Origin of the sequence: Pseudomonas sp. SWRI99, from assembly GCF_014270125.1 — a bacterium.
In the GTDB taxonomy this organism is placed as follows: domain Bacteria; phylum Pseudomonadota; class Gammaproteobacteria; order Pseudomonadales; family Pseudomonadaceae; genus Aquipseudomonas; species Aquipseudomonas hamedanensis.
Window position 1 is genome coordinate 1 of sequence record NZ_JABWQR010000038.1, and the last position, 57,366, is coordinate 57,366.

General features: G+C 60.0%; 52 protein-coding genes and 1 pseudogene (1 of these 53 only partly in view). 25 read left to right on the top strand and 28 right to left on the bottom strand.

Translation table 11 applies throughout. The features are described 5' to 3' along the window. Positions 1–85: 85 nt before the first annotated feature. The 7 genes from gspF to gspG all read right to left on the bottom strand — a co-directional run bounded on the left by gspF (position 86) and on the right by gspG (position 8,396). Complete coding sequence (gene gspF / locus HU743_RS24450) at positions 86–1,297, bottom strand: type II secretion system inner membrane protein GspF (protein WP_186651728.1); 1,212 nt, start codon at positions 1,295–1,297, stop codon at positions 86–88. After that, positions 1,297–2,703, bottom strand: a complete 1,407-nt coding sequence (gspE, locus tag HU743_RS24455; protein ID WP_186651730.1) for a type II secretion system ATPase GspE — start codon at positions 2,701–2,703, stop codon at positions 1,297–1,299. The genes gspF and gspE overlap by 1 nt, the downstream gene beginning before the upstream one ends. A 187-nt stretch (positions 2,704–2,890) precedes the next feature. Beyond that, a complete protein-coding gene (gspD, locus tag HU743_RS24460; protein ID WP_186651732.1) occupies positions 2,891–5,260 on the bottom strand; it encodes a type II secretion system secretin GspD in 2,370 nt (789 codons plus the stop codon). Beyond that, positions 5,257–5,805, bottom strand: a complete 549-nt coding sequence (gene gspM, locus HU743_RS24465; protein ID WP_186651734.1) for a type II secretion system protein GspM — start codon at positions 5,803–5,805, stop codon at positions 5,257–5,259. The genes gspD and gspM overlap by 4 nt, the downstream gene beginning before the upstream one ends. After that, positions 5,798–6,973 (bottom strand): type II secretion system protein GspL, encoded by a 1,176-nt coding sequence (gene gspL, locus HU743_RS24470; RefSeq protein ID WP_186651736.1) that lies wholly within the window; start codon positions 6,971–6,973, stop codon positions 5,798–5,800. Before gspL ends, gspM begins: the two co-directional genes overlap by 8 nt. Continuing rightward, a complete protein-coding gene (gene gspK / locus HU743_RS24475) occupies positions 6,970–7,929 on the bottom strand; it encodes a type II secretion system minor pseudopilin GspK (protein WP_186651738.1) in 960 nt (319 codons plus the stop codon). The genes gspL and gspK overlap by 4 nt, the downstream gene beginning before the upstream one ends. Positions 7,930–7,937: 8 nt before the next feature. Then, positions 7,938–8,396 carry a type II secretion system major pseudopilin GspG gene (gene gspG, locus HU743_RS24480; protein ID WP_186620105.1) on the bottom strand — a complete coding sequence of 153 codons (459 nt, stop codon included), beginning with the start codon at positions 8,394–8,396 and terminating at the stop codon, positions 7,938–7,940. A 147-nt stretch (positions 8,397–8,543) separates the two neighbouring features. Here gspG and gspI point away from each other — a divergent pair, with 147 nt between their 5' ends. The 3 genes from gspI to HU743_RS24495 all read left to right on the top strand — a co-directional run bounded on the left by gspI (position 8,544) and on the right by HU743_RS24495 (position 10,823). Continuing rightward, positions 8,544–8,930 carry a type II secretion system minor pseudopilin GspI gene (gspI, locus tag HU743_RS24485; RefSeq protein WP_186651741.1) on the top strand — a complete coding sequence of 129 codons (387 nt, stop codon included), beginning with the start codon at positions 8,544–8,546 and terminating at the stop codon, positions 8,928–8,930. 217 nt (positions 8,931–9,147) lie between these two features. Then, the gene (locus HU743_RS24490; protein ID WP_186651743.1) at positions 9,148–10,251 is read left to right on the top strand and encodes a hypothetical protein; all 1,104 of its coding nucleotides are present in this window, start codon (positions 9,148–9,150) and stop codon (positions 10,249–10,251) included. 2 nt (positions 10,252–10,253) lie between these two features. After that, the gene (locus HU743_RS24495; RefSeq protein ID WP_159245424.1) at positions 10,254–10,823 is read left to right on the top strand and encodes a LemA family protein; all 570 of its coding nucleotides are present in this window, start codon (positions 10,254–10,256) and stop codon (positions 10,821–10,823) included. A 230-nt stretch (positions 10,824–11,053) separates the two neighbouring features. Here HU743_RS24495 and HU743_RS27265 read toward each other — a convergent pair. After that, positions 11,054–11,268, bottom strand: a pseudogene (locus HU743_RS27265) (hypothetical protein); the annotation flags it as partial. A gap of 316 nt (positions 11,269–11,584) precedes the next feature. On the opposite strand from HU743_RS27265, the gene HU743_RS24500 reads away from it, so the two are divergent. Then, the gene (locus HU743_RS24500) at positions 11,585–12,688 is read left to right on the top strand and encodes a hypothetical protein (protein WP_186651745.1); all 1,104 of its coding nucleotides are present in this window, start codon (positions 11,585–11,587) and stop codon (positions 12,686–12,688) included. Positions 12,689–12,691: 3 nt separating this feature from the next. After that, a complete protein-coding gene (locus HU743_RS24505; protein ID WP_186620120.1) occupies positions 12,692–13,261 on the top strand; it encodes a LemA family protein in 570 nt (189 codons plus the stop codon). Positions 13,262–13,490: 229 nt separating this feature from the next. Here HU743_RS24505 and HU743_RS24510 read toward each other — a convergent pair whose 3' ends face one another. Then, positions 13,491–13,850: a DUF6124 family protein gene (locus HU743_RS24510; RefSeq protein WP_186620121.1), complete on the bottom strand. Its 360-nt coding sequence runs from the start codon at positions 13,848–13,850 to the stop codon at positions 13,491–13,493. Positions 13,851–14,338: 488 nt separating this feature from the next. Here HU743_RS24510 and HU743_RS24515 point away from each other — a divergent pair, with 488 nt between their 5' ends. Then, on the top strand, positions 14,339–15,685 hold the full coding sequence (locus tag HU743_RS24515) for a PBS lyase (RefSeq protein ID WP_186651747.1): 1,347 nt from the start codon (positions 14,339–14,341) through the stop codon (positions 15,683–15,685). Positions 15,686–15,905: 220 nt separating this feature from the next. Here the strand turns inward: HU743_RS24515 and HU743_RS24520 are convergent, their stop codons facing one another. Continuing rightward, a complete protein-coding gene (locus HU743_RS24520) occupies positions 15,906–16,265 on the bottom strand; it encodes a DUF6124 family protein (protein ID WP_186651749.1) in 360 nt (119 codons plus the stop codon). A gap of 539 nt (positions 16,266–16,804) precedes the next feature. Here HU743_RS24520 and HU743_RS24525 point away from each other — a divergent pair. Further along, positions 16,805–17,287, top strand: coding sequence for a GNAT family N-acetyltransferase (locus tag HU743_RS24525; protein WP_186651751.1), 483 nt, complete (start codon positions 16,805–16,807; stop codon positions 17,285–17,287). A gap of 154 nt (positions 17,288–17,441) precedes the next feature. Here the strand turns inward: HU743_RS24525 and HU743_RS24530 are convergent, their stop codons facing one another. Continuing rightward, positions 17,442–18,050, bottom strand: coding sequence for a hypothetical protein (locus HU743_RS24530; RefSeq protein WP_186651753.1), 609 nt, complete (start codon positions 18,048–18,050; stop codon positions 17,442–17,444). 447 nt (positions 18,051–18,497) lie between these two features. Continuing rightward, a complete protein-coding gene (locus tag HU743_RS24535; protein WP_186651755.1) occupies positions 18,498–18,929 on the bottom strand; it encodes a type II secretion system protein N in 432 nt (143 codons plus the stop codon). A gap of 120 nt (positions 18,930–19,049) precedes the next feature. On the opposite strand from HU743_RS24535, the gene HU743_RS24540 reads away from it, so the two are divergent. Then, complete coding sequence (locus tag HU743_RS24540) at positions 19,050–19,496, top strand: GspH/FimT family pseudopilin (RefSeq protein WP_186651757.1); 447 nt, start codon at positions 19,050–19,052, stop codon at positions 19,494–19,496. Then, positions 19,493–20,101: a prepilin-type N-terminal cleavage/methylation domain-containing protein gene (locus tag HU743_RS24545; protein WP_186651758.1), complete on the top strand. Its 609-nt coding sequence runs from the start codon at positions 19,493–19,495 to the stop codon at positions 20,099–20,101. Before HU743_RS24540 ends, HU743_RS24545 begins: the two co-directional genes overlap by 4 nt. A 705-nt stretch (positions 20,102–20,806) precedes the next feature. On the opposite strand, the gene HU743_RS24550 is transcribed toward HU743_RS24545, so the two are convergent. The 3 genes from HU743_RS24550 to HU743_RS24560 are packed head-to-tail and all read right to left on the bottom strand — an operon-like array spanning position 20,807 to position 23,066. Beyond that, complete coding sequence (locus HU743_RS24550; protein WP_186651760.1) at positions 20,807–21,745, bottom strand: FecR domain-containing protein; 939 nt, start codon at positions 21,743–21,745, stop codon at positions 20,807–20,809. 29 nt (positions 21,746–21,774) lie between these two features. Continuing rightward, entirely contained in the window at positions 21,775–22,329 is a 555-nt protein-coding gene (locus tag HU743_RS24555; RefSeq protein ID WP_186651762.1) for an RNA polymerase sigma factor, read from the bottom strand. Beyond that, the gene (locus HU743_RS24560; RefSeq protein ID WP_186651764.1) at positions 22,326–23,066 is read right to left on the bottom strand and encodes a secretin and TonB N-terminal domain-containing protein; all 741 of its coding nucleotides are present in this window, start codon (positions 23,064–23,066) and stop codon (positions 22,326–22,328) included. Before HU743_RS24560 ends, HU743_RS24555 begins: the two co-directional genes overlap by 4 nt. Before the next feature lie 123 nt (positions 23,067–23,189). On the opposite strand from HU743_RS24560, the gene HU743_RS24565 reads away from it, so the two are divergent. After that, positions 23,190–23,504: a hypothetical protein gene (locus HU743_RS24565; protein WP_186620169.1), complete on the top strand. Its 315-nt coding sequence runs from the start codon at positions 23,190–23,192 to the stop codon at positions 23,502–23,504. A 158-nt stretch (positions 23,505–23,662) separates the two neighbouring features. Here HU743_RS24565 and HU743_RS24570 read toward each other — a convergent pair whose 3' ends face one another. Beyond that, a complete protein-coding gene (locus HU743_RS24570) occupies positions 23,663–24,103 on the bottom strand; it encodes a carboxymuconolactone decarboxylase family protein (protein ID WP_186651766.1) in 441 nt (146 codons plus the stop codon). A gap of 310 nt (positions 24,104–24,413) precedes the next feature. Between HU743_RS24570 and HU743_RS24575 the strand changes: the two genes are divergently transcribed. The 3 genes from HU743_RS24575 to HU743_RS24585 all read left to right on the top strand — a co-directional run bounded on the left by HU743_RS24575 (position 24,414) and on the right by HU743_RS24585 (position 26,898). Next, entirely contained in the window at positions 24,414–25,847 is a 1,434-nt protein-coding gene (locus tag HU743_RS24575; protein WP_186651768.1) for a PLP-dependent aminotransferase family protein, read from the top strand. Positions 25,848–25,970: 123 nt separating this feature from the next. Beyond that, the gene (locus HU743_RS24580) at positions 25,971–26,264 is read left to right on the top strand and encodes a putative quinol monooxygenase (protein WP_186551684.1); all 294 of its coding nucleotides are present in this window, start codon (positions 25,971–25,973) and stop codon (positions 26,262–26,264) included. A 229-nt stretch (positions 26,265–26,493) separates the two neighbouring features. Beyond that, on the top strand, positions 26,494–26,898 hold the full coding sequence (locus HU743_RS24585; RefSeq protein ID WP_186651770.1) for a cupin domain-containing protein: 405 nt from the start codon (positions 26,494–26,496) through the stop codon (positions 26,896–26,898). Between the two features lie 128 nt (positions 26,899–27,026). Here HU743_RS24585 and HU743_RS24590 read toward each other — a convergent pair whose 3' ends face one another. After that, positions 27,027–31,922 (bottom strand): NAD-glutamate dehydrogenase, encoded by a 4,896-nt coding sequence (locus HU743_RS24590; RefSeq protein WP_186651772.1) that lies wholly within the window; start codon positions 31,920–31,922, stop codon positions 27,027–27,029. Between the two features lie 504 nt (positions 31,923–32,426). Between HU743_RS24590 and HU743_RS24595 the strand changes: the two genes are divergently transcribed. The 7 genes from HU743_RS24595 to HU743_RS24625 all read left to right on the top strand — a co-directional run bounded on the left by HU743_RS24595 (position 32,427) and on the right by HU743_RS24625 (position 39,908). Next, positions 32,427–32,780 carry a hypothetical protein gene (locus HU743_RS24595; RefSeq protein ID WP_186651774.1) on the top strand — a complete coding sequence of 118 codons (354 nt, stop codon included), beginning with the start codon at positions 32,427–32,429 and terminating at the stop codon, positions 32,778–32,780. Positions 32,781–33,071: 291 nt separating this feature from the next. Further along, entirely contained in the window at positions 33,072–34,031 is a 960-nt protein-coding gene (locus HU743_RS24600; protein ID WP_007913915.1) for a MoxR family ATPase, read from the top strand. 5 nt (positions 34,032–34,036) lie between these two features. Further along, complete coding sequence (locus HU743_RS24605) at positions 34,037–34,981, top strand: DUF58 domain-containing protein (RefSeq protein WP_186651776.1); 945 nt, start codon at positions 34,037–34,039, stop codon at positions 34,979–34,981. Next, positions 34,978–35,475 carry a DUF4381 domain-containing protein gene (locus tag HU743_RS24610; RefSeq protein ID WP_186651778.1) on the top strand — a complete coding sequence of 166 codons (498 nt, stop codon included), beginning with the start codon at positions 34,978–34,980 and terminating at the stop codon, positions 35,473–35,475. Before HU743_RS24605 ends, HU743_RS24610 begins: the two co-directional genes overlap by 4 nt. Next, a complete protein-coding gene (locus HU743_RS24615) occupies positions 35,468–36,547 on the top strand; it encodes a VWA domain-containing protein (protein WP_186651780.1) in 1,080 nt (359 codons plus the stop codon). The genes HU743_RS24610 and HU743_RS24615 overlap by 8 nt, the downstream gene beginning before the upstream one ends. Further along, a complete protein-coding gene (locus HU743_RS24620; protein WP_186651782.1) occupies positions 36,544–38,280 on the top strand; it encodes a tetratricopeptide repeat protein in 1,737 nt (578 codons plus the stop codon). Before HU743_RS24615 ends, HU743_RS24620 begins: the two co-directional genes overlap by 4 nt. Further along, entirely contained in the window at positions 38,277–39,908 is a 1,632-nt protein-coding gene (locus tag HU743_RS24625) for a BatD family protein (RefSeq protein WP_186651784.1), read from the top strand. Before HU743_RS24620 ends, HU743_RS24625 begins: the two co-directional genes overlap by 4 nt. 9 nt (positions 39,909–39,917) lie before the next feature. Here the strand turns inward: HU743_RS24625 and HU743_RS24630 are convergent, their stop codons facing one another. Next, on the bottom strand, positions 39,918–40,238 hold the full coding sequence (locus HU743_RS24630; RefSeq protein WP_186651786.1) for a hypothetical protein: 321 nt from the start codon (positions 40,236–40,238) through the stop codon (positions 39,918–39,920). A gap of 204 nt (positions 40,239–40,442) precedes the next feature. Further along, positions 40,443–40,751: a hypothetical protein gene (locus tag HU743_RS24635; protein WP_186651788.1), complete on the bottom strand. Its 309-nt coding sequence runs from the start codon at positions 40,749–40,751 to the stop codon at positions 40,443–40,445. A 445-nt stretch (positions 40,752–41,196) separates the two neighbouring features. Between HU743_RS24635 and HU743_RS24645 the strand changes: the two genes are divergently transcribed. The 3 genes from HU743_RS24645 to HU743_RS24655 are packed head-to-tail and all read left to right on the top strand — an operon-like array spanning position 41,197 to position 46,678. Continuing rightward, complete coding sequence (locus HU743_RS24645; protein WP_186651790.1) at positions 41,197–42,441, top strand: exonuclease SbcCD subunit D C-terminal domain-containing protein; 1,245 nt, start codon at positions 41,197–41,199, stop codon at positions 42,439–42,441. Continuing rightward, positions 42,438–46,079, top strand: coding sequence for an SbcC/MukB-like Walker B domain-containing protein (locus tag HU743_RS24650; RefSeq protein ID WP_186651792.1), 3,642 nt, complete (start codon positions 42,438–42,440; stop codon positions 46,077–46,079). Before HU743_RS24645 ends, HU743_RS24650 begins: the two co-directional genes overlap by 4 nt. Further along, positions 46,076–46,678 carry a glutathione S-transferase gene (locus HU743_RS24655; protein WP_186651795.1) on the top strand — a complete coding sequence of 201 codons (603 nt, stop codon included), beginning with the start codon at positions 46,076–46,078 and terminating at the stop codon, positions 46,676–46,678. The genes HU743_RS24650 and HU743_RS24655 overlap by 4 nt, the downstream gene beginning before the upstream one ends. 204 nt (positions 46,679–46,882) lie before the next feature. On the opposite strand, the gene HU743_RS24660 is transcribed toward HU743_RS24655, so the two are convergent. From HU743_RS24660 to HU743_RS24695, 8 genes are all read right to left on the bottom strand, one after another. Further along, positions 46,883–47,140: a hypothetical protein gene (locus HU743_RS24660; protein ID WP_186551671.1), complete on the bottom strand. Its 258-nt coding sequence runs from the start codon at positions 47,138–47,140 to the stop codon at positions 46,883–46,885. Next, the gene (locus HU743_RS24665; protein ID WP_186551670.1) at positions 47,137–47,349 is read right to left on the bottom strand and encodes a hypothetical protein; all 213 of its coding nucleotides are present in this window, start codon (positions 47,347–47,349) and stop codon (positions 47,137–47,139) included. Before HU743_RS24665 ends, HU743_RS24660 begins: the two co-directional genes overlap by 4 nt. 372 nt (positions 47,350–47,721) lie before the next feature. Continuing rightward, positions 47,722–47,901, bottom strand: a complete 180-nt coding sequence (locus HU743_RS24670; RefSeq protein WP_016775003.1) for a hypothetical protein — start codon at positions 47,899–47,901, stop codon at positions 47,722–47,724. Between the two features lie 161 nt (positions 47,902–48,062). Next, on the bottom strand, positions 48,063–49,232 hold the full coding sequence (locus HU743_RS24675) for a lactonase family protein (protein WP_186651797.1): 1,170 nt from the start codon (positions 49,230–49,232) through the stop codon (positions 48,063–48,065). Then, positions 49,219–49,530 carry a DUF5629 family protein gene (locus HU743_RS24680; protein WP_076562525.1) on the bottom strand — a complete coding sequence of 104 codons (312 nt, stop codon included), beginning with the start codon at positions 49,528–49,530 and terminating at the stop codon, positions 49,219–49,221. Before HU743_RS24680 ends, HU743_RS24675 begins: the two co-directional genes overlap by 14 nt. A 168-nt stretch (positions 49,531–49,698) precedes the next feature. After that, a complete protein-coding gene (locus tag HU743_RS24685; RefSeq protein ID WP_186651799.1) occupies positions 49,699–51,279 on the bottom strand; it encodes an aldehyde dehydrogenase (NADP(+)) in 1,581 nt (526 codons plus the stop codon). Between the two features lie 9 nt (positions 51,280–51,288). Next, the gene (gene araD1, locus HU743_RS24690) at positions 51,289–52,281 is read right to left on the bottom strand and encodes an AraD1 family protein (protein WP_186651801.1); all 993 of its coding nucleotides are present in this window, start codon (positions 52,279–52,281) and stop codon (positions 51,289–51,291) included. A gap of 155 nt (positions 52,282–52,436) precedes the next feature. Continuing rightward, positions 52,437–53,759 carry an MFS transporter gene (locus HU743_RS24695; protein ID WP_186651803.1) on the bottom strand — a complete coding sequence of 441 codons (1,323 nt, stop codon included), beginning with the start codon at positions 53,757–53,759 and terminating at the stop codon, positions 52,437–52,439. A gap of 193 nt (positions 53,760–53,952) precedes the next feature. Here HU743_RS24695 and HU743_RS24700 point away from each other — a divergent pair, with 193 nt between their 5' ends. Continuing rightward, entirely contained in the window at positions 53,953–55,689 is a 1,737-nt protein-coding gene (locus HU743_RS24700; RefSeq protein ID WP_186551665.1) for an IlvD/Edd family dehydratase, read from the top strand. Between the two features lie 253 nt (positions 55,690–55,942). After that, a complete protein-coding gene (locus HU743_RS24705; RefSeq protein ID WP_186651805.1) occupies positions 55,943–56,662 on the top strand; it encodes a FadR/GntR family transcriptional regulator in 720 nt (239 codons plus the stop codon). 181 nt (positions 56,663–56,843) lie between these two features. On the opposite strand, the gene HU743_RS24710 is transcribed toward HU743_RS24705, so the two are convergent. Further along, positions 56,844–57,366, bottom strand: partial view of an RND family transporter gene (locus tag HU743_RS24710; RefSeq protein ID WP_186651807.1) — the end only. It continues 1,862 nt past the right edge of the window; the window shows 523 of its 2,385 coding nt (coding positions 1,863–2,385); its start codon lies beyond the right edge, outside the window; it ends in the stop codon at positions 56,844–56,846.

The following is a 57,366-nucleotide window of genomic DNA, read 5'->3' on the forward strand; positions in this document are numbered from 1 at the left end:
GGCTCACTCCTACAATTTGAAATGCATTCCCCTGTAGGAGTGAGCCTGCTCGCGATAGCGCCAGCCCAGCCACCACCCATTCGGCCTATTGCACGAGTTGGTTGATCTCAATAATCGGCAACAACACCGCCATCACAATCACCAGCACCACCCCACCCATCACCACAATCATCAGCGGCTCGAGCAGCGCGGTCATGCCCATCGCCCGCCGCTCGATATCCCGCGACAAGGTCTGCGCCGCCCGTTCGAGCATCGGCGGCAACGAGCCGGTTTTTTCGCCGCTGGCGATCAGGTGGATCAGCACTGGCGGGAACACATTTTCCACGCGCAACGCCGCCGCCAGATTCACCCCCTCGCGCACCTTGGCCGTGGCTTCGCTGACGCTCAGGCTCAAGCGGTCATTGGACAGCGTCTGCCGCGCTGCCTCCAGAGCGCGCAACAGCGGCACCCCGGCGCCGCCGAGAATCGCCAGGGTCGAGGCGAAGCGCGCGGTGTTCAAGCCGAGAATGAAACGCCCGAACAGCGGCAACTTCAGCACCCGGTGATGCCAGCTCAAACGCGCCGCCGGGTTGCGCAAATACAACCGCCAGCTCCAGAACGCCCCGGCCATGAGCGCCGCGCACAACCAACCCCACGCACGGATGAAATCACTGGCGGTGAGCATCGCCAACGTCAGACCGGGCAAATCCTGCCGCGCCTGGGAAAACGCACTGACCACCTGCGGCACCACATAGCTGAGCAGGAAAATCACAATGCCGATCGACACCAATCCTACGACTCCCGGATAGATGAACGCCGTGAGAATCTTGCCGCGCAGGTTGTTGCGCTCCTCGATGTAATCGGCCAGCCGCTCCATCACCTGGGCCAAGTCGCCGGACTCTTCCCCCGCCGCAATCAGCGCGCGGTAAATCTCGGGAAAATCCCGTGGCCGCGACGCCAGCGATTCAGCCAGACGCATGCCGCTGCGCACATCGGCACGCACCGCGCTGAGGGTGTGGGCGATGTGCTTTTTCTCGGCTTGCTCGACCGTTGCACTCAACGCGGCTTCAAGCGGCAGACTGGCGCCGAGCAGGCTCGCCAATTGGCGCGTGGCCCAGGCCAGATCGTTGTCCGACAGCCGCGCGCTGAACAAACCGCCGCCGCCCTGCCGAGCGACATTGCTTTCTTCGTGCACCGACAGCGCCGTCAGGCCACGTCCGCGCAAGGCACTGAACGCCGCGCTCTGGCTGTCGGCCTCAAGGTGCCCGGACTCAATTTTTCCGCTCGCGTCGGCGGCTTCAAAACGATAGCGATTCATCAGGCGTCCCGTGTCACGCGAAGGATTTCTTCCGGCGCGGTGGCACCGCTGCGAATCCAGCGCTCACCGTCCTCACGCAGGCTGAACATTCCTGCTTTGGCGGCAGCGGCGCGCAAAGCCTGCTCCCCTGCCCCTTGATGAATCAGCGTGCGGATGTCTTCGTCGATGCAGAACAATTCGTGAATGCCGGTGCGACCGCTGTAACCCGTTTGATTGCACGCCGCGCAGCCGACGGGACGCCATGTGCCGGGCGTGGCCGGGTCTTCCTGTTTGCATTGATTGCACAGGCGCCGCACCAGGCGCTGCGCAAGTACACCGAGCATCGATGAGGCCAGCAGAAACGGCTCAACGCCCATGTCGACCAGACGGTTGACCGCCGATACCGCATCGTTGGTGTGCAGCGTCGCCAGTACCAAATGTCCGGTGAGCGAAGCCTGCACAGCGATTTGTGCGGTTTCCAGATCGCGGATCTCGCCGATCATGATGATGTCCGGGTCCTGGCGCAGAATCGCCCGCAGCGCCAAGGCAAAGGTCATGTCGATCTTGGCATTGACCTGAATCTGGCTGATGCCCGGCAAATCGTATTCCACCGGGTCTTCCACGGTGAGGATATTGCTGGTGCTCGCGTCAAGTCGGGCCAGCGCGGCGTAGAGGCTGGTGGTCTTGCCGCTGCCGGTCGGGCCGGTGACCAGCACGATGCCGTGGGGCTGGCGGATCAGATGATCGAGTTTGGCCAGTACCTGCGCGTCCATGCCCAGGGTCTCCAGTTGCAGGCGTCCGGCCTGCTTGTCGAGCAGGCGCATCACCACGCGTTCGCCATGCCCGGTCGGCACCGTCGAGACGCGAATATCGATCGGTCGCCCCGCTACGCGCAAAGCGATGCGACCGTCCTGCGGCAAGCGTTTTTCGGCAATATCGAGCTGCGCCATGATCTTGATCCGCGACACCAGCGCACCGTGCAGGGCCTTGCGCGGCGAGACCACGTCACGCAGCGTGCCATCGACTCGGTAGCGCACCACCGAATGGGTTTCAAACGGCTCGATGTGAATGTCGCTGGCCTCGTCGCGCGCAGCCTGAGTCAGCAAGGCGTTGATCATGCGAATCACCGGCGCACCGTCCTGGGTGTCGAGCAGGTCGGTGATTTCTGGCATGTCCTGCATCAGGCGGTCGAGGTCGACTTCGTTCTCAGCGGCGCCCACCACCGCCGCCGCACTGCCGGTGTCGGCGTACGCGGCGGCGAGCAAACCGTCGAGTTCATCATCGCGCACCCGCTCGATCTGCGCCGCACCAAACTGCCGGCGCACCTCGCTGATCGACCAGCCGGGCGTCGACGGGCACACCGTCAGCACATCGTCGCGCAGCAGAATCCGCTGCGCTTTGGCCCAGGCATACGGCAACTTACTCACGAGACACCTCTCCTGCGGATCCGCGGCTGCACCTGATCCCTGTGGCGAGGGAGCTTGCTCCCGCTGGGGCTGCGCAGCAGACCCAACCCCTGCACACCGGGTTTCTCAGATACACTGAGTGCAGCGCAATTACGGCGGCTGCGCCCCCGAGCGGGAGCAAGCTCCCTCGCCACAATCATCATTCGACTCATAGGCGTGGCACTGCTTCAATCGGCACAGCCTTGATCGTTGCGCGCGGGCCTGAAGGCGGCACGCCCTGCGCCGACGTCGGCAATTGCGGCGCCTGCATGTCCGGCATCGCCCAACTGCGCTCTGGCTGTAACCGGCCTTGGGCGCGGCGCATGAAGTCGTAGCGGTTGAGGGTGATGCTGCGCCCCGCGTCGCTGTCGCGGATGATGTACGGGCGCAGAAACACCATCAGGTTGGTCTTGGTGGTCGCCCGGCGTTCGTTGCGAAACAGCGCGCCGATTCCCGGAATCGTCGACAGCCACGGCACCGCGTCGTTGCTCTGGCTGTAACCGTCCTGGAGCAAACCGCCAAGCACCATGATCTGGCCGTCGTCGAGCAGAATGCTGGTGTCGATCGCACGTTTGTTGGTGACGATGCCCGCCGAGGTCACGCTGTTGGACGCGCGCTCATCAATGCTGCTGACTTCCTGATAGATATCCAGCTTGACCGTGCCGCCCTCGGAAATCTGCGGACGCACATTGAGCTTCAGGCCCACCTCCTCGCGCGTCACAGTCTGGAACGGGTTGTTGCTGGTGCCCCCGCCGCCGGTGACGTAGCTGCCGCTGACAAACGGAATGGTCTGGCCGACAAAAATGCTCGCCGCTTCGTTGTCCAGCGTGAGCAGGTTCGGCGTCGACAGCACGTTGGTGCCGCCCTTGCTCTTCAGCGCCCGAGCCAACACTTTCAAATCCAGAATCTTGCCGATGCCGGGGATGTCGACGGTGCCGTTGACGTAACCGAGGTTCAACCCTTGAGGCAGTACGTCGATGCTGGTTTTACCATTGGTATTAAGACCCGAGCCGCCGAGATTGGCACCGCCGATCACGCCTTTGCCGCCAAGATTGCCGGTCTGCCATTGCACACCGAATTCGCTGGCATCGTCCTCGCCGACTTCGACGATCAAGCTCTCGATCACCACCTGCGCGCGGCGCTGGTCGAGCAAGTCGATGACTTCACGCAAGTTGCGATACAGCGGCTCCGGCGCAGAGATCAGCAACGTGTTGGTGGTGGCGTCGGCCTGAATCGTCACACCGCCAGCGCTGAAGGCAACGTTCTGTTCGCTGCTCTGCGTGCCACCACTGCTGGCCGTGCCGCCATTGCCCTGCGCATAGCTGCCGCCGGTTCCGCCGCTGCCAGTCGAGGTTGTCGTGCCAGTGCTCGGCGTGCTGCTCTGGCCGTTCTGCCCGGCATTGCCGCCGGTGCTGCTGCCCATCGCGCTGAGCACCGACCGCGCCGTGTCGCTGCTGCCGCTGTCACTTTCCCCGGTGAGCAAACCGCGCAAGGCTTGCGCCAGTTTCGCCGCCTGCGCATTGCGCAGATAGACCACGTGCAGATTGCTCGGATTGCTCTGCGCGTTGTCGAGCTTGTAGATCAGGTTGCGCGCCAGCTCGGTGCGCTCGGGGCTGCCGGCGCGAATGATGATGGTATTGGAACGCGGGTCGCCGATCACGGCGATTTTCTGCGTCGGGTCGTTGCCCGGCGCGTCGAGCAAGTCGGCGACCATCGGCGCGATGTCGGCGGCAATGCCGTTCTGGATCTGCACCACGTCAGTGTCGATGGCGCTCGGTGTGTCGATGCTTTCGATCAACTGCGCGACGCGGGTCAGGTTCTCGGCGTAATCGGTGATGACGATGGTGTTGTTGCCCGGGTAAGCGTTGATCGGATTGTTCGGCGAAACGATCGGACGCAGCACCGGAATCAGGTTCACCGCATTCTCGTATTGCAGGCGAAACGTGCGCGTGAGCATGCCGTTGCCGGCGGGTTTGTCGGCGCTGTAGATCGGCCCGCCAAGCAGTTTGGCATCGGCCTCGGGAACGACCTGAGCCACGCCGCCCACATCAACCACGCTGAAACCTTGCATGCGCAGCGCCGCGAGCAGCATGTCGTAGGCCTGCCGCGCTGGCACCTGACCTTCCGACACCAGCGTCAGCGTGCCCTTGACCCGTGGATCGACGAGAAATTGCTGCCCGGTGGCCCGCGACAATGCACGCACCACCGCCTGAATATCCGCCTCGACAAAATTCAGCGTCACCGGTTGCTCGCCCAACGGATTGCGGGCGACTGCGTTGCTCGGCGCCGCAGCACCACCGCGCCCACGCTGACTGATGTTGTGCAACTGCTTGGGCGCCGGTCGCGCCTGGGCCTGCGCCCGTTCGCGATCGGCCACCGCATCACCGCTGCGCTGGGTGTTGGCCAACGGCCGACCGAGTTCACTGTCGACCAGCAGCGGCGGCTGATTCTGCGGCGCCGTGGTGCTGTTGCACGCGCTCAACGCCATCAGCAACAACGGCAGCGCCAGACGTGCCGGTTTGCAGCGTGACTCCTTCATGAAGCTTCCTTAGCGCCCTGCGCCTGATCCATGCGAACGGTGCCTGACAATGTGCCGGCAGTGACTTCGGTCGAGGCTTCGCCGGCGCGTTGCAGGCGCGCCTCGACCACGTGCAGAGAAAGTTGCGACGGCGTGCTTAACAGCCAGTCGAGCACGGCATCGGCCGGTGCGGCATCGAAGGTCAGCTGCCACGCGCCGGCCTCCCCGGCCTGTAATTGATAGTGCTCGGTGAGGCCGCTGGCCTGCAGAGTCTGCTCCAGCGATTGCGCCACGCTTTGCCCGTCCGGGCGCACGCTGACTTCCCGCAGCAACACTTCCAGCGCTTCGGCCTGAGCGCGCAACTTGGGGGTTTCGGCTTGCCAATAAGCAATTTTCTTCAGCGGCGGCTGGATCAGCGCGACCCACAGCAACAGGCCCACCAGCGCTACGGCCATGCCGCCGACCATGCGTTTTTCCCGTGGCGCCAGCGGCTGCCAGCGGGCCTGCAACTGAGCGTTAAGCCGTTGCCACTTGGCGCGGTATGTCGCCAGCGTCGCCCTATTCATCTTCTGCTCCGCTGCTGTCGTCGTTTTCGCTTGGGGTGGCTTCATTGACCGGGCGCAACGTCCAGCCTGCTTCGTCGGCGGTGACGCTGATGCCGGCCTGCGCCAAGGTGCTTTGCCACGTCTGATCGTTACCGCCACGGCGCGCATCGCTGAGCAAACCGAGTTGCAACGTACCGTCGACAAACGCCAACCGCTCGACACTGCCGGCCATCGACGGTATGCCGCTGCCGGCCTGCAACACCAGACGGTTGAAGGTCTGCGCCGGATCATCCGCCGCGCCCTTCTGCCGCACGGCCAGTTGCTGACGGGCCTGCTGCAACGGGTTGAGAATCACCGGCAACTCCGGAAACACCTGCTTCACCCGCAGGCTCATCCGGGCTTTCAATTGCTGACCCTGACTGGCTTCGCGGGCGGCGTACAGGTTCAAACCGATCACCCACACCGCCACGGCCAACGCTGACAACCCGAGCGCCCGGCCCCAGCCGCGGTGCTCGGTGTTTTGTGTTTGCACCGCGCCATGCAGACCCCAGCCGGGAAGCGGCCCGGTCCAGCGCTGCGCATCGCTCATCGGCAGTTCGGCGCCCATCGGCGGATGATCACCGATCCAGTGCAGCGTGATGCCCGGCGCCCACATCACACCGTCGAGGCCGTCATCGAACAACGGCTGCACCCGCGCCACTTGCACGCTGTCGCGCAGCAGCAAATGCCCGTCCTGCACGCACGCCACGCTGCCGGGCAGCACCGGCAAACTGTAAGGGGCCGGGTAGAGACCGCGCAGCGTCAGCCCGGCCTGTTTGAGTAACTGAGCAAACCGCAGCAACTGCTGCCGAGGTGCCCAGGCAATTTGCACCTGCCCGGCCTCGTCCCGAGGGCTGTGTGCGATGTGCATCTCGCGACTGTCACCGAGCATCAAGGCCTGCGCCGCACACTGCACCGCCGCGACCATTTTGTTGGCTGGCAACGGCGGCACATCGAGACTCGCCAAGAGGCTGTCGGCCGGGTGGAGAAAACACAGCAGCGGCGCCGATTTCGACCGTTGCCCCAACTCACCCAGACTGAGCCGTTCTTCGCGGCTGACCTGGCCCTGACGATCCAGCCAGGCGCAGTTCAACCCGCTGTTCAAATCGAGTTCCGCCAGCGGCGGTAATGCAACCTTCAACTGGGTCATACCCCCACCCGCGACCAAATCACTTGCGGCAACCGGTCCTGACTACGATGCAACAACGCCTCAAGCCTGACCCGACGCTGATCCCGCCGCGCCTCGCCACGCAGGCGAAACCAGTCACTGGTGATGCCGACTTTTACGCTGGTCAACTCCAGTTGCGGCATGCGCAAGCGGTTGACGAAATCGCCACGGTTGATAAACCAGCGCCCGGCATCGCGCTCATTGATCAAGGCCTGCGCACGCTCCAGCGACAGCCCCGGCACGTAAGCGGCCAAGACTGGCGCGGTGGCGGTGTTGCCGTTGAGCCACGTCGTCGCAGGAATCACGGTCAGGTATGGCGCCAGTTTGCCCATCACCGCTTCATTTACCCCGTCGACACTGCGCAGATCATCAATGCTGCGCAGCATCGGCAGCGTCGGTTTTTGCGGTTTGCGTGAAGCGTCCGGCGAGGTGATTCGGCCACTGTCAAAACCGGCTTTTGATGTCTCGGCAATCTGCGGACTCAGCAATCGCGGGTAGGAAGCAATCACCCGTTGGCTGATGCGCTGGCTTAGCCCGGCGCTGACCCCGATCAACTCGCACAAACGCTGAAACGCCGCGACCTGCACCTCGTCGACCCGCTCGTTGGCCACCAGATTGCGCAAGTTGAACTTGCCCTGCTCATCCTCCAGCCGCCCCTCGAAACCCTGTGCGCTGAAACGCTGCGCCCAAGGCTGATCGAGCCGAGTCAGCGGATCGCGCAGACGCGCGTCCCAGAGCAATTGGCGGCTGATCTCCAGCCCACCCTGCACCACCCAACGCCCCTGAATCCGCTGCTGATCGGCCTCCAACGCACGGGTCGCCACACTCTGGCGCGTCAACATGCCCGCCGCGATCACCGCCACCACGGCCGCAATCAACAACGCGCTGATAATCGCCATGCCCTGTTGCTTCGCCCCATTGAGCGAACGCGTGTTCATCGCCAGCCTTACAGCTGCCAGGAACCGATATCGGCATTCACACCGTCGCCGTCAGGCTGACCGTCGGCACCGAGGGAAAAGATGTCGATCTCGCCGTTGGCGCCAGGATTGAGGTACTGATAAGGACGGCCCCACGGGTCATTCGGCAAACGCTCAAGGTACGAACGCCAGTTGCTGTTCTTCGCATCCGCCGGACGTTCAACCAGCACTTTCAAGCCCTGATTCATGCTCGGATACGTGCCGTGGTCGAGGCGATACAACTTCAACGCCTGCATCAACCCACCAATATCCTGCTTCGCCGCCGTCGCCCGCGCCTGATCCGGCCGGTCGAGCACCTTGGGCACCACCATCGCCGCCAAAATGCCCAGAATCACCACGACCACCATGATCTCGATCAGCGTAAAACCCTGCTGCCCGCGCGGCTTGCGCAGCGGTTGATGAAGCGGTGTGCACGGTGCGATATCCATCTCGACATTCCCTGACTTGATTCGATTTCGACGCGCAGTGTTGCAAGAAGATATGTCAGGGATGTTGAAAATCCTCGGGTGTTTTGGTCGTCAAGCCGTCAAGGACGGGGGTTAGCGTCAGGGGTTGTTTCTTGTCTTGAGACTTTGATGCGCCCGCGTAATGGAGAAGCAGGATTCACCCTGATTGAAGTGCTGGTCGCACTGGCGATTATTGCCGTGGCGATGTCGGCGGCTGTGCGCGTGGCGGGGTTGATGACGCAGAGTAATGGGGTGTTGCGGGATCGCTCGATTGCGTTGATTGCGGCGCAGAGTCGGATGGCTGAGCTACGTCTGGAAGCCCGATTGCCGAATGGGATGAAGGCTGTTGAATGTGATCAAGGAAGATTGTTGTTGCGCTGCGAACAGTTGATCGCCAGCGCAGAAAACGGACGACTGCTCAAGATCGGCATCCAAGTATTCGACCGCAACCAGGATGCGCCGCCGTTGGCCAGACTGGAGACCCTGTTGTCACGGCCGGGAAGCCCCTCACCCTAGCTCTCTCCCGAGGGAGAGGGCTGGGGTGAGGGTAGCTTTTATCCCCCTCCCAGAAGAAACATTTCCAAATACTGAGACAGGCCAGAAGCCATCATTGCCCTGACAATGCTATCGTCCCCTCCTTTTTCAAATTTCTGACAGATTATGAATAGCACCGAATCCTCAATCCGGGCGGCTGCTCCCGCGCCAGGCATCCCTGAATCAATGGATACCTGACATGCCCAACACGTCGCAGAACGCGAGATTAAAAAAGTTGCTGGCTGTGAGCGAGGCCAGTGTTGAAAGCGCCGAATCCAAGACCGACCTATTGAACGTGATCCAAGAGTTCGCCTCGTACAATGGCCCGCTCGAATTCGATCGCACACGCGCATGGTGGTTTTTCGGCACTGGCCTGTTATTGATTGCAAGCACTGTGGCCCTCTACTGGTTTGAGAACACCTACAGCGTCGTTTATTTTTTTTACCGGCTGCAACTTGATCCCGACTTTTACGCCATGGTGCCTAGTTTGCTCGGCCTGGTGATTGTCGTTTGGAGTCTGGCATGGATGAAATCCAAATCTGGTCGCTTGCCTTCGCTCAGCAGCAGAATTGCTCAACTGTCGTCCTTCTTTCACAACGGTTTGATCTTCCTGGAAGAAGATTCGGACCGAACCCTCAACAGGCTGGATGCGCAATTTGGTGATTACAGCCGGGGCAGCTACAGCCGCAAGTTGGTTGAATCGATTCAGGGTGTATTCACCGGCACGCTGCGCAAAGTCCCGTACACGTACCGCCAGTTGCACTACGTCAACAGACGCACGGTGCACACCACGGTGACCGACAAAGATGGAAACAAAAGAACGGAGACGCGCGTGGTGTACGACCACTACGACCGATACAGCCTGGTCATCGACTTTCCATGGGTGACCGGTATATCCGTCAGATCTGATGATCAGTCAGAGAACGACTATTCGTGGCCCATGGACACGGCTTCTCTGGATTTCAACAAAGCATTCCGGTTGACGGGCCAGAGCGAGATACTCTGTGCAAAATTCATCAAGCCTTCGACAGTGCTGCACTTGCTGAAGCTATTCGACATTCTCCATCGTCCCAACCTGGAGTTCTCCGACAACGGAAAACTCTGCCTCAGCTTTGCAAACAACGACCTGTTCACGTTCGGTACGGAGTATTCGCTGACTTCACTCAACGAGTTTTACGCAGAAATTGATGCCGGTATCGAACTGCCGCGCCTGATGTCTGTGCTCCAATGGAGCCACGAGCTCAGTGAGCTGCACGATGACAACTTCAGCTCCCTTCCCCCTGTAAACCGCCAAGAGAAATAAGCATGGACATTGCACTCATCCTCGTCGCTGTTATCGCTGTCGTCATCGTCATAGTGGGCTTCAGCATCTACAACGGCATCATCGGGGGCCACAATCGAGTACAACGCGCCTGGTCGGACGTTCTCGTTTACGAACGCCAGAAGACCAAAGTGCTCGACCAGCTTCAAAAGGTGCTTGGAGACTTTATGGTTTATGAAGCCAGTCTCCTGGAAAAAATCACCGGCCTGCGCAGCGCGATCAACGCCCTCCCCGCCGGCGCAAACGGCAATGCCCTCGCGACCGTTGAAACCGCCTCGCGGGAGCTGATGGGTGGCTTGCGCATCGCTTTCGAAGCCTACCCTGACCTCAAAGCATCAGAAGCGGCGAACAACATGATGCGTGAAATTGCCGAACAACAAGAGAACGTCGGCGCAGCCATCACCATCTACAACCGCAACGTCGAATTGTTCAACAACTCCATCGAAATGTTCCCAGGCTCGGTCGTCAATGGCCTGTTCAACAAGAAAACTCGCGTAACACCGTTCTCGGACACCGAAGCTTCGCAAGGTTTCTCTTACACACCGAATATCTGAACTGAGTCATGCGCCAAACCCATCACCCCCAAGGGTGATGGCTGACCACCTCTCTACTTAACCGAATCTATCGCTGATTTTACCAAGCTCGACGCTGAAAGCAGAAAAGGTGGGGATCCCAGCCTAGTCTACGACTCTGTAATCAGCACTAACCCCTGTGGGAGCGAGCCTGCTCGCGAAAGCGCCAGAACAAACACCCGATCAACCGACAGGTGTTCCCAGCCTTCGCATCAACCCGAAAATTCCCGATTATCCAACGCCCGATTCACCGCCAACTCTCCTAGCATGATCAACTGCGCAATCCCCAACAACGCCCGGCGCTGCGACGGGGGGCAACAGACTTGAAATGCCCTGAGCAAGAGTGTTGGGCGAAACGAGTGTTTCAATGGCATCAGCCGACAGGCCTTCGTTTTTTGCTATCCGCAGTCACCGCATACATCCCACGGGCTGTAACGCAACTTTCATTGCGCAATGACCGAACGCCGATTGCCCGTCGAATACCGATCATTTCCAGAGGCGGATATTGGCCAGAAGCAGTCTCCGCATGACAATGGTATTGTCCACTCCTTTCCCATACTTTTGACAGATATGAATAAATCCGAATTTTCAGTCCGGGCCACTGCTCGCGCACCTAGCGCCCCTGAATTACTAACTCTTCCATCTGAATCCGAATACCTCGGGCCTGCGGGAAACCTAGAACCAAGAAGCCATTCCTATTCTTGTGCGAGCTTTCTACCTTGCTCTCGTTGATGGATGTCTACATGCCCAACACTTCGCAGAACGCGAGATTAGATAAGTTGCTGACTGCGAGCGAAGCCAGTGTAGAAAGGGCTGAGTCCAACACCGACTTATTGAAGGTGATCCAAGAGTTCGCCTCGTACAATGGCCCGCTCGAATTCGATCGCACACACGCATGGTGGTTATTCGGCGCTAGCCTGTTATTGATCGCGAGCGCTGTGGCCCTTCATTGGGTTGGGAAGATCTATAGCGTCGCTCAGTTCTTTCACCGGTTGGAAATTAATCCCTACTCGTTCGGCATGAGCGCTGGTTTGCTTGGCATCGTGATTGCCGTTTGGAGTCTCAAATGGATGACATCCAAATCCGATCGGTTGCCTTCGCTCAGTAAGACAATTGCTCGACGGTCATCCTGCTTCCACAACGAACTGACTTTCTTGAAAGAAGACTCGACCACGACCCTTAAGAAGCTGGACGAGGAATTTGGTGATTACCGCCGGGGCGACTACAGCCGCGAGCTGGTCGAGTCGATCCAGGGTGCATTTACCGGCACGTTGCGCAAGCTCCCTTACACGTACCGCCAGCTGCACTTTGTTAATCAACGAGAGATGCTTACCACGGTTACGGACGAAAAGGGCAATACCAAAACGGAAACTCGGGTCATCCATGACCACTACGACCGGTACAGTTTGGTCATCGACTTTCCCTGGGTCTCCGGAATATCTATCAGATCTGATTTCCAGACAGAAAATGACTATTCGCAGCCCATGGACACGGCTTCTCCCGATTTCAACAAAGCGTTCCGTTTAACCGGTCGCAACGAAATGCTCTGTGCGAAATTCATCAAGCCGTCGACGGTGCTCCATTTGCTGAAGCTATTCGACCTCCTCGATAGTCCGAACCTGGAGTTCTCCGACAGTGGAAAGCTCTGCCTCAGCTTCGAGAGCAGCGACCTGTTCGCGTACGGTGCTCAGTATTCGCTGTCTTCACCCAACTATTTTCACGCTGAAATTGCTGCCGGTATCGAGCTGCCGCGCCTGATGTCTGCGCTCCAATGGAGCCATGAACTCAGTGAACTGCACGATGACAACTTCAGCTCCCTTCCCCCTACAAACCGCCAAGAGAAGTAAGCCATGGACATTGCACTCATCCTTGCCGCTGTTAGCGCTGGCGCCATTATCATAGTGGGCTTCAGCGTCTATAACGGCATCATCGGGGGACACAACCGAGTACAACGTGCCTGGTCGGATGTCCTCGTTTACGAACGCCAGAAGACCAAAGTACTCGACCAGCTTCAAAAGGTACTTGGAGACTTCATGGTTTATGAAGCCAGCCTCCTCGAAAAAATCATCGGTCTGCGCAGCGCAATCAACGCCCTTCCTGCTGACGCGAACGGCGGTTCCCTCGCCACCGTTGAAACCGCCTCGCGGGAGCTGATGGGTGGCTTGCGCATCGCTTTCGAAGCCTACCCTGACCTCAAAGCATCAGAAGCGGCGAACAACATGATGCGTGAAATTGCCGAACAACAAGAGAACGTCGGCGCAGCCATCACCATCTACAACCGCAACGTCGAATTGTTCAACAACTCCATCGAAATGTTCCCAGGCTCGGTCGTCAATGGCCTGTTCAACAAGAAAACTCGCGTAACACCGTTCTCCGATACCGAAGCTTCGCAAGGTTTCTCTTACACACCGAATATCTGAACTGAGTCATGCGCCAAACCATCACCCCCAAGGGTGATGGCTGACCACCTCTCTACTTAATCGAATCCATCACTGATTTTGCCAAGCTCGACGCCGAAAGCAGAAAAGGTGGGGATCTCAGCCTAGTCTACGACTCTGTAATCAGCACAAACCCCTGTGGGAGCGAGCCTACTCGCGAAAGCGCCAGCCCAAACGACAAATCAACCCGCTGGCGCCCCCGCACATCACATCACCCCGCCACCTCCAAATTATCCATCACCCGATTCACCGCCAGCTCCCCCAGCATGATCAGTTGAGCAACCCCCAACAACGCCCGCCGCTGCGGCGCTGGCAACAGACTGGAAATGTCCTGAGCAATCGTCTTCGCCGAAGCAAGCGTTTCACTGGCATCGGCCAGCAGTTCTTCGTTTTTGGTATCCGCAGTCACCGCATACATCCCACGGGCCTTACGCGGGGCAGGCAGGAGATTGGGTGGAGTCAGGTAATGATCGAGCGCACGGTCGGCGGCTTCGTGGAGTTTGTTTGAATCGAGGGATTCGTAAGGGGATGTGGGATCGGTTTCGGGTGGGTTGGGTGTTGGTTTGATCATGGTGACACTCCTTGATTATTGGAGCCGCCACGTTTCGCTGCGAAACGAAGAGAGGTGGCAGCTGTACGCAGGTTCGCAGACCGGGAATCAAGGCACCCGGCATACCCGAAGGTATCCCGCGCACAGCCGCCATAAAGCACCATTGCCAAAAATGGCAACGAACTGGAGCGCTGTGCGCCTTGATTGATCCGGGCTGCGAAACCCGATCGCTGATACGTCAGCGACCGCAACACGATAGAACCCGCCCTCAAAGCGCACAAGCCGGCGGATTCTGGCTTAGCTGTAGGCAATGGCGCAAGGATGTGTAGCCTGGGAGCGTGACTGGAGATGTCTTTTTAAACACTGGTGTTTATCAAGATCGTACTGCGCGCCCCTCCCCCTAAATGGATTCGTCTCCTGCCAGAGCATTTTGCTCGCGAGAGCAAGTCGCGTAGCCTGCCGGCCTCGTGCAAACAATATGCCCCCGCAAGGAAGCACAGGACTGCCCCATGAACACAACACAAGACTGGCTGGCTCGGCTATCACGCAAGCAAGGACAGCCTTCCACTTATGAGGACTATCGGCGCAACGAGGCGCTGGAGATACTCGCCCGCTTTGGAAACACCGGCACATGGGCAGACGTGAGCAATCACTCCAACGGTTTCGTACGGGAAGTCGCTGTGCGAGAACTGTGCAGGCAGCCTTCCGCTGAAGCGTTAACCGTGTTGATCGAACGTCTGAACGATTGGGTGCCTCAGGTTCGCGACTTGGCAGCCCAAGGACTGAAACACTACCTGTCACCTGCTCATACCCAGGCATGGTTGTCCGCACTTGGACCCTTGATGGCATTGGCTGCGCAACGCAGGGTCGACCACGGGCAAACTGTGTCGACAGTACGCGCCATGTTGCAATCCGCGGATTGCCGGGATGAGGTGTACGCCGACTTTTTAGATCGCCAGAGCAAAGCCGCGCGTTACCTATTTACGCTTTTGCTGGAAAGCGCCGAGGTTCCAGAAGCGCTGATACGCAACGCTCTGGCTCATCGCGAGTCGACGGTACGGTTGATGGCGGTGTCGGCGAGTCTGACATTGCCGGCGACCCAAAGTCTGCCGTTGCTCCGTGAAGCCATGTCGAGGCCCGGTGCGAAGATCCGCGTACGCGTGCTTTACGCGCTGCTACCGCTGCTTTCAGATCCAAAACCTGTACTGCGCGAAGCGTTGATAGATGCTTCACCGGCAGTACGCAATCTGGCGCTTTGGGCTGCGTCTCGTAACGATGTTGATGCTCATGCAGTCCTGACCGAACGTTTAAGTCAGCCTTTGCCCACATCGAAACAACATTGGCTGGGCGTGCTCGGGCTCGCTACAGAACTGGCTGTCGATTTGCCAGAGCGATGGCATACACCCGCGCTGCGCTCGACCTATGTGACGGTGCGACAGGCAGCAACGCGCTTGCTTCGCGATGATCAACTGCCTGAGCTGTTCGAAGCGCTCGATGATCCATCGGAGAAAGTATTTGCGGTGGCGGGTGCTCAACTGGACAAAGTATTGTGGCCTTTACTGCGCATCGGATTGATGACCAAACTCGATAGAGACTGGCACGAACTAACGTCAAAGCGACGCAGCGCCATTTTTGGCCTGGTCCCAACATGGCAACAACTTGGCTACCTGTTGGAGCGCCTCGACACCGGGCACGCCGGACAAACTTATTGGCTCGGCCAAATCGATGCGTGGTGTGACAGGCAGTATCTCGTTGTCGATCCGGTAACTCCCAAGACCGATCGCGCAGCATGGCAAGAAAAACTTCGTGAATTAACGGCAAACGGGCAGATCCGCTGGGGTACGCGTTTGTCGTGACTCGGTTCAACAGGCCGATCGCAGCCATCGGCAGCGCCTAAACGGATAACTTCGTTCACATGGCCGCGCAGGTGCCGTCGCCATTGCTGCCAGCAAGCTCCCAAAGGTTCAACGTCGTACGTAATATCTGTGATCAACATAAAACCCTGTGGGAGCGAGCCTGCTCGCGAAAGCGCCAGAACCAACACCAAATCAGCCCCTGGCGCCCCGAACACCTAGATCAACCCGGCAACTCAAGATTATTCAGCGCCCGATTCACCGCCAACTCCCCCAACATGATCAGTTGCGCAACCCCCAACAACGCCCGACGCTGCGGCGCCGGCAACAGACTGGAAATGTCCTGAGCAATCGTCTTCGCCGAAGCAAGCGTTTCACTGGCATCGGCCAGCAGTTCTTCATTCTTGGTATCCGCCGTTACCGCATACATTCCACGGGCCTTACGTGGCGGGGGCAGGAGATTGGGTGGCGAGAGGTAATGATCGAGCGCACGGTCAGCGGCTTCGTGGAGCTTGTTTGAATCGAGGGATTCGTAGGGAGACGTGGGATCGGTTTCGGGCGGGTTGGGTGTTGGTTTGATCATGAGTGAATCTCCAAATCATAGAAAAGGAGCCATCATCTTTTCGCTACCAAACGAAGGGGTGGTGGCCATACGAAGGTTGGTAGACCGGTGACTTGGAGAACCGGCGCGCCCGAAGACGCCCTGCGCATGGCCACCATAAAGACGCAGCGCCAAGAAGGACTGAATCGGGTGACGCTATGCGCCAAGTCTAAGCCGGGCTACCAAACCCGATCGCTGATTCGTCAGCGACCCGACCACAATAGAACCCACCCCCAAGGCGCACAAGCCGGCGGATTCTGGCGTAGCTGTAGGCAAAGGCGCAAGGATATGTAGCCTGAGAGCGTGACCGGAGATGTCTTTTTAAACATTGGCGTTTAGCGAACTCCTGAGTGGGTCTCGGATCCCACGGCAGATCCGTCCCGTTGCCCCAACAGACGAAAGCGTCCGGTGAACACATCGTCCTGAAGCTGATGCCATCGCCTCCATTGAACCGAGACAGCAGTGGTGATGCGGATTCTGTTTTCTATAATGACTGACCGGCTATGTTTAGGGTGCTTGAAATGCCAGCCTCCGCTGATCAAAATTCCGCTGTCGTTTTATGCGCAGCTTCCAATAACGACTTGGAAGATCTGGTGGCCACCAGGATTGAGGCCATGCGCGAGAGTCTTGAACGGCTTGGACGATTTAACCCGGATCGTGCGCGTGAACGATTTCTTGCTGGGTTCGACGCTAACAGCACACGCCGCATAGAAGTATCAGGTGATCTGGTCGGTTTTGTCGTAATCAAAGACCACCAGAGCGAGCTTCTGCTTGACCACTTGTATGTAATACCCAGTGCTCAAGGAGCAGGAATCGGCTCTGAAGTTCTTACTTGGATTTTCAGAGAGGCTGATGAGATCGGGCGTCCCATCAAGGTTGGAGCTCTCAAAGAAAGCGCCTCAAATCGTTTTTACACTCGCCATGGCTTTGTGTTCGTAGAAAGCGGTGAATTCGATAACTATTATGTTCGGGCTAACGGTAATGCCGTTAAGTTCGATGACTAGGCAGATCTTGAGACGTCGCCCCGTCAGATGTTGTACCGTTAGATGAACAAAGGGGATTGATCTATTTTCTGGAAAATAAATCTACCCCCTTTTTACTCAACAAAAGGGGAGACTTTTTTTTGTGAAAATAATTCAACCCCCTTAGTTGATAAATCTAATTCCGTGATTGCGAATCAGGTCTGGTCTTAGGTCTAGATCGGCGTCTTCTACGCTTCGGCTTCCTTCCTTGCTCCGATGCAGCAAGAATCGCAGGACCTTTTCCAACAAACTTGTCAACTACAAACACAACCAACAACGAGACTGCAACCGCAAATATCAGAAGTTGATACATAAAACTATAGTCATGAAAATGCTTGTATACTCCTCCCAAAGGAACCATCGCGTCAATATCAACAGTACCTTCCGAGTATTTTATAAAAGAATTATCACCACGAGAGTAATAATAATCAGAAGTCCAGAAATACACCACCTTGGTTGAGCGCGGTGGAATCTCTCCCAATTCAACAGGCTCTTTACCCACGACTCTAACGGACTTATTAGCGCCATCAACTAGCGCAACTCCACTCAGTGAATTTACAAGAGCGACGTTCGTCGCAGCCTTGTTACCAGAGTTATCAATTTTGTAAACGAGAAATGTCCGAGCATCAAAATTGAAGCTGTGCTTAGTATTAAGTGCTTGCTCTCTGAGCAAATTAGCCACCAAGGAAATTTGCGGCCCCGTAAAGTTTTGAGCTTTAACACCTCCTACTTTTCTGCAAATCATCCTCAATTTCTAAATTACTTTTCAACTCTTCATCAATATATGTTTGAATGCTTGGATGAGACTTGTAAATGCTCGTTTCGACACTCGCACTCAAATCAACTGCCGGCGCCGAGAACCATTGATTAAAACTAATAAATGAAAGAGCCAAGCCGACTACAAGCGTGGCGGTAGAAAGATGATCCTTTATCAAGCCAGTTACTCCGTGCTAACAATTAGACCTAATGTAATGTTTGCTAATCATGAGGCACCAGTAGCTGGTTTACAATGCCCGGTTTCGCTGCCAGCCACGCTGAGCCGAACGAACGCTTTGGACAGATCGCGGAAGTTAACAACGATCCGGTTCAGGCTGGGCGTGATCACGTCCGCTGCTTGTCGATTCCTCTCTTGAAAGGCTGTTGAATTTTGGCCCATATCGAAGGGGTAAAAAAAGAACTTGAACCCGCTGATTCAGGGCCGAGTCAGCTTTAACAACGCTGGCCCTTCCGGCAATTTATCCAATGTCAGCGTCTCTTTCTCCCCCCCCCGCTCAATCACCACCCCATCCCCCTCAACCCCCACCAACCTCACCCCCACCCCAACCTTCTCCCCCACCAAAAAACTCCTCGGCGGCCCATCATTCAAACTCAATATCGCCACCGCCCCACTCCCCCCCGCCATCACCCCACTCACCTTGATATCCACCGGCGCCGTCTCATTGGAAAACCACTGCAACGCCGGACTATCACTCCGCACCGCCAGCACCTGCGGAGCCACTACCGGTGTATGCGATTCAGCGGACGTCAGCAGCAGCGAAGACCACGTCGCCACGCCAACCAGCGCTGTAATCAGCGCCAGTGCCTGAATCATCTGCGGTGGGGAAAAGCGTGTGGCGAGCATCATGGGCTGGATCTCCTTGTTGTCCCTGTTGCCAGCCTACGCGGTAATTCTCTCCGTTTTATTTCACATGCCTTACATGTTCGCCGTGCACGATGGCGTGTGATGCAAAGGAGCGTGCGAGCGATGAACAGGCAATTGGGTTTTACGCTGATCGAGTTGATGGTGGTGCTGGTGATCATTGGGATTGCCAGTGCGGCGATCAGTTTGAGTATCAAGCCTGATCCGTTGCAGTTGCTGCGCAAGGATGCCGAGCGGGTGGCGCAGTTGCTGCAAGTCGCGCAGGCGGAGGCCCGCGCTGATGGGCGGGCGATTGTTTGGCTTAGCGATGCCAAGGGGTTTCGGTTTAGTCGGCGTAGCGACAGTGGCAAGGGGCTTGATCATTTTGCGGGGGATGCGCAGTTGCGGCCGCGTGCCTGGCAGAGTCCGAAGGTGGAGGTGCGAGTGGAGCCGAAGCAGAAAGTCGTGCTGAACGCTGAGTGGATTAATCCGCCGCTGCAATTGACGTTGTCGGATGGTTTGAATCGGATGAATGTGCTGCGTGATGGTAGCGGTCGGATCAGTCTGCAATGAGGGGCCAGGACGGTTTTACCCTGATCGAGGTGATGGTCGCGATTCTGCTGATGGCGGTGGTGAGTTTGATTGCCTGGCGCGGGCTGGACAGTGTGACGCGGGCGGACAGCCATTTGCAGGCGAGCAGTGAGCAGAGTGACAGTTTGTTGCGAGTGTTGAATCAGTTGCAGCGGGATGTGGACATGCGTGCGGGGGTTGAGTTGAGTGAGCCGAGGAAGGTTGGGGTGGATGATGAGCCGGTGACGGCGCCGGCTGCGCTTACTGTGCGCAGTAGTGATAGCAAGGGGTTTCGGCTGGATATTATTCGCAGTGCGGCGGATCAGCGGGGGGCGTTGCAGCGGGTTCGGTGGTGGGTCAAGGGCGACACGTTGTATCGGGCGGTGGCTGAGGCGCGGGGTCGGTATCCGTTGCCGGCGCCGGGGAATGGGGTTGCTGTTTTGAATGAGGTAAGTGATGCGCAGGTGCGGGTTTGGGAGGTGGATAAGGGGTGGCGGCAGTTGAGTGGGAATCGGCGGGAGGATCCGTTGGGTTTGGAGATTCGGTTGAGTCGGCAGACGGCGCAGGGGGTTGAGCGGTATCGGCAGGTGATGGGGCCGCTGCAATAGTTGAGATCAGCGCAGCTTTTTGTAGGAGTGAGCCTGCTCGCGATTGCGGTGGGTCAGTTAAGAGAGGTGTCACAGATAGGCCGCATTCGCGAGCAAGCCCGCTCCCACAGTTGGATTGGGTTTGGTCAGTCGGAGGGTGGTTGGCTGGTAGGCCGCCATCGCTGGCAAGCCAGCTCCCACAAAGTGGACTGAGTGCAGCCGGTAGATATGGGTCTGCTGACAGACCGTAATCGCGAGCAGGCTCACTCCTACAATTGGATTGAGGGCAGTCAGTTGGGGAACGGTTGGCTGGCAGTCGTTGGCCGGCCAGCTCCTACAATTTCGATTCGCGAGCACAGCATGCGGCGAAGCCGCCCCACTCAATGGCCGAGTGTCAGCTCGCCGAAAGCTCTTGATCTTGGTTCACCGGCGACGTCGGGAGGCTGAGTGGAGGGATTCATTCGGGGTGGGAGCGCAGCGACCGTTTGGCGCAGCCAAACACAGCGGAAGGAGGTGCAGCGAAGCAAACCGGAGCCGCTGCGCCCGGATCGATCCCGGAGCGAAGGAACCCCGAGCTTTAGCGAGTGGGCCGGACGTAGGAGCAAGCGTTTTTTTGCTTACTTTTTTTAGGCGTTTGTAAAAAAAGTGAGTCGCCGTAAGGGCGAAACCCTAAGCAGGCGTTACCGCAGCAATGGATATGTACTCGGTCCATCCCCCAAAATAGTGCTAGCTGAGGACGACCACGCCACCGGGCAGTTCGGTGCATTTGACGCCGTAGGCATCGCGGATTAGCAATGCGACGCCGGCGAGTTGGTCGAGGCTGAAGCGGGCCTGGACGCGACGTTGACCGAGGTCGCGGTTGAGCAGTAGCAACATGCCGGGGCGGTAGCGGTTGATTTCGTCGATCATCTGGCTGAGGGTTGCGCCGTTGAAGACCAGCACCTGCTGGCGCCAGTTCATCACGGCGGCGGTGTCGACGCTTTGCACGTTGCCGACTTGCCGTGCGTCATAGGTGACTTGCTGGCCCGCTTCGAGGCGCAAGTTGCGGCCTTCGATGTCGACTTCGACTGTGCCATCGAGGCAGGTCACGCAGACTTGTTGATCCGTGTTGCGCAGGTTGAAACGCGCCTGACTGGCCCGCAACCACCCTGCTCCGGCCTGCATCGCCAGCGGCAGGCGTGCGGTTTGCACTTCGACTTCGCCGCTGACCAGTTCAAAACCCTGCACGCCGTTATCGACGGTGCGCTGATTGATGCGGGTCTGGGTGTTCAGTTCCAGGCTGAGACCTTGCGCTAGCTCAACCCGTCGCTGCTGTCCGACTTCGGTGATGTAATCGGCGCCCAATCCTTCGAACCCGCCGGGAATCGTGCCGCGCACCAGCAAGAATGCGGCGGACGCGGCAATGGCGCCGCCGAGAAATGCCCGTCGACCGAAGGTGCGTCGGCCCTGCACGGCTTCGGCGGCCGGTTGCAGCCGATGCCACAACAGCTTGGTCTCTTCGAACGCCCGGGCATGTTCGCCGCTCTGCTCGCACCACAGGCGCAAAGCGCGGGCGTCGGCCACGGTGGCGCGTCCTGAGGTCAGGAGGATCAGCCAGTCGCGGGCTTCGCTTTGTAGATGCTCGCTGGCCGAAGGCTCGGCAGGTTTCAGTCGAAAGATGTTCAAACGCGCAGATTCTCAACGGATTAATCGGGTCACTCTTCGCTAGACGGTTTTCCGGCCCCGCGACCGAACCGCTGAAACACTTTTCTTTCCAGTTTCGCCGCGCAGAAGCCCAGCGCGGCTTTGATTTCCTTCTCGACCATGCGCGTGGAAATGCCGAATCGCTGGGAAATTTCCAGGTGCGGCGCCTCCTCCAGCCGCGCGGCAATAAAGATCCGCCGACGCCGTGCGGGCAGTTCGTACAGGGCGCTGAGCAACGCCTGCATCTCCTTTTGCCCGCCGACCACTCGCGCCGGGTCGAGGGCTTCGTCGCCCAGTTGCAGCAGTTCCTCGACTTCAGTGCCGGTGAGCAGACGCGCGTCGGCCTGACGGCGGTCGGCAGCGATGTTCAGGGCCATGCGATACAGGTAGGCGTTGGGCTTGAGCAGGTTCGGCGGGGTCTCCATGCGATCGACCCGCAGCCAGGTTTCGTGCAGCACATCGTTGGCCAGGTCCTCGGAGCCGAGGCGGCGGCGCAGGCGCACGCGAAAATCCTCATAGGAGCTGAGGAACAGCTGGCCCATCGTGCTTTGTCCGGCATCTTTCATCCCCCGGAAACTCCTTCCCATCTGGTGCATTCCATGCGTTTCCCTGCCGATTGCGGTAACAACAGCAACGTGACCGGCTGGCGCAAGGCGCTGGGCGTCGGCCGGTCGATTGTGAGCGTGCGAAAACTTTCCACCAGCGCGTTGTCGCGCCGTACATCACCGGTCGAGGTGACCAGCCGGTTGTGCTGCACCACGCCGTCGCGCCCGACCCACACCTGCAACACCGCGCGATAGCTGCCCGGGCGGGTCAGCGGCGAACGACACAGGTTGCGCTCGATCGCCGCTTGCACCGCCGTGGCGTAGCTACGGTTTAACGCAGCACTGGCCGGCGATGGCTTGTCGGCGGACACCGGCACGTCCTCGACCTCGGCCACTTGCAAGGTGAACGCGTCGGCGCGGGCATAGCGCGCCATCAGCCCACTGCCGCCGAGCAAACGGCGCAAGGCCTCGGCAGCGGTGTACTCGCCATCCACCGCCAACGAGCGCCGCCCGCGACTCAACTGGCTGTCGACCAGCACCGCAACGCCGGTGGCGCGGCTGTATTGATCCAGTGCCGGCGCCAGGTCCTGCGCCGGTATGTGCAAGGTCATGCGCAGGTCTGCCGGCGACGGCTCAGCACCCGCTTCGCCGGCGAGCAAGCCAAGCAGCAGCCCCAGACAAACGTGCGTCGCTGAACGCTGAAGACTGTCCCTCGAACTGCCTCGCTGCACGGCTGACGTACCCCTGAAAAGCGTCATCCTGAGGGCTGTTTATGAATCTGGTGTGACGGCCGGTGCAAAAAAACCATCACGGGATTTGCACCGGGCTTGCACTAGACTCAAGCCATAGCGCGGCCCTTCCGGGCCGGCCAGGAGGCGAGCATGAAAACACTGTGGAAAATCACCCTGGGCGGGCTGTTGCTGGCGGCGCTGTCGAGTGCCTGGGCCGAGCAGCCATTGGGTTGTGTCGAGGTGACAGTCGGCGGCTACAAGGCGCCGAATTACGATTGCCTGAGCCAGCAGATGGGCAACAACCCCGACGGCGCGGCGGCGGCGCAGAAGAACCAGGAGGCGTTGAATATGCCAGTAAGCAAGCGCCCGCCCAATCAGGTCGGCCTGGCGACTCCGGCGGCGACGAGTACGCGGATGGGCAACACGTTTGGCACATCGGTCAAACCGCAACGCCCACCGAACTGAAGGACACACCTTGTGGCCAGGGAGCTTGCTCCCGCTCGGCTGCGCAGCAGTCGCAAAACCTCAGCATGCGGTATGTCAATTCAAACCGGCACGGCAGATGTAGGGGCGCTGCGCACCCCAGCGGGAGCAAGCTCCCTCGCCACAGGCTTTCGCACTGATCAGTCACTCGGGGTCTGGCGAAAACTCACCGCCAGGCGGTTCCAGCTGTTGATAGCGCTGACCGCAACGGTCAGGTCGACCAACTCGCCTTCGTTGAATTGCTCGCGCGCCTGCTGATAGACGTCATCGGGCACGCGGCTCTGCGATAACAGTGTCACCGCCTCGGCCCAGGCCAGCGCGGCACGCTCGCGAGGGTTGAAAAAGTTGCTGTCGTGCCACACCGCTAGCGCATACAAACGCCGTTCACTCTCCCCGGCTCGCCGCGCATCCACCGAGTGCATGTCAGCGCAGAACGCACAGCCGTTGAGCTGTGACGCACGGATGCGGATCAGTTGCAGCAGCGGTTGTTCGATACTCAGGCTGGCGGTCAGCGCCTCCATGGCAAGCATCGCTTTCATTGCCTGGGGCGAAGCGCTGTAATAATCCAGACGCGGGGACATGGGCGGGTCTCGGGAGCAAGAATGATGAGTTCACGGTAAGCGCCGTCGTGACCGTGTTACAGCCCCAATTTCGCGAATTATGGACACACCGCCGAAAACGGATTCACCGAATTTCCATGTAGGAGTGCGCCTGCTCGCGATAGCGGTGTGTCATTCAACATTGATGTGGCTGATCCGCCGCTATCGCGAGCAGGCTCACTCCTACAAGGGTTTTGCGCCAATTTGCGGTTTTTACTCCACGCAACTACTGCCAAAAGCCCCAAAGCGCTAATCTGCCCAACACTGTAATCCCCCCAGGAGCCGCGTCGGTATGGAACTTCATGTCGTGATCAACGGCCGCAAGGATCTTGCCGGTCAGTTGTATCAGCAGTTGCGCGGGGCGATTGAATCCGGGCGGTTGGCGGCGGGTACGCAGTTGCCGCCGAGCCGCTTGCTGGCCGAGCAATTGGGCATCTCGCGCAAGACCATATCCGACACCTATGCGCAACTGACCTACGAAAATTTCCTCACCGGCGTAATCGGCAAAGGCACTTACGTCAACTCCCGCCCGGCGCAGGTTCAGCGCAAACAAAGCCACAGCGAACTGGCCAGCGCCGAACTGATCGAGCGCTGGCGCAACCTGCCGGTATTTCTCCGTCATCCGACCCTTGAAGGTTCGCTGCGCTACGACTTCATTGGCGGCGCCACCAGCAAGGGCCAATTCCCCCACGATGACTGGCGGCGCTGTGTTGCCCATGCGATGCGCCAGATGGCAACGTCCAAAGGCTTCTACAGCGTGCCCGAGGGCTTGCCGGCGCTGCGCAACGCGATTGCCCGGCACATCGCGTATTCCCGTGGGGTGACCTGCCAGGATGAAGACATTGTGGTGTGCAACGGCGCGCAACAGGCGCTGGACCTGCTCGCCCGCGTACTGATCAGCCCCGGCAGCCGGGTGGCGATCGAAGACCCCGGCTACCCGCCGGCGCGCTTGCTGTTCGCCAGCCACGGCGCCGAAGTGGTTGGCATCCCGGTGGATGCCGAAGGCATTCAGGTCGAGTTGATTCCCGATGACACGCAGTTGATCTACGTCACGCCGTCGCATCAGTTCCCACTGGGCATGCCGATGAGTCCGGCGCGGCGCGAGGCCTTGCTGGCCCGCGCCCATGAGCTGGGCGCGATCATTATCGAGGACGACTACGACAGCGAGTTTCGCTATGAGGGCCGTCCGACCGATTCGCTGTACAGCCTGGACCCGCGCGGCATCGTTGCCTACGTCGGCACCTTCTCGAAAACCCTGCTGCCGGAGCTGCGTTTGGGTTATGCGATCCTGCCGCCGGCGATCCTCGAAGCGGTGGTCCGCGCCAAACAGCTCACCGACCTGCATGCGTCCACTCTGCCGCAATGGGCGCTGGCCAAATTCATCGCCGAGGGCTGCCTGCTCAAGCATATCCGCCGCTGCCATACCATTTACGCGCAGCGCCGCGAACGGATTCTGGCGCGCATGGCCGGCGACCTCTCGCCGTGGCTCGAAGCGGTGCCGCCCAGCGCCGGATTTCATATGGCGGCGCTGTGCAAGAAGCCGATCGACCTGGCGCTGGTGATCGAGCTGGCAAAAAAGGTCGAGGTCGGGCTGTACGCCATCGACGGCTTCTATTACCAGCAACCGGTGCAAAGCGCGTTGTACTTCGGCTTTGGCGCCATCGAGACGCTGGATATCGACATCGCCCTGGACCGCCTGCATGACATCCTCGAACAGCTGTCATGAGCCGTTGGTATAAGGCTTTTACTGCCGATTGGTTATTGGTGATTCACCCGCGCGGGCCTATTCTGCACAGGCGTTATCCCTCAATGAGCAGGATTCGTCCGGCCTGATTCAGGAGTGTGAGCAATGTCCAACGAAGTGATCAACACCGTCCAGGTGCAAGCCGCCGCCGGCCGTTCGGACGAACTGGGCAAGCAATTGCAGAAAATCGTCGACACCCTGCGCGAAACACCGGGCTGCGACTCTTACCTGGTCGACCGCTGCCCCGAGGATAGCCACCGTTGGATGGTCAGCGCCCGCTGGCAGTCCGAAGCGGCGATGCAAGCGCATTTCAACCGGCCCGAGGCGCAGGGGTTTATCGATTTGATTGATAGTCGACTGGCCAATAGCGTGGACTTCAACAGTTTCCCGATCGTCTGAACCGGCCCCTTCGCGAGCAAGCTCGCTCCCACAGTTCTTGTGTTGCTGTGCCTTTTGAGCAACCCAGTCCAATGTGGGAGCGAGCTTGCTCGCGAAGGCGATTTGCGCCGCACCAATATTCCCTTGGCATGTTCAATTGGTCACTCCATCTTCCCGAATATTGGCCATTTGAATGCCGGGGCTTGCGGACTACCGTGATTGCACTCCCAATCATCACAGGTAACCGGCCATGAAACTCCTTCCTTTGCTCGCCTCTGCCCTCGCTTTGAGCCTTTGCGCCAGCGCCTCTTTCGCCCACGACGCCTCCGAAAAAATCACCGTCCTGCAAGAACAGCTGCTGAAAAACGCCCCCGGCAAAAAAGCCATGATGATCGAAGTTGACTACCAACCCGGCCAATCCTCGATCGCTCACAAACACGAAGGCACCGCCATGGCCTACGTGCTGGAAGGTAAGGTGACTTCCCAAGTGAAGGGTGAGAAGGCGATCACTTACAAGAAGGGTCAGTTCTGGTACGAACCGGCCGGTTCCGAACATTTAGTGTCGAAAAATGCCAGCCAAAGCAAACCTGCCAAGTTGCTGGTATTCATGGTGCTGGCCCCGGATGAACAAGTGTTGATCCCGCTGAAAAACTGACAGTTGGAATACTCTCCTTGTAGGAGTGAGCCTGCTCGCGATGAGGCCAGGACAGGCAACACAAACTCTTCAGGCACAAAAAAGCCCCGGCATCTCACGACACCGGGGCTTTTTCATTCAGCCACTACTTATGCCAATTCAAGCTCGGCAGTCGCAGTCACCGCAGGCACAACCGCTTGCCCGCTCAGTGCCAGATCCAGCAGCTCACGGTTGGCCACCGCATACATGGCGTAGTCCGTGCCGCTCGCCGCACGGATTTCCACCAGCATGGCACGCCAGCGCGAGATCATGCTGTCGTGCTGGGCCATCCACAGCGCCAGGCGTGCTTCCACGTCCTGGGTGCCGTCGCCCTGTTGCAGGACGGAGATGGTGATGGCGCGTTGCTGCCAGTCGACGTCATCGCGGAACGCTTCACGGGCCAGGGCTTGCCAGTTGTTTTCAACCGGCAATGCGCTGATCTGTTGCAGGTACCAGGTGATGTCCAGTGCACTGCCCACGGCGAAGTAGGCCTTGGCCACTTCGGCCGGGTTCTGCCCGGTGACGTCTGCGGCTTCGATGATCGGCAGCAGCGTGTACAGGTGCGAGGTGCCCGCAACCATACGCGCCAGCAACTCCGGCACACCGGCTGCGACATAAGCCTGATAACGCGCCTGCCAGTTTTCACGGATTTCGCCGCTGAGCAGTTCGTCGAGCTTCAGACCCAGTTCTTTCAGGTGCGGACCGAAGTGCGCGACGTCACGGGCAGCGTTCTGCTCGTTGCGACGGGCACGCAGGAACCAGCGCGTAGCGCGGCGCCCCAGACGCATCAGCTCGTCCATCAGCTCCAGCTGCACGTCAGCGGAAACCTGATAGTCCAGGGCTTCAATCTGACGGAACCAGTGCGGGAGGTGGAAGATGTCGCGCACGATCACGTAAGCGCCAGCCACGTTCGCCGGGCTCATGCCGGTCGACTCTTTGAGCCGCTGAACGAAGGTGATGCCCATGTGGTTGACCAGATCGTTGGCAATCTGCGTGCTGACGATCTCGCGCTTCAGACGGTGGCGACGCATGGCTTCGGAGAACTTGCTGACCAGGGTCGGCGGGAAGGCCGTTTCCATGTCGCGGGTCAGGTAGTCGTCGTCCGGCACCCGCGAGCCCAACAGCTGCTCCTTGAGATCGATCTTGCTGTAGGAAATCAGCACCGACAGTTCAGGACGGGTCAGGCCGTGGCCTTCAGCGACGCGCTCGGTCAGTTGTTCTTCGGTCGGCAGGAACTCGATGGCGCGGTCCAGCTTGCCACGGCCTTCCAGATCGCTCATCAGACGCTTGTACTCGGCAATGCGCGCGTAAGCACGACGCGCCGCCAGGGACAGGGCCTGAGTCTGCTTGTAGTTGTTGCCGAGCACCAGATTGCCGACTTCGTCGGTCATGCTCGCCAGCAACTGGTTGCGTTGCTTGTCGGTCATGTCACCGGCCTGAACCACTTCGTTCAGCAGGATCTTGATGTTCACTTCGTGGTCGGAGCAGTCCACGCCACCGGCGTTGTCGATGAAGTCGGTGTTGGAACCGCCGCCATTGAGACCGAATTCAACACGGCCCAGTTGGGTCATGCCAAGGTTACCGCCCTCGCCCACGACTTTGCAGCGCAGTTCGTTGCCGTTGACGCGCAGTGCATCGTTGGCCTTGTCGCCCACGTCGGCATGGCTTTCGGTGCTGGCCTTGACGTAGGTGCCGATGCCGCCGTTCCACAACAGATCCACCGGTGCCTTGAGCAAGGCATTGAGCAGTTCGGTCGGGGTCAGCTTGTCGGCCTGAATGTCGAAGCGTTCTTTCATCTGCGGCGAGATGGCGATGCTCTTCGCGCTGCGCGAGAAGATACCGCCACCTTCGGACATGATGCTGGTGTCGTAGTCGGTCCAGGCCGAACGCGGCAGGTCGAACAGACGCTTACGCTCGACGAAGCTGGTCGCCGGATTCGGGTTCGGATCGATGAAGATGTGCATGTGGTTGAACGCAGCCACCAGTTGCAGCTTGTCGGACATCAACAGGCCGTTACCGAACACGTCACCGGCCATGTCACCGACGCCCACCACGGTGATGCTGTCTTCCTGAACATTGATGCCGCGCTCGCGGAAGTGGCGCTGTACGCCGACCCACGCGCCCTTGGCGGTGATGCCCATTTTCTTGTGGTCGTAACCGGCCGAACCACCGGAGGCAAACGCGTCACCCAGCCAGAAGCCGTAGTCGATGGCGATGCCGTTGGCGATGTCGGAGAACGTTGCAGTGCCCTTGTCCGCCGCGACCACCAGGTACGGGTCGTCGCCGTCGTGACGCACGACATTGACTGGCGGCACCAGCGCGCCGTCCTTCAGGTTGTCGGTGATGTCCAGCAGACCCGAGATAAAGATGCGGTAGCAGGCGATGCCCTCGGCCGCGATCTCGTCACGGCTGCCGCCCAGTGGCAGGCGACGCGGCAGGAAGCCGCCCTTCGCACCCACCGGTACGATGACCGAGTTCTTCACTTGCTGGGCTTTTACCAGGCCGAGCACTTCGGTACGGAAGTCTTCTTCACGGTCGGACCAGCGCAGGCCACCACGGGCAACGTTGCCGAAGCGCAGGTGCACGCCTTCGACGCGTGGCGAGTAGACGAAGATTTCAAACTTCGGCACTGGCTTCGGCAGCTCAGGGATTGCATGCGGGTTGAACTTGAAGCTGAAGTACGACTTGTTCTGGCCGTTAGCGTCAGTCTGATAGAAGTTGGTACGCAGGGTGGCTTTGATCAGGTCCAGATAACGACGCAGGATGCGGTCTTCATTGAGCACCTGGACATCGTCCAGTGCGGTCAGAATCGCTTGTTCCAGACGCAGTTGCTTGTCTTCCAGATCATCGCTGCCGAGCTTGCGCGCCAGATAGAAACGGGTCTTGAACAACCGGGTCAGTTCGCGAGCGATGTCGGTGTGGTTGTTCAGCGTACTGGCGATGTAACCCAGATCGAAGCCCAGACGAATCTGCTTCAGGTAACGGGCGTAGGCACGCAGCAGCGCAACGTCGCGCCATGGCAGGCCGGCGGTCAGCACCAGACGGTTGAACGCATCGTTCTCGGCATCGCCACGCACGATGTGGACGAAGGCGTCCTGCAGGGTGTCGTTGAGTTGCTGGATGTCGAGGTCCAGGCCTTCAGCGGCAGTGAAGGCAAAATCGTGGATCCAGAACTCGCGGCCATTGGTGTGACGCAGGCGGTACGGGAATTCACCCAGCACGCGCAGGCCGAGGTTTTCCAGAATCGGCAGGACGTCGGACAGCGCCAGCGGCGTGTCGGCGTGATACAGCTTGCAATGCAGCTCGCGCTGGCCGGAAACCTGACCCAGCGGCTGATAGAAGCTCATCACCAACGGATTTTTTTCGTTGAGGCTCAGCAGGTGCTGCATGTCGACCACGGCCGAATGCGCCGCGAAACGCTCGCGGTAACCGGCCGGGAAGCCTTTCGGGAAGTCGGCCAGCACGTTGGTGCCGTGGGCTTCGCCGAAGCTTTCGATGGTCAGTGCGGCGTAGTCGTCCTGCCAGCTGCGGCAGGCCTGGACCACTTCCTTTTCCAGCAGCAGCGGATCGATGTCGAGACGGTTTTTCGGATCGACACGCAGGATCAACTGCACGCGCGCCAGTACCGACTCGGAGAAGAACGTCCAGAATTCGCAATCGGAGGCCTTCAGGCGCTCCATCAGCACTTGCTGGATTTTCTGGCGAACTTCGGTGGAATAGATGTCGCGCGGCACGTAGGCCAGGCAGTAGCAGAAACGCCCGTACGGGTCTTTGCGCAGGAACACGCGAATCTTGTTACGTTCCTGGATCTGCACGATCGACATCACGGTAGTGAACAGCTCGTCGACCGGGGTCTGGAACAGGTCGTCACGCGGCAGCACTTCGAGGACCTGTGCCAATTCCTTGCCCAGGTGAGCCTTGGACTGGAAGCCGGAGCGGCGCTCGATTTCTTCGACCTTGCGGCGAATGAACGGGATGACCCGCACGCTCTCGCCATACACCGAAGAGGTGTACAGGCCCATGAAACGGTGTTCCTTGATGACTTTGCCGTCGGCGTCGATTTCACGGATCGACACGTAGTCCGGATAAGCCGGACGGTGCACACGGCTCGGGTGCGCGGCCTTGGCGAACGACAGCAGGGTCGGCTCGCGCAGGTAGGCCACGGCGTAGTCTTCGATGCGCAGGTCTTCGTAGGTCAGGCCGGTGCGCAGCAATTTGGTCAGGCCGAGGAAGGAGCTCTGGTCGTACTCGATGTGGCCGCCGTCGGCCTGATCGGTGACCACGAACTCTTCGTAGCCGAGGAAGGTGAAGTGGTTGCCCACCAGCCATTCCAGGAAACTTTTGACTTCGTTCTTCTCGTCGGCATCGACGGCAAAGGCGCTGTTGTCGAGCTGGGTGAGGATGTCCTGCACCTTAGCCTTCATCGGCTCGAAATCGGCGACCGCGACGCGGACTTCACCGAGAACCTGTTCCAGCTCTTTGCTCAGCACGTTCAGTTCGGCCGCGTTGGCGCAGCGGTCGATTTCCAGATACATCAGCGATTCGTGCAGCACGCCTTCGCCGGTGCTGCCTTTTGGCAGGATTTCCAGCAACTCGCCCTTGCTGCCACGGCGTACGCTGAGCACGGTGGTCTGCAGGGTGTGAATGCTGTAGCCGCGACGGTTCAGCTCGGTGCGGACCGAGTCGACCAGAAATGGCAGGTCGTGGTGCAGGACTTCGACCGCGGTGTGGGTCGACTGCCAGCCGTGGCGTTCGTAATCAGGGTTGTAGACGCGCACTTGCGGTTGCGCGTGATCGAAGCGCTCAAGCAGGCGCCACGCAGAGAGAGTACAGCCAGCGAGGTCGGAGAGGCGACGTTGGGTCAGCTCGTCCAGGGAAATGATGCCGAAGAATTGTTCAGCGAACAGCGCCACTTGTGGCAGTGCCTGTTCACTGATGTGCTGCGCCAGTGCCGCTTGCAGTTGGTGCTGGAAGTCGGCTTTGCTGGCTGCGGTGAAGAACGCCATCTGTGGTACTCCGCTTAAGCTTGTTATTGATGGAAAGCGTCGCGTGCAACACCCCTTGCGGGGCTTGTGTCGCCCTGTTCCTGATTCTCGGGCAGAGGAAACAGGGTGACAGGTGGGTGAAGCTGGACGGGACACTCAGGTCACATTCACCTTCCATTGAATGAGCATCTGCAAAAGCGACTGTGCGGACCTGCAACAATGCCTTTACGGGTGCTCATCCGTTGCGCAGCTTAAAGGGTGCGACAATGTGTCTGCTTGCGGCGCTGCGACATATTCGGTCATTGGCACGTAAACCGAAGCCCGGGCACCGATAAACACTAGCAGGCATGGCGGAAAACGACGGCGTGAATGCCCGTTTTTACGGGACATCCGTGCCAGGTACGACCCTTGATGCGCGTCGCGCTCACGACACATCCTCTGACACTCTCACATGCAGAAATTCCCGCGGGCTGGCAGAATCGCGGCCAATTGCGCCCCACACGTCCGTCGAGACAGGAATTTCCCATGCAAATGACCACCGCCCTACTGATCGTCAACCCGTGCGACGACGAAGAACACAACATGGCCATGCTCTGCTGCCACAGCGACAAGGGCGACATGTTCTTGATGAGCCGCTATCCGGATGAGGATGAGCTGGAAATCACTCTGGATGGCGAGCCTTCGACGCTTGATGGCGTGAAAGTCACCCTGACCAAAACTCTGCTGAAGATCGAAATCGCCGCAGCGGATGCCGATGCGTTGAATGGCGATGATGTGCTGGAGATCAGCTTTAACCCGGATATGGTGGACATGGATGAGGTTGTCGAGACCTTGAAGAATATTCTGGATGGGACCGGGACCTTTATCATCGAAGCTTGATGGCGCATGGAAGGGCCCCATCGCTGGCAAGCCGGCTCCCACAGGGACCGATGCGTTGCACCAATCGCATGCACGCCGCCGCAACCTGTGGGAGCTGGCTTGCCAGCGATGAGGCCAGAACTGCCACCTCAATTCTCCCCGGCTACAAAATTCCAACAATTCCCCCAGTCATTTCACGCACTTTGCGCAAAATGCCGTTAGTCGCCACCCCCCGCGATGGATTAAAGTAACGCCCCCAGCCCCGGCGTTATCCGAACGCCTCGGGCCACCCCTTTCCAGGAACAGTCACCGATGGAACATCGTGAAGCGCTGCTGGCGCTGCGAACCTTTCTTTCAACGCAGATTCTCGGCCAGGAAAAACTTATCGAGCGTTTGCTCATTGCCCTGCTCGCCGATGGCCACATGCTGGTCGAAGGCGCTCCCGGTCTGGCCAAGACCAAAGCGATCAAAGAACTCGCCGAGGGCATCGAAGCCCAGTTCCATCGCATTCAGTTCACCCCGGACCTGCTGCCGGCCGACATTACCGGCACCGAGATCTATCGCCCGGAAACCGGCAGTTTCGTGTTCCAGCAAGGGCCGATTTTCCACAATCTTGTGCTGGCGGACGAAATCAACCGTGCGCCGGCCAAGGTGCAATCGGCGTTGCTGGAAGCGATGGCCGAGCGTCAGGTCAGTGTCGGTCGCAGCACGTATGAGCTGTCGCCGCTGTTTCTGGTGATGGCCACGCAGAACCCGATCGAGCAGGAAGGCACCTATCCGCTGCCGGAAGCGCAGCTCGACCGTTTCCTGATGCACGTGAAGATCGGTTTCCCCGACGCCGCCGTCGAACGCCGCATACTCCAGCAGGCCAGGGGCGAAGCACTGAACGGCGAGACCAAGCCCGAACGCCGGGTCAGCCAGCAGGCGATTTTCGCCGCACGCAAGGAAATTCTCGGTTTGTACATGGCTGACGCCGTGGAGGAATACCTGGTGCAGCTGGTCATGGCCACGCGCAACCCGGCCAAGTTCGACCCGGAGATGGCCGAGTGGATCGCCTACGGCGCCAGTCCACGGGGTTCGATTGCCCTTGATCGCTGCGCCCGTGCCCACGCCTGGCTGGCCGGGCGTGACTTTGTCAGCCCGGAAGACATTCAAGCGGTGCTGTTCGATGTGTTGCGCCATCGCATCATTCTGTCGTTCGAAGCGGAAGCCGCCGGCATCGATCAGGATCGCGTGGTGCAGCGGATTCTTGACGTCGTCGCCGTCGCTTGACCTCCATGAACGCCGCCCTGCCCACCGAACCCGGTGTCCGCATCAGCCTCGCCGAGCTGATCGAGATGCGCCACCGTGTCCGCGAGGTGCAGTTGTTCTCCACGCCGAGCCAGCGCAGCCCGTTGATCGGCCTGCATCACTCGAAATTCCGCGGTCGTGGCGTCGACTTCGACCAAGTGCGGGTGTATCAGACCGGCGACGACGTGCGCACCATCGACTGGCGCGTCACCGCCCGTACCCAGGAACCGCACACCAAGCTGTTCCATGAAGAACGCGAGCGGCCGATTTTCATCATGGTCGAGCAAAGCACGCGGCTGTTTTTCGGCTCCGGGCTGATGTTCAAATCGGTGCTGGCGGCACAAGTCGCCGCGCTGATTGGCTGGGCCGCGCTGGGCCACAACGACCGCGTCGGCGGGCTGGTGTTCGGCGACAACGAACATTACGAAATCAAACCACGACGCAGCAAGCAAAGCCTTTTGCAGTTGCTCAATCGCCTGGTCAAGGTCAATCAATCACTGCACAGCGAACGTGAGCCGGACCGCGACGCCTTGGGCGTGGCCCTGCGCCGTGCCCGGGAGGTGTTACGCCCTGGCAGTCTGGTGGTGGTGATCTGCGATGAGCGCGCCCTGTCCGATGGCGTCGAACAACAATTGGGCCTGCTGTCGCGCCATTGTGACCTGCTGATGCTGCCGCTCTCTGATCCGCTCGACCACGCCCTGCCTGCCGCCGGCCTGCTGCGATTCGCCGAACGCGGCGCACAATTGGAACTCGACACACTGAACTTCGATCTGCGCCAGAGCTATCGCGCCCAGGCCGAAGCACGCATCGCTCGTTGGGAATTGCTCGCGCAGAAGCTGCGGGTGTTGTTGATGCCGCTGAGCACGCAGAGCGAAATGGTCGAGCAGATGCGCGAGTTTCTCAATCCGCAGCGTCCGGGGAAAGGTCGATGAGCGGCATCGAGCAACTGCAACCGCTGATCTCGCCGCCACCGATAGCCTTCTGGCCGCCGGCGCCGGGCTGGTGGCTGCTGCTTCTGTTGCTGCCGCTGCTCGGTTTCGCGGTGTGGCGTTTGCGCGGTTTTCTTCCGATGAAAAAACGCCCGGTCGCGCGCGCTGAACAGCCGCTCGACCCGGTGCGAATCGCGGCGCTTGCCGAACTGGCGCAAATGCCCAAGCCCTATGATGGCGCGCCGGCCGGCGCCTGGCTGCAGCAACTCAACGGCCTGCTGAAGCGGCTGTGCCGCAACCACTATCCCTACAGCCAGAGCCACACACTCAACGGGCGTAAATGGCTGGCGTTTCTCGATAACCGCTGCCCGGCCGCCGGTCTGACGCGGTGGATGGTACTGGTCGAAGGCGCCTACAAACCGGAATGCAAACTCGACGACAAAGCCATCGCCGGCCTGACCCAAGCGGTCGATACGTGGATTCGCAAACATGTTTGAGTTCGCCTGGCCGTGGATATTTGCCTTGTTGCCACTGCCGTGGCTGATGCGCCTGGTGCTGCCTGTGGCCGACAGTGGCGAGCCGGCGCTGAAAGTCAGTTTCCTCGCCGATCTGGAAGGCCTCGCCCGCCGCCGCGCCCGCGCCCATCTGCCGGGCTGGCGTCAGCAGGCGCCGTTCGTGCTGTTGTGGCTGGTTCTGCTGATGGCCGCCGCCCGTCCGCAATGGCTCGGCGAGCCGCTGCCGATTGCCGCCAGCGGGCGCGATCTGCTGGTCGCGGTGGACGTATCCGGTTCGATGGACTTCCCCGACATGCAGTGGCAGGACGAAGAAGTCAGCCGGCTGGCGCTGGTCCAGCACTTGCTCGGCGACTTTCTTGAAAGCCGCGACGGCGACCGTGTCGGTTTGATCCTGTTCGGCAGCCAGGCCTATCTGCAGGCACCGCTGACGTTCGACCGCCATACCGTGCGCGTCTGGCTCGACGAGGCGCGGATCGGCATCGCCGGCAAGAACACCGCCATCGGCGACGCGATTGGCCTGGGCCTCAAACGCCTGCGCCTGCGCCCGGCACAAAGCCGCGTGCTGATTCTGGTCACCGACGGTGCCAACAATGGCGGCGAGATCGATCCGCTGACCGCTGCAAAACTGGCCGCCAGCGAAGGCGTGAAAATCTATCCGATCGGCATCGGCGCCAACCCTGAAGACAGCGGCTCGACCGGTCTGCTCGGCGTCAACCCGAGCCTGGACCTTGACGAGCCGTCGCTGAAGGCAATTGCCGAAGTCACCGGCGGCCAGTATTTCCGTGCCCATGACGGCAAGGAACTGCAAGCGATCAAGGACACCCTCGACCAGCTCGAACCGGTGACTCAGCAACCGACCCAGGCGCGCCCGGCCCAGGCCTTGTATCACTGGCCTCTGGCGCTGGCGTTGTGGTTGAGTCTGTTGCTGGTCGCCCGCGAACTGTGGCCGGACAACCCGCTGCAACGCCTGCTCAACAAGGAGCTGAATCTGCAGAGTCCGTTGCCTGACTGGCGCGAACGCCTTAAACGCTTGCGTTTGCGGAGGCGCCGATGATCGCGCTCTGGCCGCACTGGTTCCGTCCTTGGTGGCTGTTGCTGTTGCCGCTGCTCGGCTGGCTGCTCTGGCAACTCTGGCACCGGCAGAAACGCGCCGGACGCTGGCAGATGATTCTTCCGCCAGCCTTCCATTCAGCGTTGCTCAGTGGGGGCAATGGTCGCGAGAGCAAACTGCCGTGGATCGCCCTCGGCGTGGCGTGGCTGCTAACCCTGCTGGCGTTGCTCGGGCCGAGTTGGGAACGGGTTGAACAGACCAGCCAGAAACCCGCCGATCCGCTGGTGGTGGTGCTGGAGTTGACCGCGGAAATGCTCGCCACCGACTCGCCGCCGACGCGCCTCGAACAAGCCCGGCGCAAGCTGTTCGATCTGTTGCAGGCACGCAGCGATGCGCAGACGGCTATCGTGGTTTACGCCGGCAGCGCACACACATTGGTGCCGCTGTCCGATGACTTGGCGACCAGCCGCAATCTGCTCAACGCCCTCAAGCCGTCATTGATGCCACAAAGTGGGCATCGCGCCGACCTGGCCGTCAGTAAAGCGCTGGCCCTGCTGCAACAGGGTGCCCTCGGCCAGGGGCGAATTCTGCTGGTCGGTTCAGCCCTGACCGAAGAAGAACGCCAAGGCATACGCCGCGCGCTCAACGGCGAATCGGCGCAGTTGCTGATGCTCGGCATCGGCACCGCCGAAGGTGCGCCGATTGCCCAGGAAGACGGCAGCTTCCTCAAGGACGAGCAAGGCGCGATCCGCGTGCCGCGACTCGACAGTCCGGGGCTTGCGGCATTCCTCAACAGCGTCGGTGGCGAATACCGAGCGGCGCAACTGGACGAAGGCGATCTGGCCGCGCTCGGCCTGCTCAGCGGTCCACGCAGCCTGCGTGATGATGGTCGCACCGTGCGTCTGGATACCTGGGCCGATCAAGGTTACTGGCTGCTGCTGCCGCTGTTATTGCTCGCCGCGTGTGCGGGTCGGCGTGGCTGGCTGTTTTGCCTGCCGCTGCTGTTCTGCCTGCCGCAGCCCAGCTACGCGTTCGACTTCGAAGACCTGTGGCTGCGCCCCGACCAGCGAGGCCTGCACCTGCTCAAGCAGAAGCGTCCGGCCGAAGCCGCGCAACATTTTGCCGATCACCAGTGGCAAGGGGTGGCGTTGTACGAGGCCGGCGACTACAGTGGCGCCGCCCAGCGCTTCGCCGAAGGCAGTGATGCCCGTGCGCACTACAATCGTGGCAACGCACTGGCGAAAAGCGGTGAGCTGGAAGCGGCCATCGACGCCTATGAACAGGCCCTGGAGCTGCAGCCGGATTTGCGTCCGGCGCAGACCAACAAAGCGCTGGTCGAAAATCTGCTGAAGCAGAAAAACGCTCCACCACCGGCCGAACCGGACAATCAGCCAAACCAACAAAGCCTGCCCGGCGATGAGCCACCGCCCGCCACCGCGCCTCCCCCGGCGGTGACCAGCGAAACCCAAAGCCAGGCGCAACCGGCAGAGTCGGCCAGTGAACCGCCACCGACCACCCCGCCGCAGCCAGGCCCCAACGAAATCGCGGGCAGCGTGGAAGAAGAACAGACCGACACGGTGCCGACCCTGCGCCCGAGCGAAAACAACCTCGAAGGCGAACAGCGGCAGGCACTGGAGCAATGGCTGGGGAAGATCCCGGACGACCCGGGCGAACTGTTGCGACGCAAATTCTGGTACGAACAGCAACAACATCAGGATCAGGAAAACACTCGATGACCCGTTTCACCGCTCTCTTGCTGCCCCTGCTGATCTGCACGGCCACCGCTCAAGCGGCCGAGCTGACCGCCAGCGTGGATCGCAGTCGCCTGAACTCCGGCGAGACGGTCGAACTCACCCTCGAAACTGACGACGTCACGCAGTTCGGCAAGCCTGACCTGTCGCCGCTGGAGCCGTTGTTCGAAGTACGCGGCACACGGCAGGTCAACCAGCTCAACACCCTCAATGGCGACAACCGCGCCACGACGCGCTGGATTGTCACCCTGCTGCCGAAAGAAAACGGCAGCGTGGTGATCCCGCCATTGCAACTGGGCGAAGTGCAGAGCCAGCCGATCACCGTACAAGTGGTTGCCAGCGACACCGTCGAGGACAAGAGCAGCCTCGATCCGGTGTTCATCGAGGCCAGCCTCGATCAGTCCAGCGTCTATGTGCAGGCCCAGGCCATCCTGACCTTGCGCATCTACCATTCGGTGTCGCTGTACGACGACAGCAGCCTGAGCCCGCTGCAAATCGCCGACGCGCGGATCGAACAACTGGGCGACACGCGCACCTACGAAAAAGACCTCAACGGTGTACGCCACGGCGTGATCGAGATGCGCTACGCGATCTACCCGCAACACAGCGGCTTGCTGACCATCGCCCCGCAAACGTTCAGCGCCACGCTGGTCGATACGGCGCCATCACCGGATTCCTCGGGGCCGAAACCCGGCAAACTGATGCGCGTGAGTTCCTCATCCATCCCGCTAACGGTCAAACCGAAACCGCTGACCTATCCGGTCGATGCCCCGTGGCTACCGGCGCGCAGCCTCAGCCTCAGCGAAAGCTGGAGCCCGGAACCGGAACACACCCAGGTCGGCGATTCCCTGACCCGCAGCCTGACCCTGAAAGTCGAAGGCCTCGCCAGCTCGCAACTGCCAGCCCTGCCCGCCACCGACGTCAACGGCCTGCGCCGTTACCCCGATCAACCCGTGCTGAGCAACCAGAGCAGCGACCGCGGCATCATCGGCAGCCGCGAAGAACGCGAAGCGCTGGTACCGAGCCGCAGCGGCGCGATCGACCTGCCGACCGTCGACGTGGTCTGGTGGAACACCTTCGAAGACCACCTCGAACACAGCAGCCTGCCGGCGCGTACCCTGCAAGTGGCGAACAACCCCAGCCTACAAATCGACACGCCGGCCGGCACACTGCAACCCGCCATGGTCGACAACGACACCCTGTGGTGGTGGAAACTCAGCACGCTGATCCTCGCCTGCACCACCCTGCTCGGCTTCGGCCTGTGGTGGCGTGCACGCTGGCAACCGGCAATACACCGAGCCGCCCAGACCGGCCCGAGCCCACGCACATTGCTCGACGACATCAAGCGTGCGAGCCAGGCCAACGACCCCCACGCCACCCGCCAGGCGCTGGACGCCTGGGCACGGCAGCAGCCGGAGACACTGGCGGACATGGCGGCGCGGTTTGTGCCGCTGTCGGACGCGCTGGACGGGCTGAATGGTGCGCTGTACAGCGAGACGGGGCAGCATTGGCAGGGCGAGGATTTGTGGCGGGCGATTCGGACGATACCGGCGGCGGAACGGGTGCAGGACCCGGTGAGTGAGAGTGGGTTGCCGCCGCTTTATCCGAAGTAGAGTTTGCTTTTAGATTGTGTCGCGAGTTTGATAATCGAATTTCATCTTTACTTGTTCGCCCTCGCGATAAGACAGGACAAAGCATGTCCAAGGCTCGCCACGCGCGACTGCGTTCTCGCGCAGTTTTTCTACAAGCGCATAGACCTTCGAATGATTGAAATCAGTTTCAGCGTCCCAAATTTCGGAACCATGTGTTTCGACGGCGAGGTCGGACTCCATATAATTCCCTCCCCATTCGACGCTGTACCGGAACGCGTCATAACCATGAACGATGCCTGATTCGGCCCATTGGAAAATTTCCTCGACGATTTTAATGTCTTCAGTGATCAATCTTCATTTCCCTTGAAAGAAGCCACTTACCCTACTCCATTGAAACGTCGCCGTCATGGACGTTAAACAACCACTAAAATCGCCCGCCAAAAAGCTCTGGAAAATTATCTTTCCTCAGCGATTGAATACCGAGCGAACATGCTCGGTAAGTCCAGCTAAATCCTCGTATGCACTGGAGTGAAGGTTCATGAACCTGAAATTCAATCAAGTTCTCCAATCGAGATCACGGTCACTTTCAAGATCGGTCTTGTAGCCCAAATACAGCCCTACTTCCAGCAACCTGACGGCTGACTTTCCTGAAATCTTGAAATCAAAACGCTCAAGCAACGACACCATCACTTCGTACGCCAAACCATATTCGCCATCATCTTCCAACCATTCTCTAACATTGGACAATGTATCTTCATAACCCAATATATCTGGCGGAAAGAAGATCGCCATTTCCGGCTGAGATTCAAGCTCCTCCAAGAGCGCCGTGAGACTTCCTTCAACAAAGACATTATCCCTACTCATAATTTTGGATTCTTGGGTACATTCGTTGGATAACCTGTTACAACACGATTCAGTACCGTGTCATAAACAACTTTTATATCTATCCCATTTCTTGTGGCATTGCCCACTACGTAACCTCTGTTATCTGGAAGCGACCAAATCACTTTCGGATCCTTCATGATATCCGCGATTGTACTCAGAATTTTTTTATCGCTGGCATCCCTGCAGTTGCGCACCAGTATCAAAATAGTGGCGCGATATTGGATTGCCGCTATTTTAGCGTCAATTAATGGACGCACTAAAAAAGAGATTTCGATGAGCGGTACAGTTGAAATCCCCAGTCAACGATCGCCGCCTGCCTGCGCAACAAGCCCTGCGGACGCAATAATCTGTAAACTCTCCCTCCTTTCGCCGCCCTGTCATTTTCCTCGCGGCCATCACCCCTTTAGCTATTGCGGAGTCCACCTTGCGTCTGTTTCACACCTCCGACTGGCACCTTGGGCAAAACCTGCACGGCCAGGAGCGCGATTTCGAGCACGCGTGTTTTCTCGAATGGCTGCTGGGTCAACTGAAACTGGCACAACCGGATGTGCTGCTGATTGCCGGGGACATCTTCGACACGGTCAATCCGCCGGTCAAAGCTCAGGAACGCCTTTACGACTTCATCGTCAGTGCTCACGAACAGCAGCCGCTGCTGACCATCGTGATGATCGCCGGCAACCATGATTCCGGCTCGCGAATCGAACTGCCGGCGCCGTTGATGCGGCGTTTGCGCACCCATGCGTTGGGCCGGGTGTTGTGGCTCGATGACGGGCAACTGGATGCCGAACGCCTGCTGCTGCCGTTGCCGGATAAAACCGGCGAAATTGCGGCATGGTGCCTGGCGCTGCCCTTTCTGCGTCCGGCGGAAGTCACCGGTGCGCACTTGGGCGACAACTATTTGCGCGGCATCGGCCAGGTGCATGAATGGCTGATCGCGGCGGCCAATGCCAAGCGTCAGCCCGGGCAGGCGTTGATCGCGATCAGCCATGCACATATGGCTGGCGGTTCGGTGTCGGAGGACTCCGAACGCAGCCTGATCATCGGCAACGCTGAAGCCCTGCCCGCCAGCCTGTTTGGGTCGAGCATCAGCTATGTCGCCCTCGGCCATTTGCACAAGCCGCAGAAGGTCAACGGTGAGGAACGCATCCGTTACAGCGGCTCGCCGATTCCATTGTCATTCTCGGAGATCGGCTATCAGCACCAGATTCTTGACGTGACACTCGACGGCGAAACCCTGGTCAGTGTCGAGCCGAAGCTGATCCCGCGCTCGGTCAATCTGCAGCGTATCGGCCCGGCGCCGCTGGCCGAAATTCTGCTGCAACTGGCCGACCTGCCGAACATCGATCTGCTCGCCGAAACCCAGCGTCAGCCGTGGCTGGAGGTCCGCGTACGTCTCGACGAGCCGCAGCCGGATCTGCGTCATCAAGTGGAATCCGCGCTGCAAGGCAAAGCCGTGCGCCTGGTGCGCATCGCCGCTGAATACGCCGGCAATCGCGGCGCCCATGGCAGCGATGACGGCAATACGCTGATCGAACTCGACCAGCTCACCCCACAGGAATTGTTCAGCCGTGCCTGGCTCGACAACTACGGCAGCGAGGTCGATGAACAGACGCTGAAAGACTTCGCCGAATTGCTAGAGGACGTGCAACTGGAGGGCGAGCAGCCATGAAAATTCTCGCCATTCGCTTGAAGAACCTTGCCTCGCTGGCCGGGCCTTTCGAGATCGACTTCACCGCCGAGCCGCTGGCCAGCGCCGGTCTGTTTGCGATCACCGGCCCGACCGGTGCTGGGAAAAGCACCCTGCTCGACGCCTTGTGCCTGGCGCTGTTCGGCGCTGTGCCGCGCCTGAACAATACCGGCCGCGACGCCAAAGTGCCGGACGCCGACGGCGAAATCGCCACTGGCGACCCGCGCACCTTGCTGCGTCGTGGTACCGGCGAAGGCTATGCCGAGGTGGATTTTGTCGGCGTCGATGGCCGTCGCTATAGGGCGCGCTGGGAAGCCAACCGAGCCCGCGAGAAGGCTGGGGGCAAGTTGCAGGCCAGCCGGCAGAGCCTGCGCGATATCGATCAGGATCAACTGCTCGCGAGTCAGAAAGGCGAATACAAAACCCAACTGGAAGCCGCGCTGGGCCTGAACTTCGAACAGTTCACCCGCGCCGTGCTGTTGGCACAGAGCGAGTTCAGCGCGTTCCTCAAGGCTGACGACAACGACCGCAGCGAACTGCTGGAAAAACTCACCGACACCGCGCTCTACACCCGCCTCGGCCGCCGCGCTTTCGACAAGACCAAAGAAGCCCGCGAAGCGCACAAGCTGTTGCAGGATCAGGCCAGCGGCGTAACGCCACTGGCACCCGAAGCCCGCGCCGAACTCGATGAGCGTTTCAACGCCGCGCAGCAACAGATGAAGGCGCAACAGGCGCAGCTCAAACAGCTTGAGCAGCAACACAGCTGGCTCAAGGATTTGCGTCAGTTGCAGGACGCGCAGCAGGCGGCCAGCGAACAATTGCACAGTGCGCAGCAGCATTGGCAGGCGCTGGCCGGCGAGCGGGTAAAACTGACGCGCCTGGAGCAGCTCGGCCCGCAGCGGCATCAGTTCGCGCGCAAGGCCGAACTCGATGCATTGCTGACGCCGTTGGCGGCGCAGATTGCCGCACACACCCAACAACACGCGGCGCTGGGCGAACGTCAGGCGCAACTGGAACAAAGCCTCGACGCCGCGAAAGTCGCCCTCAGTGAAGCGCAGCAGCGGCAAAGCGAGAATGCGCCGCTGTTGCGTCAGGCGTTCGAAGAACAAAGTACCCTCGCCCGCCTGATCAAGGACACTGCCAGCAGCGCCGAAGCCCGGCAAACAGCCGAGCAAACGTTCAAGGATGGCCAGAGCGCCATTCAGGCGTTGCAGGAAAAACAGACTCAGGTCGCTGGGCGCTTGCAGCGCATCGCCGCCGAGCTTGAACAGAGCGCGCATCTGGCCCCGCTGAGCGATGCCTGGAGCGCCTATCGCGACCGTCTGCAGCAATTGATGCTGATCGGTAACCGTTTGAACAAGGGCCAGGCTGAACTGCAGTCCCTTGAACAAAACGCCGCGCGCAGTGCTGAAGAGTTGGCGTCGCACAAGCAGCAACTGGAAGTGCTGTTCAAAGAGGCCGGCGCAGAACCGGACGCGGTCGCCGAGCAGATCGGCATCCTCGGCACTCTGTTGCAGGACAACCGCAAGCAACTGCGCGCCGTCGAAGACTTGTCGCGCCTGTGGGCCACTCGGCAGGATCTCGACAAGCGCAGCGAGGAGCTGCAACAACGCCAGCTCCTCGCGCAACAGCAGCGCGAACGCCTGACCCTGGACGGCGTTAAAACCAAGGCCGAACTGACCGTCGCCGAGCAAACCCTCAGCGTCACCCGCGAACTGCTCGAGCGCCAGCGTCTGGCGCGCAGTGCCAGCGTCGAAGAGTTACGCGCGCAGCTACAGGACGACCAGCCCTGCCCGGTTTGTGGCAGCAACGAGCATCCGTATCATCAGCCCGAAGCGCTGCTGCAAAGCCTTGGTCGCCATGATGAAAGCGAACAGGCCAACGCGCAGCAAGTGGTCGACCAGCTCAAGGAAAAACTGATCGACCTGCGCGGCGAAGTCGGCGGCGTGATCGCGCAACAAAAGGAGTTGCTGCAACAGCAGGAACAACTCGCTGCCCAGCAACAAGCCTTGGCCCCAAGCCTTGACGCGCATCCGCTGTCGGCACAATTGCTGAACCAGGACCCCGACAAACGCGACGCCTGGCTCAGTCGCCAGAACGAGCAGTTGAACCAGAGCATCACCCAGGATGAACAGCGCCAAAGCGTCCTGCTCACGTTGCAGCAGGACGCGGCGCGTCTGTCGCAGCAGTTGCGTCAGGCTGAAGTCGCCCACCAGCAAGCGGCACAGCACCTGAGCAACCAACAGCATGAACTCAACAGCGACCGTCAGCGTCTGGAAGAAGAGCTCACCGCGTTTGGCCCGCTGTTGCCCGCTGACACTCTGCAGGCCCTGCGCCTTGAGCCAGCCGCGACGTTCATGCAACTGGACCGGCAGATCGCCGAGCGTCTGGCGCAGCTTGAACAACAAAAGGAAGAGCTGGGCGAACAGCAGCAACGCCAGCAGACGCTGGAAAAAGAACTGGATCGCCAACAGATTCGCAGCCAGCAATTGCAAAGTGCCGAGCAGCAATTCAACACGCTGACCGAGCAACAGCAGAACTGTCAGGAAAAACTGGCGCAACTGCTCGGCGAACACAGCAGCACCGAGCACTGGCAGCAGTTGCTCGAACAGGCCGTCGAGCAGGCGCGCACGGCCGAAACCAGCACGACCGAGGCACTGCAAAGCGTGCGCACGCAACGCGTGCAAATCGCGGCGGAACTCAAAGCACAGCAGGAACGATTGCAGGCGCTCGAAAGTGAAGACAAAGCGCTCACTGACAAGATCGCCAGTTGGCGCGCCAGCCATCCTGAACTGGATGACGGCGGCCTCGAAGACCTGCTGCGCTTCGATGACGCGCAGGTCGCCGAACTGCGCCAAACCCTCCAGCTCAACGAAAAAGCCATCGAACAGGCCCAGGTCTTGGTGCAGGAACGCGATCAGCGTCTGCTCGATCATCAGGCGCAGCACAACGGCAACCTCGATGCCGAGCAGCTCGCCAGCGCCCTCGTCGACGTGCAGAACCAGTTCGCCGCCAGCGAACAGCAATGCGCCGAACTGCGTGCCGAACAGGCGGAGGACCAGCGCCGGCAGAACGCCAACCAGGCGCTGGCCCAGCAGATCGCCGACGCCTATGCCGAGTATCAGCGCTGGGCGCGCCTGAGTGCCTTGATCGGCTCAGCCACCGGCGACACCTTCCGCAAAATCGCCCAGGCCTACAACCTCGATCTGCTGGTGCATCACGCCAACGTGCAACTGCGCCAACTGGTCAAACGCTATCGCCTGAAACGCGGCGGCAGCATGCTCGGCCTGCTGGTGATGGATACGGAAATGGGCGATGAACTGCGCTCGGTGCATTCGTTGTCCGGCGGCGAAACGTTCCTCGTGTCACTGGCCCTGGCGCTGGGTCTGGCCTCGATGGCCTCGAGCACGCTGAAAATCGAATCGCTGTTTATCGACGAAGGCTTTGGTAGCCTTGATCCCGAATCTCTGCAATTGGCCATGGACGCCCTGGACGGTTTGCAGGCGCAGGGGCGCAAGGTTGCGGTGATTTCCCATGTACAGGAAATGCACGAACGGATCCCGGTGCAGATTCAGGTGCGGCGCCAGGGTAATGGTTTGAGTACGCTGGAGGTGAAATGAACACGCTGTATTCGTTCCGCCGCTGCCCCTACGCGATGCGTGCGCGGATGGCGTTGCGTTATGCCGGCGTGCCGGTGGACATCGTTGAGGTCAGCCTCAAGGACAAGCCGGCAGAGATGCTGGCGATCTCGCCGAAGGGCACCGTGCCGGTGCTGAATGCTGATGGCGTGGTGATTGATGAGAGTCTGCAAATCATGCGCTGGGCGTTGGCGCAAAATGATCCGGATGACTGGTTGTTCAAGGATGATCCGGGGGCTGACGTCATCATGAACATGCTCATCGAGACGAACGACCAACGATTCAAGACATCGCTGAATCACTACAAATACGCTGAGCGTTATCCAGAGCAACCGATGGAGGTCTATCGAATGCAGTGCGAGATGATCGCCCACTATTTGGATCTGACGCTCGCGGAGCACGACTACCTGCTGGGCGACCGGCTCAGTCTCGCCGACATCGCCCTGCTGCCCTTCGTGCGGCAGTTCGCTCACGTTGATCGCGAGTGGTTTGCGCAGACGCCTTATGTTCGCCTGCAGGCCTGGTTGCAGCGCCTGCTCGAATCCGAGCTGTTCACCTGGATCATGAAAAAACAGCCCTGAATTCCAGCCTCACACCGCACCTGTGGCAAGGGAGCTTGCTCCCGCCTCATACCCCACCTGTGGCGAGGGAGCTTGCTCCCGCTCGGCTGCGCAGCAGTCGCAGTCCATTAAACTCGGTACATCAGCAATATTGTTTCTGCAGGATTTGGGGCTGCTTCGCCCCCCAGCGGGAGCAAGCTCCCTCGCCACATGGGTGCACGGCTTCTAGGCGAGAGCGTTGCACATGCCCAGTGCCATGCAATCCACTTCAAACGGCCCGAGAAAATCGACTGCGATTCTGGCCGGTGGATTGCCCGCCATCAGCCCCAGCGTATTCGCCCGCTCGATGTTGTGAGCGATGTTGTGGTTGGCCTCTATGGCCCGGGCCAGTGCGCCCACCGAACCTTGACCGAAACCCAGCAATGAAGCGCCGTTGGTCATCAATGCCAGGCTGGCGATGACCCAGAGTCTGTAGCCTTTCATGCGCCACCAACTCCTGCGAGTTCGGCCCGGTCGACCATCACGCTCTGCGAGCGGACTTCGAACTGGATGCCAGGGTGGGCGACGGCAATTGGCGCGTCGAAGCGGTGTTCCATCTGCGAGCCGATGCTGACGATCAGCACCACGGCCAGGTACAGACCGATGGCCAGGTAGGCGCCGCGTTTGGCGGAAGTGAGGATTGCGCTGGCCATGGTGTTCTCCCGTGGGCAAGTTTCGATGCCCACAGAATCAATCAAACGAACCGAAGCAACCACTCAGCGTTTGCCATAGTAAACATCAGCTTCGTTGATTATTTACCGGCTCTATTCACCGGCTTGAAGAAACCTATTCACGCAGGAGATTGAATACTGATCGTTCCCACGCTCCGCGTGGGAATGCAGCCCGGGACGCTCTGCGTCCCATTGGAACGCGGAGCGTCCCTTGAGGCATTCCCACGCGGAGCGTGGGAACGATCATGTTACGCGCACGCGCGTAGGAGCTGCCGAAGGCTGCGATCTTTTGACGTTGAAGATCAAGAGATCGCAGCCTTCGGCAGCTCCTACAAGGGAGTTGTGTCGGTGCGCTCAGGCTTGGGTTTTATGATCCAGCGCGGCATAGAAGTTGGCGCTTTGTTGCAGGTATTTCTGGGTGTAGCTCTGGGTGTGGGATTTTTTGCTGGCGATTTCGACGTTGGCACCGGCGGGCAATACCACGGTGGCGGAAATGGCGGAGGCGGCGATAACGGAGAAGAGATTGAAGTTCATGGCGGTAACCCTCGTGTTCGTTTGCTTGGTTTGCCCGGTCGGGCTGTGAAACAAACGTAACGCTGGAGGGTTGGCGCTTGAAATCTTTTGTAGCATTAGCCGTTATCAGTGCAATTAATACAACGACACAGGCCCCGCGAACCGGGGCCTGTGGCTTATTGTTACAGCACAAACTTGAGGTCGCTGGGTGCGTCCATCGGCAGTTTTTGCACGGTTTTGCCGAGCAGACCGGTCTTGGCATCGCGCTCGACGACGACAATCTGGTTGCTCTTCTGGTTGGCAATCAAGACGAACTTGCCGCTCGGATCAAGAGCAAACTCACGCGGATGGTCGCCGTCGACCGAGCGTTTTTGCAGTTCTTTGAGCTGCCCGGTCGCAGGATCGATGCTGAACACCACGAGTTGATTGGCCGTGCCGCGATTGCTCACATAGAGGAATTTGCCATCGGCCGAGGCATGCAGCGCCGCGCCCGCCTTGTCCGAGGTCGGCTGGCCTGCTGCGAGGTCAACCAGTTGCGTCTGGGTCAGCACGCCGTCGTTGTAGTCGAGCACCGCGACCTGCGCGCTCATTTCCATGGTCAGCCAGGCGTGCTTGCCGTCGGCGCTGAACAGCAGATGGCGCGGGCCGCTGCCGGCCGGCATCGACACCGAGGCTGTTTTCGCCGGCGTCAGCGGCAAGTGCGGGTTGGCTTTGGGGTCGAACTGGTAAATGAAGACCTTGTCCGCACCGAGATCGTTGGAAAACACGTAGCGGCCGTCCGGTGAGGAAACTGTCGCATGCACGTGGTTCGAAGCTTGCCGCTCAGGATTGACCCGACTCGCCGGGTGCGCGCTCATCTGCACCACCGGTTTGAGCTTGCCGTCGGCATCGACCGGCAATACCGCCAGGGTGCCGCCCGGGTCTTCCATCACCGAATAATTGCTGACGAACAAATGGCTGGCATCAGCGCTGAGGCTGGAATGGGTCGGCTCGTTGCCCAGGCTTTGCACTTGGCTGATCAGGCTCAAGGCGTGGGTTTTCGGGTCGATGGCATAACTGCTGACGCGACCGACCGGGTCAGTCTGCCCAGGGCCGTTTTCGTTGACCACGAACAGACGTGTCTGATCTTTGGACAGGGTCAGCCACGACGGGTTTTCGCTCTTGACCACTTGCAGCGGCTTGGGGTTGATCTGGCCGGTGGCGCTGTCGAACTGCATCCGATAGAGGCCTTCGCTGCTGCCGGCGGTGTACGACCCCACCAGCAACTGGAAGCTTTCGGCGGACGCCGTGGAAAAGCCCATCGCACCGACGCTGCCGGCCATCAGCAACGGCCAGAAATTACGCATCTTCATTATTGTCATCCTCATCGTCGCTGCTGCTGACTACGTCGCCTAGACACACCAGACGATGCTCGCCCGTGGTCTTGGTGTCGCTGGCGTAGCCGACGATCAGCCAGCTCTGCAGCGTCTCATCAAACGTCGCCGCCGCGACCTGCGCCGGGGTGAATTCCCAGTGCTTCGCTTCACGGCCATCGATGCATTCGATGTGCAGGTTATCGTCCTCGTCGAGGGCGAATTCGAAGGCGTGCAGGCCATCGATTTCGACCATGCCGCAGTGTTCGAGGGCGTTGAGAAGGGTTTGGGCAGTCATGGCAAACAGTCTTTCTTGGGGGGGAAAGTGCCAATGATAACTTATTGTCGAAACAGTTCCCTTGTAGGAGTGAGCCTGCTCGCGATAGCGGTGAGTCATCCAGCAGAGATGCTGAATGTAAGACCGCTATCGCGAGCAGGCTCACTCCTACAGGGGTTGTCGTTGGCTTTAGAGCGCTTCACGCGATGGCTTGCCATCGACCAGACGCTGAATGCGCAGCGGGTTGGCGTTTTTCAGCGGCTCCGGCAGCAGGCTGTCCGGGTAGTTCTGGAAGCACACCGGACGCAGGAAGCGGTCGATCGCCAGCGTGCCCACGGAAGTGCCGCGCGCGTCGGAAGTCGCCGGGTAAGGCCCGCCGTGGACCATCGAATCGCAGACTTCGACGCCGGTGGGATAGCCGTTGAGCAGGATGCGCCCGACCTTTTGTTCCAGCAGCGGCGTCAGTTCGGCGAATTGCTCGAAGTCCGCCGGCTCGCCGATGATCGTCGCGGTCAGTTGACCATGCAGTCCGTGCAGCGCCGCGCTGAGCTGTGCCTGATCGGCGACTTCAACGATCACCGTGGTCGGCCCGAACACCTCTTCCTGTAGCACTTCTTCACCGTCGATCAACAGGCTGACGTCAGCCTTGAACAATTGCGGCTGCGCCTGATTGCCCTGCTGCGGATTACCGGCCAGATGTTCGATGCCGGTGTGCGCCAAGAGTTTTTCCAGACCCTTGCCGTAGCTGCCGAGGGTGCCAGCGTTAAGCATGGTTTGCGCCGGTTGATCGCCGATCAGGCCGGCCAGTTGCTGGATGAACGCGCTGAATTGTGGCGAGCGAATACCGATGACCAGACCCGGATTGGTGCAGAACTGACCACAGCCCTGGACCACTGAAGCGGTGAGATCGCGAGCCACTGTTTCCGAACGCTTTGCGAGCGCCTGCGGCAGGACGATGACCGGGTTGATGCTCGACATTTCGGCAAACACCGGGATCGGTTGCGGGCGCGCCGCAGCCATGTCGCACAAAGCGCGACCGCCCTTCAGCGAACCGGTGAAGCCGACCGCCTGGATCGCCGGATGCTTGACCAGCCATTCGCCGACGCCGCCACCGTAGATCATGTTGAACACGCCGGCCGGCATGCCGGTTTTTTCCGCTGCGCGAATCACCGCGTCAGCAACCCGCTCAGCGGTGGCCATGTGGCCGCTGTGGGCCTTGAACACCACCGGGCAACCGGCGGCCAGCGCCGCTGCGGTGTCGCCGCCAGCGGTGGAGAACGCCAGTGGGAAGTTGCTCGCGCCGAACACTGCGACCGGGCCGAGGCCGATGCGGTATTGACGCAGGTCCGGACGTGGCAGTGGCTGGCGATCCGGCAGTGCCAAGTCAATGCGCGCACCGTAGAAATCACCGCGACGCAGGACTTTGGCGAACAGACGCATCTGGCCACTGGTGCGGCCGCGCTCGCCCTGAATGCGACCGGCTGGCAGCGCAGTTTCGCGGCAGACCAGGGCGACAAAATCATCGCCAAGGGCATCCAGTTCATCCGCGACTGCGTCGAGGAACTGCGCGCGGCGTTCGGCGCTGAGGCTGCGATACGTCGGGTAAGCCGCTGCGGCAGCTTTGGCGGCGGCGTCGACTTCCTCCGCCGTGGCCTGAATGAAGTCGTGCGGCAAGGCTTCGCCGGTGCTGGCGTCAACCGATTGCAATTTGACGGTGCCGGCGGCGCTGCGCTGCCCGCCGATGTAGTTGTGACCGAGAATCTGAGTCATGGGATCTCCTTAAAGGGTGCCGATGCTGTCCGGTTCGAAAGCCGCTTTGGCCGGTGCGATGCCGTTGACCAGCGGTGCGCCAAAGTCGGCCTGGCTGATCTCGAAGGTATCGCCCGGCTGGGTGCGGATGCCGTCGGCAAACGACAGGGTCGCGGTGCCGAAGAAATGAATGTGCACGTCGCCCGGACGCAGGAATTGACTGTATTTGAAGTGGTGGTATTCGAGGTTCGCCAGGCTGTGGCACATGTTGGCCTCGCCGCTGAGGAACTCGTTCTGCCACAGCACTTCGCCATCACGCAGGATTCGACTGGTGCCGGCAAGGTGTTGAGGCAATTCACCGGTGCGAAGTTCCGGACCATAACTGCAACTGCGCAATTTCGAGTGCGCCAAGTAGAGGTAATTCTTGCGCTCCATGACGTGGTCGGAAAACTCGTTGCCCACCGCGAAACCGAGGCGATACGGTTTGCCGTCGTTACCGATGATGTACAGGCCGGCCATTTCTGGCTCTTCGCCGGCGTCTTCGGCAAACGGCGGCAGCGGGAACGGCTGGCCCGGACGCACAACGATGCTGCCGTCGCCCTTGTAGAACCATTCCGGTTGCACACCGGCCTGCCCCGCCGCCGGTTTGCCGCCCTCCACGCCCCACTTGAAAATGCGCATGGTGTCGGTCATCGCCGCTTCGTCGCCGGCCTGCTGGTGCATTTTGTCGCGGGCCGAGGCGCTGCCCAGGTGAGTCAGGCCGGTACCGCTGACCAGCATATGCGCCGGGTCCGGGTGGTCCAGCGGCGGCAGGATGCGCAGGTCGTTGAGCAACTGCGCGTAGTCGTGACTGGCGCCGAGGCCAAGGGTCTGCACCTGCTGCTCAAGGGTGCTGCCTGCTTCGATCGCGGCCAGCGCCAGATCGCGCACACTGCGGGCGTCTTGCACTTCGCGGACCTGACCGTTGTCGACCACGCCGACGCGGCGTTCGCCGCTGTTTAATTCGAATTGCACCAGATGCATATGTCCTCTCCTTTATCCAAATTCCGAAACACCGCAAAACCCTGTGGGAGCTGGCTTGCCAGCGATAGCAACCTGTCTGACACATCAATGTTGGATGTGCTGCCGTCATCGCTGGCAAGCCAGCTCCCACAGGAGTGGTAATTGATCCATAGGTGTCAGGTGCGGGTTGCGCCCCGCGCGCTGGCGGCGAATTGGTCGACGGGTAGAACGTGCTTGCGTTCCAGCACACGATAAACAATGCCGGTCAGAATCAGCCCGAACACCATCACCCCAGAAAGGAAGTACAACCCCGAAGCCAGATTGCCGGTGTATTCCTTCAATGCACCAATCACGAAAGGTCCGATGTAACCGCCAAGGTTGCCGACCGAGTTGATCAATGCGATCCCCGCCGCCGCACTGGCGCCAGCAAAGAACCGCCCCGGCAAAGTCCAGAACACGGCGGTGCAGGAGAACAAGGCAAACGCCACCAGACACAGCGCCGCCAGTTGCGCCACCGGCAACGACAGCCAGGCGCTGAGGAACAGGCCGATCGCACCGAGTACATAGAGCACGGCGAGATGCCCATAGCGATCATTCAAGCGGTCGGAGCTGCGCGGAATGATCAGCAGGCCGATGATCCCGAAGATGTACGGCACCGATGAGACGAACCCGGTCACCAGGTCGCTGCCGCCGAATTGTTTGATCAGCGTCGGCAGCCACAGGCCCAGGCCATAAATGCTCAGCGTTACCGGTAGATAGAACAGCGCCAGCAGCAGCACGCGTTTGTCTTTCAGCGCATGCAGCGGATTGCCGTGGCGGGTCTGGCCGTACTCCTGCAAGTCCTTTTTCAGCTCGCCGGTCAGCCAGTCTTTTTCAGACTGATCCATCCACTTCACTTGCTGCGGGCCGTCCGGCAGCCAGCGCAGCACCGGCCAGGTCAGCAGGATCGCCGGGGTGCCGATAACGATGAACAGCCACTGCCAGCCGTGCAGGCCGAGGATGCCGTCCATGCCGAGCAGGCCACCGGACACGGGGCCGGTGATCATCATGGCGATCGGTTGCGAGAGGATGAACAGCCCGAGGATCTTGCCGCGATGGCGCACCGGGAACCATTGGGTGATGTAGTACAGAACGCCAGGGAAGAAGCCCGCCTCCGCCGCGCCGAGCAGAAAGCGCATCACGTAGAAACTGTGCGGCCCTTGCACGAAGGCCATGCCAATGGTGATCGCGCCCCAGGTAATCATGATCCGTGCGAACCAGCGCCGCGCGCCGAAGCGTTCGAGCATCAGGTTGCTGGGGATTTCGAAGAGGAAGTAACCAATAAAGAACAGCCCGGCGCCCAGGCCGTAGGCCGCATCGCCGATGCCGATGTCGGCGCCCATGTGCAGCTTGGCGAAGCCAACGGCGGAGCGATCCACATAGGCGATCAGGTACAGCAGGATCAGGAAGGGAATCAGTTTCAGCGTGATGCGCCGGACAAGCCGCAATTCCTGGCTCATGAGATCGGTCTCCGATTGTTGTTTTTATAGAACCTCGGGGGACGCCTCTCACGGAAAACCGTCAGGGCCATCCCTCCGTCGAAAACGACTATATAGTAATACTATTTACTCAACAACACTTCCAAACTGCGGATTTTGAGCTTATGTTAAGCCATCGCTGGAACACTATAGTCATACAATAAGAGAAACGATCATGTCTGATAAGAAACCCACCCTGCGCTCCGCCCAATGGTTTGGCACGGCCGACAAGAACGGCTTCATGTACCGCAGCTGGATGAAGAATCAGGGCATCGCCGACCATCAGTTCCACGGCAAGCCGATCATCGGCATCTGCAACACCTGGTCGGAATTGACCCCGTGCAACGCGCACTTCCGCCAGATCGCGGAGCACGTCAAACGCGGGGTGATCGAGGCCGGTGGGTTTCCAGTGGAATTCCCGGTGTTCTCCAATGGCGAATCGAACCTGCGCCCGACCGCCATGCTCACCCGCAACCTGGCGAGCATGGACGTTGAAGAAGCGATTCGCGGCAACCCGATTGACGGTGTGGTGCTGCTGACCGGTTGCGACAAAACCACCCCGGCCCTGCTGATGGGCGCGGCCAGTTGCGACGTGCCGGCGATCGTCGTCACCGGCGGACCGATGCTCAACGGCAAGCACAAGGGCAAGGACATTGGTTCCGGCACCGTGGTCTGGCAGCTCAGCGAACAGGTCAAGGCCGGTACCATCACCATCGACGATTTCCTCGCGGCTGAGGGCGGCATGTCGCGTTCGGCGGGCACCTGCAACACCATGGGCACCGCGTCGACCATGGCCTGCATGGCTGAAGCGCTCGGCACTTCGCTGCCGCACAACGCGGCGATTCCGGCGGTGGATGCACGGCGTTATGTGCTGGCGCACATGTCCGGCATGCGGGCGGTGGAGATGGTTCGTGAAGACCTGAAACTGTCGAAGATTTTGACCAAGGAAGCCTTCGAAAACGCCATTCGCGTCAACGCTGCCATCGGTGGTTCGACCAACGCCGTCATTCACTTGAAAGCCATCGCCGGGCGCATTGGCGTTGAACTGGATCTGGACGACTGGACCCGCATCGGTCGTGGCATGCCGACCATTGTCGACCTGCAACCGTCCGGGCGTTTCCTGATGGAAGAGTTTTACTACGCCGGTGGCTTGCCAGCGGTACTGCGTCGCCTCGGTGAGGCCAATCTGATTCCCAACCCGAATGCGCTGACCGTCAACGGCAAATCCATCGGCGAGAACACCAAAGACGCGCCGATCTACGGCGAAGACGAAGTGATCCGCACCCTCGACAATCCGATCCGCGCTGACGGCGGGATTTGCGTATTGCGCGGCAACCTGGCGCCGCTGGGTGCGGTACTCAAACCGTCCGCCGCTACCGCTGAACTGATGCAGCATCGCGGCCGCGCGGTGGTGTTCGAAAACTTCGACATGTACAAGGCGCGGATCAATGATCCGGAGCTGGATGTCGACAAAGATTCGATCCTGGTCATGAAAAACTGCGGGCCGAAGGGTTATCCGGGCATGGCCGAGGTCGGCAACATGGGCTTGCCGGCCAAGTTGTTGGCGCAGGGGGTGACTGACATGGTGCGTATCTCCGACGCACGCATGAGCGGCACGGCGTACGGCACGGTGGTTTTGCACGTCGCTCCGGAAGCCGCAGCGGGCGGGCCTTTGGCGGCGGTGCAGGAAGGCGACTGGATCGAACTGGACTGCGCCAGCGGCCGTTTGCATCTGGACATTCCCGACGCTGAACTGGCCGCGCGCATGGCCGATTTGCAGCCACCGCAGCAGTTGTTGGTGGGCGGTTATCGTCAGCTGTACATCGACCACGTACTGCAGGCGGATCAGGGTTGTGACTTTGACTTCCTGGTGGGTTGCCGAGGGGCCGAGGTCCCGCGTCACTCCCACTAACACCCCCCTCTTTCAGGCCTGAATCGGTCAGCTGTGGCGAGGGAGCTTGCTCCCGCTCGACTGCGAAGCAGTCGCAAATCGGCATTCGCGGCTTTGTAGGCATACCGCATCTGCAAAATTTGGGGCTGCTCCGCAGCCCAGCGGGAGCAAGCTCCCTCGCCACAGGGCCTGCACAGATTTCATGTCTGATGATTGCCCGCCGTGCCTGCTATGATGCGCGGCATCTCCATCGCTCAGGATCGCGTCGCTCCCCATGGATTACCGCAAACCTTCCGACCGTAAAAGCATGCACTCGCGCATCGTCCAGGAACTGGGCATGCAGATCGTCTCCGGACGCTTTTTGCCCGACGACAAACTGCCCGCCGAAGCCCTGCTCTGCGAGGAATACGCGGTCAGTCGGCCGGTGTTGCGTGAAGCCACGCGGGTGCTGGTGGCCAAGGGTCTGGTTTATTCAAAGCCCCGCGTCGGCACGGTGGTCAAGGCGCGCCGCGAATGGCACATGCTCGACCCGGACGTGCTGCACTGGCTGATGCAAAGTAGCCCGCAGAATGAATTCTTCAATGTGCTGACCAGCGTGCGCAGCATCATCGAACCTGCGGCAGCCGCCCTCGCCGCTCAGCATGCGACCGATGCCGACATCGCCGCGATCAACGAAGCCTACCAACGCATGGAAACCGCACCGACACCGGAGGCCTTGTTGCAGCCGGACCTGGATTTCCACAGCCGGATTGCCGACGCCACGCACAATGATTTGTTGGCGAACCTGTGCAATATGCTGTCGGTAGCGATTGCCGAGGCGTTGAAGCACTCCAATCAGCGGCCGAACCTGCATGAGCTGGCGTTGCCAAGGCACAAGGCGATTCTCACGGCGATCGAGAACCGTGATGCGCTCAGCGCCCGGCATGCGACCTTGGTGCAGTTGGATGATGCGCGCAGTGCCCTCAGCGTAGTGCTTGGCACCGAACTCTCCTGACACACCGAAAATCCCCTGTAGGAGTGAGCCTGCTCGCGATAGCGGTATGTCAGGGATCCACTTACCGACTGACACAGCGCTATCGCGAGCAGGCTCACTCCTACATTTGATCTGTGTGATTCCAAGATATAAAAAAGCCGCAACCCATTAGGATGCGGCTTTGTCGTTTCAGCCTTTCAGATCAATGTGCAAACAACGAATTACCCTTCTGTCCTGCCAGTTTTTCAGGCTTGATCAGGAACTTCGCCAGGGCCGGCAGCAGCCACAGCGCACCGAACATGTTCCACAGCAGCATGAAGGTCAGCATCAGGCCCATGTCGGCCTGGAACTTGATGGCCGAGAAGATCCAGGTGCACACGCCAATCGCCAGGCACAGGCCGGTGAACAGCACCGCTTTACCGGTGGATTTCAGCGTCTGGTAATAGGCTTCCTGCAACGGCAGCCCGGCACGCAGGAAACTTTCCAGGCGGCTGTAGATGTAGATGCCGTAGTCGACGCCAATCCCCACCCCCAGCGCCACCACCGGCAGCGTGGCGACTTTCACGCCGATACCCATGAACGCCATCAGCGCGTTGCCGAGTACCGATGTCAGCACCAGCGGCAGGACGATGCACAGGGTTGCCGCCCAAGAGCGGAAGGTGATCATGCACATCACCGCCACGCAGATGTACACCAGAATCAGGATGGTCAGCTCAGCCTGTTTG

Coding starts and splice junctions, on each gene's coding strand:
- HU743_RS24525 (WP_186651751.1), top strand. CDS start 16,805: ATGCCAGCCTCCGCTGATCAAAATTCCGCTGTCGTTTTATGCGCAGCT.
- HU743_RS24500 (WP_186651745.1), top strand. CDS start 11,585: ATGCCCAACACTTCGCAGAACGCGAGATTAGATAAGTTGCTGACTGCG.
- HU743_RS24705 (WP_186651805.1), top strand. CDS start 55,943: ATGGATTACCGCAAACCTTCCGACCGTAAAAGCATGCACTCGCGCATC.
- HU743_RS24540 (WP_186651757.1), top strand. CDS start 19,050: ATGAACAGGCAATTGGGTTTTACGCTGATCGAGTTGATGGTGGTGCTG.
- gspM (WP_186651734.1), bottom strand. CDS start 5,805: ATGAATAGGGCGACGCTGGCGACATACCGCGCCAAGTGGCAACGGCTT.
- HU743_RS24565 (WP_186620169.1), top strand. CDS start 23,190: ATGAAAACACTGTGGAAAATCACCCTGGGCGGGCTGTTGCTGGCGGCG.
- gspF (WP_186651728.1), bottom strand. CDS start 1,297: ATGAATCGCTATCGTTTTGAAGCCGCCGACGCGAGCGGAAAAATTGAG.
- HU743_RS24615 (WP_186651780.1), top strand. CDS start 35,468: ATGTTTGAGTTCGCCTGGCCGTGGATATTTGCCTTGTTGCCACTGCCG.
- HU743_RS24495 (WP_159245424.1), top strand. CDS start 10,254: ATGGACATTGCACTCATCCTCGTCGCTGTTATCGCTGTCGTCATCGTC.
- HU743_RS24650 (WP_186651792.1), top strand. CDS start 42,438: ATGAAAATTCTCGCCATTCGCTTGAAGAACCTTGCCTCGCTGGCCGGG.
- HU743_RS24605 (WP_186651776.1), top strand. CDS start 34,037: ATGAACGCCGCCCTGCCCACCGAACCCGGTGTCCGCATCAGCCTCGCC.
- gspG (WP_186620105.1), bottom strand. CDS start 8,396: ATGGATATCGCACCGTGCACACCGCTTCATCAACCGCTGCGCAAGCCG.
- HU743_RS24535 (WP_186651755.1), bottom strand. CDS start 18,929: ATGATGCTCGCCACACGCTTTTCCCCACCGCAGATGATTCAGGCACTG.
- HU743_RS24560 (WP_186651764.1), bottom strand. CDS start 23,066: ATGACGCTTTTCAGGGGTACGTCAGCCGTGCAGCGAGGCAGTTCGAGG.
- HU743_RS24505 (WP_186620120.1), top strand. CDS start 12,692: ATGGACATTGCACTCATCCTTGCCGCTGTTAGCGCTGGCGCCATTATC.
- HU743_RS24670 (WP_016775003.1), bottom strand. CDS start 47,901: ATGAACTTCAATCTCTTCTCCGTTATCGCCGCCTCCGCCATTTCCGCC.
- HU743_RS24620 (WP_186651782.1), top strand. CDS start 36,544: ATGATCGCGCTCTGGCCGCACTGGTTCCGTCCTTGGTGGCTGTTGCTG.
- HU743_RS24590 (WP_186651772.1), bottom strand. CDS start 31,922: ATGGCGTTCTTCACCGCAGCCAGCAAAGCCGACTTCCAGCACCAACTG.
- HU743_RS24655 (WP_186651795.1), top strand. CDS start 46,076: ATGAACACGCTGTATTCGTTCCGCCGCTGCCCCTACGCGATGCGTGCG.
- HU743_RS24520 (WP_186651749.1), bottom strand. CDS start 16,265: ATGATCAAACCAACACCCAACCCGCCCGAAACCGATCCCACGTCTCCC.
- HU743_RS24545 (WP_186651758.1), top strand. CDS start 19,493: ATGAGGGGCCAGGACGGTTTTACCCTGATCGAGGTGATGGTCGCGATT.
- HU743_RS24595 (WP_186651774.1), top strand. CDS start 32,427: ATGCAAATGACCACCGCCCTACTGATCGTCAACCCGTGCGACGACGAA.
- HU743_RS24675 (WP_186651797.1), bottom strand. CDS start 49,232: ATGAAGATGCGTAATTTCTGGCCGTTGCTGATGGCCGGCAGCGTCGGT.
- HU743_RS24570 (WP_186651766.1), bottom strand. CDS start 24,103: ATGTCCCCGCGTCTGGATTATTACAGCGCTTCGCCCCAGGCAATGAAA.
- araD1 (WP_186651801.1), bottom strand. CDS start 52,281: ATGCATCTGGTGCAATTCGAATTAAACAGCGGCGAACGCCGCGTCGGC.
- HU743_RS24585 (WP_186651770.1), top strand. CDS start 26,494: ATGAAACTCCTTCCTTTGCTCGCCTCTGCCCTCGCTTTGAGCCTTTGC.
- HU743_RS24575 (WP_186651768.1), top strand. CDS start 24,414: ATGGAACTTCATGTCGTGATCAACGGCCGCAAGGATCTTGCCGGTCAG.
- HU743_RS24635 (WP_186651788.1), bottom strand. CDS start 40,751: ATGAGTAGGGATAATGTCTTTGTTGAAGGAAGTCTCACGGCGCTCTTG.
- HU743_RS24610 (WP_186651778.1), top strand. CDS start 34,978: ATGAGCGGCATCGAGCAACTGCAACCGCTGATCTCGCCGCCACCGATA.
- HU743_RS24510 (WP_186620121.1), bottom strand. CDS start 13,850: ATGATCAAACCAACACCCAACCCACCCGAAACCGATCCCACATCCCCT.
- gspK (WP_186651738.1), bottom strand. CDS start 7,929: ATGAACACGCGTTCGCTCAATGGGGCGAAGCAACAGGGCATGGCGATT.
- gspI (WP_186651741.1), top strand. CDS start 8,544: ATGCGCCCGCGTAATGGAGAAGCAGGATTCACCCTGATTGAAGTGCTG.
- HU743_RS24700 (WP_186551665.1), top strand. CDS start 53,953: ATGTCTGATAAGAAACCCACCCTGCGCTCCGCCCAATGGTTTGGCACG.
- gspD (WP_186651732.1), bottom strand. CDS start 5,260: ATGAAGGAGTCACGCTGCAAACCGGCACGTCTGGCGCTGCCGTTGTTG.
- HU743_RS24490 (WP_186651743.1), top strand. CDS start 9,148: ATGCCCAACACGTCGCAGAACGCGAGATTAAAAAAGTTGCTGGCTGTG.
- HU743_RS24660 (WP_186551671.1), bottom strand. CDS start 47,140: ATGAAAGGCTACAGACTCTGGGTCATCGCCAGCCTGGCATTGATGACC.
- HU743_RS24695 (WP_186651803.1), bottom strand. CDS start 53,759: ATGAGCCAGGAATTGCGGCTTGTCCGGCGCATCACGCTGAAACTGATT.
- HU743_RS24530 (WP_186651753.1), bottom strand. CDS start 18,050: ATGATTTGCAGAAAAGTAGGAGGTGTTAAAGCTCAAAACTTTACGGGG.
- HU743_RS24580 (WP_186551684.1), top strand. CDS start 25,971: ATGTCCAACGAAGTGATCAACACCGTCCAGGTGCAAGCCGCCGCCGGC.
- HU743_RS24680 (WP_076562525.1), bottom strand. CDS start 49,530: ATGACTGCCCAAACCCTTCTCAACGCCCTCGAACACTGCGGCATGGTC.
- HU743_RS24625 (WP_186651784.1), top strand. CDS start 38,277: ATGACCCGTTTCACCGCTCTCTTGCTGCCCCTGCTGATCTGCACGGCC.
- HU743_RS24600 (WP_007913915.1), top strand. CDS start 33,072: ATGGAACATCGTGAAGCGCTGCTGGCGCTGCGAACCTTTCTTTCAACG.
- HU743_RS24515 (WP_186651747.1), top strand. CDS start 14,339: ATGAACACAACACAAGACTGGCTGGCTCGGCTATCACGCAAGCAAGGA.
- HU743_RS24555 (WP_186651762.1), bottom strand. CDS start 22,329: ATGAAAGATGCCGGACAAAGCACGATGGGCCAGCTGTTCCTCAGCTCC.
- HU743_RS24665 (WP_186551670.1), bottom strand. CDS start 47,349: ATGGCCAGCGCAATCCTCACTTCCGCCAAACGCGGCGCCTACCTGGCC.
- gspL (WP_186651736.1), bottom strand. CDS start 6,973: ATGACCCAGTTGAAGGTTGCATTACCGCCGCTGGCGGAACTCGATTTG.
- HU743_RS24685 (WP_186651799.1), bottom strand. CDS start 51,279: ATGACTCAGATTCTCGGTCACAACTACATCGGCGGGCAGCGCAGCGCC.